The organism is Photobacterium sp. 2_MG-2023 (genome assembly GCF_030547675.1).
Classification (GTDB): domain Bacteria; phylum Pseudomonadota; class Gammaproteobacteria; order Enterobacterales; family Vibrionaceae; genus Photobacterium; species Photobacterium arenosum.
On sequence record NZ_JAUOQQ010000001.1, the window covers coordinates 1 to 57,671 of the forward strand.

45 protein-coding genes, 1 tRNA gene and 4 pseudogenes (1 of these 50 running past the window's edge) are annotated in these 57,671 nt (G+C 45.7%); 39 read left to right on the forward strand and 11 right to left on the reverse strand.

Annotated elements, in window-relative coordinates; genetic code table 11:
* Positions 1-138 precede the first annotated feature (138 nt).
* Positions 139-223: transfer RNA gene (locus Q4491_RS00005), tRNA-Tyr, on the reverse strand.
* A 215-nt stretch (positions 224-438) separates the two neighbouring features.
* Here Q4491_RS00005 and Q4491_RS00010 point away from each other — a divergent pair.
* Both Q4491_RS00010 and Q4491_RS00015 read left to right on the forward strand, forming a co-directional pair.
* Entirely contained in the window at positions 439-1,548 is a 1,110-nt protein-coding gene (locus tag Q4491_RS00010; protein ID WP_237793969.1) for an efflux RND transporter periplasmic adaptor subunit, read from the forward strand.
* A complete protein-coding gene (locus Q4491_RS00015) occupies positions 1,548-4,688 on the forward strand; it encodes a multidrug efflux RND transporter permease subunit (RefSeq protein ID WP_303453014.1) in 3,141 nt (1,046 codons plus the stop codon). Before Q4491_RS00010 ends, Q4491_RS00015 begins: the two co-directional genes overlap by 1 nt.
* Positions 4,689-4,748: 60 nt before the next feature.
* Here the strand turns inward: Q4491_RS00015 and Q4491_RS00020 are convergent, their stop codons facing one another.
* A complete protein-coding gene (locus tag Q4491_RS00020) occupies positions 4,749-5,372 on the reverse strand; it encodes a porin family protein (RefSeq protein WP_192017035.1) in 624 nt (207 codons plus the stop codon).
* Between the two features lie 319 nt (positions 5,373-5,691).
* On the opposite strand from Q4491_RS00020, the gene rluF reads away from it, so the two are divergent.
* Both rluF and aroC read left to right on the forward strand, forming a co-directional pair.
* A complete protein-coding gene (gene rluF / locus Q4491_RS00025; RefSeq protein WP_303453025.1) occupies positions 5,692-6,753 on the forward strand; it encodes a 23S rRNA pseudouridine(2604) synthase RluF in 1,062 nt (353 codons plus the stop codon).
* 92 nt (positions 6,754-6,845) lie between these two features.
* A complete protein-coding gene (gene aroC, locus Q4491_RS00030) occupies positions 6,846-7,943 on the forward strand; it encodes a chorismate synthase (RefSeq protein WP_303453028.1) in 1,098 nt (365 codons plus the stop codon).
* A 65-nt stretch (positions 7,944-8,008) separates the two neighbouring features.
* Here the strand turns inward: aroC and Q4491_RS00035 are convergent.
* A pseudogene (locus Q4491_RS00035) lies at positions 8,009-9,064 on the reverse strand (UDP-N-acetylglucosamine 4,6-dehydratase family protein); the annotation flags it as partial.
* Positions 9,065-9,401: 337 nt separating this feature from the next.
* On the opposite strand from Q4491_RS00035, the gene Q4491_RS00040 reads away from it, so the two are divergent.
* On the forward strand, positions 9,402-9,935 hold the full coding sequence (locus Q4491_RS00040; protein WP_303453031.1) for an elongation factor P hydroxylase: 534 nt from the start codon (positions 9,402-9,404) through the stop codon (positions 9,933-9,935).
* A gap of 90 nt (positions 9,936-10,025) precedes the next feature.
* Positions 10,026-10,295 (forward strand): YfcL family protein, encoded by a 270-nt coding sequence (locus Q4491_RS00045; RefSeq protein WP_303453034.1) that lies wholly within the window; start codon positions 10,026-10,028, stop codon positions 10,293-10,295.
* A gap of 136 nt (positions 10,296-10,431) precedes the next feature.
* On the opposite strand, the gene Q4491_RS00050 is transcribed toward Q4491_RS00045, so the two are convergent.
* The 4 genes from Q4491_RS00050 to Q4491_RS00065 all read right to left on the reverse strand — a co-directional run bounded on the left by Q4491_RS00050 (position 10,432) and on the right by Q4491_RS00065 (position 15,553).
* Positions 10,432-11,565 carry an LPS O-antigen chain length determinant protein WzzB gene (locus tag Q4491_RS00050; protein WP_303453038.1) on the reverse strand — a complete coding sequence of 378 codons (1,134 nt, stop codon included), beginning with the start codon at positions 11,563-11,565 and terminating at the stop codon, positions 10,432-10,434.
* A 371-nt stretch (positions 11,566-11,936) separates the two neighbouring features.
* Positions 11,937-12,161 (reverse strand): hypothetical protein, encoded by a 225-nt coding sequence (locus tag Q4491_RS00055; protein WP_027252897.1) that lies wholly within the window; start codon positions 12,159-12,161, stop codon positions 11,937-11,939.
* 372 nt (positions 12,162-12,533) lie between these two features.
* The gene (locus Q4491_RS00060; protein ID WP_303454246.1) at positions 12,534-14,765 is read right to left on the reverse strand and encodes a YjbH domain-containing protein; all 2,232 of its coding nucleotides are present in this window, start codon (positions 14,763-14,765) and stop codon (positions 12,534-12,536) included.
* Positions 14,766-14,779: 14 nt separating this feature from the next.
* On the reverse strand, positions 14,780-15,553 hold the full coding sequence (locus Q4491_RS00065) for a capsule biosynthesis GfcC family protein (RefSeq protein ID WP_303453046.1): 774 nt from the start codon (positions 15,551-15,553) through the stop codon (positions 14,780-14,782).
* Here Q4491_RS00065 and Q4491_RS00070 point away from each other — a divergent pair.
* Positions 15,552-15,689, forward strand: coding sequence for a hypothetical protein (locus tag Q4491_RS00070; protein ID WP_303453049.1), 138 nt, complete (start codon positions 15,552-15,554; stop codon positions 15,687-15,689). The genes Q4491_RS00065 and Q4491_RS00070 overlap by 2 nt on opposite strands.
* A gap of 20 nt (positions 15,690-15,709) precedes the next feature.
* Here the strand turns inward: Q4491_RS00070 and Q4491_RS00075 are convergent, their stop codons facing one another.
* Positions 15,710-16,477: a YjbF family lipoprotein gene (locus tag Q4491_RS00075; RefSeq protein WP_303453052.1), complete on the reverse strand. Its 768-nt coding sequence runs from the start codon at positions 16,475-16,477 to the stop codon at positions 15,710-15,712.
* A gap of 125 nt (positions 16,478-16,602) precedes the next feature.
* Entirely contained in the window at positions 16,603-16,893 is a 291-nt protein-coding gene (locus tag Q4491_RS00080) for a hypothetical protein (protein ID WP_303453056.1), read from the reverse strand.
* 888 nt (positions 16,894-17,781) lie between these two features.
* Here Q4491_RS00080 and Q4491_RS00085 point away from each other — a divergent pair.
* The 30 genes and pseudogenes from Q4491_RS00085 to Q4491_RS00230 all read left to right on the forward strand — a co-directional run bounded on the left by Q4491_RS00085 (position 17,782) and on the right by Q4491_RS00230 (position 51,569).
* A complete protein-coding gene (locus Q4491_RS00085; protein ID WP_303453059.1) occupies positions 17,782-18,936 on the forward strand; it encodes a polysaccharide export protein in 1,155 nt (384 codons plus the stop codon).
* Positions 18,937-18,939: 3 nt separating this feature from the next.
* Positions 18,940-19,380, forward strand: coding sequence for a low molecular weight phosphotyrosine protein phosphatase (locus Q4491_RS00090; RefSeq protein WP_161442408.1), 441 nt, complete (start codon positions 18,940-18,942; stop codon positions 19,378-19,380).
* 163 nt (positions 19,381-19,543) lie between these two features.
* The gene (locus Q4491_RS00095) at positions 19,544-21,703 is read left to right on the forward strand and encodes a polysaccharide biosynthesis tyrosine autokinase (protein ID WP_303453066.1); all 2,160 of its coding nucleotides are present in this window, start codon (positions 19,544-19,546) and stop codon (positions 21,701-21,703) included.
* 33 nt (positions 21,704-21,736) lie between these two features.
* A complete protein-coding gene (locus tag Q4491_RS00100; RefSeq protein WP_303453069.1) occupies positions 21,737-22,930 on the forward strand; it encodes a UDP-N-acetylglucosamine 4,6-dehydratase in 1,194 nt (397 codons plus the stop codon).
* Positions 22,931-22,944: 14 nt separating this feature from the next.
* Positions 22,945-24,084, forward strand: a complete 1,140-nt coding sequence (locus tag Q4491_RS00105) for a LegC family aminotransferase (RefSeq protein ID WP_303453072.1) — start codon at positions 22,945-22,947, stop codon at positions 24,082-24,084.
* Positions 24,085-24,104: 20 nt separating this feature from the next.
* Positions 24,105-25,286: a UDP-N-acetylglucosamine 2-epimerase gene (gene neuC / locus Q4491_RS00110; RefSeq protein ID WP_303453075.1), complete on the forward strand. Its 1,182-nt coding sequence runs from the start codon at positions 24,105-24,107 to the stop codon at positions 25,284-25,286.
* Between the two features lie 7 nt (positions 25,287-25,293).
* The gene (gene neuB / locus Q4491_RS00115; protein ID WP_303453078.1) at positions 25,294-26,367 is read left to right on the forward strand and encodes an N-acetylneuraminate synthase; all 1,074 of its coding nucleotides are present in this window, start codon (positions 25,294-25,296) and stop codon (positions 26,365-26,367) included.
* The gene (locus Q4491_RS00120; RefSeq protein WP_303453081.1) at positions 26,360-27,013 is read left to right on the forward strand and encodes an acetyltransferase; all 654 of its coding nucleotides are present in this window, start codon (positions 26,360-26,362) and stop codon (positions 27,011-27,013) included. The genes neuB and Q4491_RS00120 overlap by 8 nt, the downstream gene beginning before the upstream one ends.
* A 17-nt stretch (positions 27,014-27,030) precedes the next feature.
* On the forward strand, positions 27,031-28,092 hold the full coding sequence (locus Q4491_RS00125; RefSeq protein ID WP_303453084.1) for a nucleotidyltransferase family protein: 1,062 nt from the start codon (positions 27,031-27,033) through the stop codon (positions 28,090-28,092).
* The gene (locus Q4491_RS00130) at positions 28,092-29,060 is read left to right on the forward strand and encodes a Gfo/Idh/MocA family protein (protein ID WP_303453087.1); all 969 of its coding nucleotides are present in this window, start codon (positions 28,092-28,094) and stop codon (positions 29,058-29,060) included. The genes Q4491_RS00125 and Q4491_RS00130 overlap by 1 nt, the downstream gene beginning before the upstream one ends.
* A 4-nt stretch (positions 29,061-29,064) precedes the next feature.
* Positions 29,065-29,754: an acylneuraminate cytidylyltransferase family protein gene (locus Q4491_RS00135; protein ID WP_303453090.1), complete on the forward strand. Its 690-nt coding sequence runs from the start codon at positions 29,065-29,067 to the stop codon at positions 29,752-29,754.
* Positions 29,755-30,525: an oxidoreductase gene (locus Q4491_RS00140; RefSeq protein ID WP_303453093.1), complete on the forward strand. Its 771-nt coding sequence runs from the start codon at positions 29,755-29,757 to the stop codon at positions 30,523-30,525.
* A 7-nt stretch (positions 30,526-30,532) separates the two neighbouring features.
* On the forward strand, positions 30,533-31,447 hold the full coding sequence (locus tag Q4491_RS00145; protein WP_303453095.1) for a hypothetical protein: 915 nt from the start codon (positions 30,533-30,535) through the stop codon (positions 31,445-31,447).
* Positions 31,437-32,915 (forward strand): lipid II flippase MurJ, encoded by a 1,479-nt coding sequence (locus tag Q4491_RS00150; RefSeq protein WP_303453098.1) that lies wholly within the window; start codon positions 31,437-31,439, stop codon positions 32,913-32,915. The genes Q4491_RS00145 and Q4491_RS00150 overlap by 11 nt, the downstream gene beginning before the upstream one ends.
* Complete coding sequence (locus Q4491_RS00155; protein ID WP_303453101.1) at positions 32,902-33,729, forward strand: aldolase/citrate lyase family protein; 828 nt, start codon at positions 32,902-32,904, stop codon at positions 33,727-33,729. Before Q4491_RS00150 ends, Q4491_RS00155 begins: the two co-directional genes overlap by 14 nt.
* Complete coding sequence (locus Q4491_RS00160) at positions 33,713-34,264, forward strand: sugar transferase (RefSeq protein ID WP_303453104.1); 552 nt, start codon at positions 33,713-33,715, stop codon at positions 34,262-34,264. Before Q4491_RS00155 ends, Q4491_RS00160 begins: the two co-directional genes overlap by 17 nt.
* A gap of 1 nt (position 34,265) precedes the next feature.
* Positions 34,266-36,044, forward strand: coding sequence for an asparagine synthase (glutamine-hydrolyzing) (gene asnB, locus Q4491_RS00165; RefSeq protein WP_303453107.1), 1,779 nt, complete (start codon positions 34,266-34,268; stop codon positions 36,042-36,044).
* A gap of 8 nt (positions 36,045-36,052) precedes the next feature.
* Complete coding sequence (locus Q4491_RS00170; RefSeq protein ID WP_303453110.1) at positions 36,053-37,246, forward strand: hypothetical protein; 1,194 nt, start codon at positions 36,053-36,055, stop codon at positions 37,244-37,246.
* Between the two features lie 45 nt (positions 37,247-37,291).
* A complete protein-coding gene (locus tag Q4491_RS00175; RefSeq protein ID WP_303453113.1) occupies positions 37,292-39,229 on the forward strand; it encodes a nucleoside-diphosphate sugar epimerase/dehydratase in 1,938 nt (645 codons plus the stop codon).
* 412 nt (positions 39,230-39,641) lie between these two features.
* A complete protein-coding gene (locus tag Q4491_RS00180) occupies positions 39,642-40,763 on the forward strand; it encodes an acyltransferase (RefSeq protein WP_303453116.1) in 1,122 nt (373 codons plus the stop codon).
* 452 nt (positions 40,764-41,215) lie between these two features.
* Positions 41,216-41,455 carry a helix-turn-helix domain-containing protein gene (locus Q4491_RS00185; RefSeq protein ID WP_303453118.1) on the forward strand — a complete coding sequence of 80 codons (240 nt, stop codon included), beginning with the start codon at positions 41,216-41,218 and terminating at the stop codon, positions 41,453-41,455.
* Complete coding sequence (gene tnpB / locus Q4491_RS00190) at positions 41,452-41,841, forward strand: IS66 family insertion sequence element accessory protein TnpB (RefSeq protein ID WP_303453121.1); 390 nt, start codon at positions 41,452-41,454, stop codon at positions 41,839-41,841. Before Q4491_RS00185 ends, tnpB begins: the two co-directional genes overlap by 4 nt.
* Before the next feature lie 43 nt (positions 41,842-41,884).
* Positions 41,885-42,097, forward strand: a pseudogene (locus Q4491_RS00195) (IS66 family transposase); the annotation flags it as partial.
* Positions 42,098-42,208: 111 nt separating this feature from the next.
* Positions 42,209-43,637: pseudogene (locus Q4491_RS00200) on the forward strand (IS66 family transposase).
* Between the two features lie 27 nt (positions 43,638-43,664).
* Positions 43,665-43,880 (forward strand): annotated as a pseudogene (locus Q4491_RS00205) (transposase domain-containing protein); the annotation flags it as partial.
* A 191-nt stretch (positions 43,881-44,071) separates the two neighbouring features.
* The gene (locus Q4491_RS00210; RefSeq protein WP_303453124.1) at positions 44,072-47,890 is read left to right on the forward strand and encodes a DEAD/DEAH box helicase; all 3,819 of its coding nucleotides are present in this window, start codon (positions 44,072-44,074) and stop codon (positions 47,888-47,890) included.
* A gap of 79 nt (positions 47,891-47,969) precedes the next feature.
* Entirely contained in the window at positions 47,970-48,200 is a 231-nt protein-coding gene (locus tag Q4491_RS00215) for a hypothetical protein (protein ID WP_192015079.1), read from the forward strand.
* A complete protein-coding gene (locus Q4491_RS00220) occupies positions 48,175-48,498 on the forward strand; it encodes a type II toxin-antitoxin system RelE/ParE family toxin (protein ID WP_192015080.1) in 324 nt (107 codons plus the stop codon). The genes Q4491_RS00215 and Q4491_RS00220 overlap by 26 nt, the downstream gene beginning before the upstream one ends.
* A gap of 187 nt (positions 48,499-48,685) precedes the next feature.
* Positions 48,686-50,140, forward strand: a complete 1,455-nt coding sequence (locus Q4491_RS00225; RefSeq protein ID WP_303453140.1) for a mannose-1-phosphate guanylyltransferase/mannose-6-phosphate isomerase — start codon at positions 48,686-48,688, stop codon at positions 50,138-50,140.
* 31 nt (positions 50,141-50,171) lie between these two features.
* Complete coding sequence (locus tag Q4491_RS00230; protein WP_303453143.1) at positions 50,172-51,569, forward strand: phosphomannomutase CpsG; 1,398 nt, start codon at positions 50,172-50,174, stop codon at positions 51,567-51,569.
* Positions 51,570-51,584: 15 nt separating this feature from the next.
* On the opposite strand, the gene Q4491_RS00235 is transcribed toward Q4491_RS00230, so the two are convergent.
* Both Q4491_RS00235 and Q4491_RS00240 read right to left on the reverse strand, forming a co-directional pair.
* Positions 51,585-52,664, reverse strand: coding sequence for a hypothetical protein (locus Q4491_RS00235; RefSeq protein WP_303453146.1), 1,080 nt, complete (start codon positions 52,662-52,664; stop codon positions 51,585-51,587).
* Between the two features lie 64 nt (positions 52,665-52,728).
* On the reverse strand, positions 52,729-55,074 hold the full coding sequence (locus Q4491_RS00240) for a hypothetical protein (protein ID WP_303453149.1): 2,346 nt from the start codon (positions 55,072-55,074) through the stop codon (positions 52,729-52,731).
* A gap of 569 nt (positions 55,075-55,643) precedes the next feature.
* Here Q4491_RS00240 and Q4491_RS00245 point away from each other — a divergent pair.
* Together Q4491_RS00245 and Q4491_RS00250 are read left to right on the forward strand one after the other, a co-directional pair.
* Positions 55,644-57,014 (forward strand): MBL fold metallo-hydrolase, encoded by a 1,371-nt coding sequence (locus tag Q4491_RS00245; protein ID WP_303453151.1) that lies wholly within the window; start codon positions 55,644-55,646, stop codon positions 57,012-57,014.
* A 171-nt stretch (positions 57,015-57,185) separates the two neighbouring features.
* Positions 57,186-57,671: the 5' portion of a nucleotide sugar dehydrogenase gene (locus tag Q4491_RS00250; protein WP_218382857.1), read on the forward strand. The gene runs 681 nt beyond the window's last position; 486 of the gene's 1,167 nt are visible here — the first part of the coding sequence; the start codon lies at positions 57,186-57,188; its stop codon lies off the right edge, out of view.

Below are 57,671 nucleotides of genomic sequence, written 5' to 3' on the forward strand. Positions count from 1 at the left end.
CGAACCTTCGAAGGCGGAGCCGTCAGATTTACAGTCTGATCCCTTTGGCCACTCGGGAATCCCTCCACGGGATTTTTTACGTATTGTCTGGCTTTATCAGCCGTGAAAGCCGTACAGCGTACCACTTTCATAAAAAAATGGTGGAGGGGGAAGGATTCGAACCTTCGAAGGCGGAGCCGTCAGATTTACAGTCTGATCCCTTTGGCCACTCGGGAACCCCTCCACAAGTGCGGTGCGGATAATAGCAAACAGGTGAAGACTGTAAACCCTTTTTCTGAATATTCATCGTTGCTTGCTGGATTTTTCGTCGTTTTGCAAGTTACGTCTGCGGTTTGTGCTTTTTTGTGAGGAAAACTTGCTTAGCTTTACATTTCTTTACCCCGATTATTCTGTGGGTCAGATATGATTAGCCCATAACAAAGAACAGGATGCGTAAGCATGAAGAAAGTTGTTTTGGCCGTTGTGGTAGCGGCATCCCTGGCCGGCGGGGGGTATTTCTATTTTCAGCAGCAGTCTCATGCTGCCCAAGCCGCCAGTCAGCCCAAGCCTGGTCGCAGCGTGCCGGTTGCGACAGGCGAAGTAACGTCACACGAAGTGGTCAGTTCTGTCTCTCTGGTGGGTAAACTGGCCGCTCAGCGTTCAGTAACCATTGCCACGGAAGTGGCCGCCAAGGTGGATCGCATCGTGGTGGATACCGAGCGGAAAGTGACACAGGGGCAGTTGCTGGTTCAGCTCGATAACGCCAAACCCAAGGCCGCTTACGACGAAGCGAAAGCCTATTATGACGACGAAAAGCGGAAATACACCGAATATCAGCGGTTGGTGAAGCGCGGGGCGCTGACCCAGACCGAACTGATAGCGCAGCAGGCGAGCGTGAGTATCGCCAAAGCCCGTCTTGATGCGGCCAAAGCAGAGCTGGATGATCACCAGATTCGTGCACCGTTTACCGGCACTGTTGGCCTGATTGATTTCAGCGCAGGTCATACCGTGACGGTAGGCAGTGAGCTGTTTACCCTGGATGATCTGTCACAAATGCGCCTTGATGTACAAGTGCCTGAGCAATATCTGTCGAAACTGGCACCTGGTATGGCGGTACTGGCGAAAAGTCAGGCATGGCCGGACGACACCTTTCACGGCACGATTCAGGCCATTGACTCACGGGTGCAGGCCGAATCACTCAATATCCGGGTGCGCGTCTCGTTTGACAATGCCAGCGGCAAGCTCAAACCCGGCATGCTGATGGCGGCAGCATTGGATTTTACCCCGCAGCAGGCCGCGATTATTCCGGTTCAGGCGCTGGAGTATTCCGGCACCAAGCGTTTTGTTTACCTTGTTGATGCCAAAGGCATTGCACACCGAACTGAAGTGACGCTGGGCGCCAGAGTGAAAAACGAAGTGGTGATCGAATCGGGTATTCAGATCGGTGATCGTATTGTGGTTCAGGGACTGGTCAATATGCGCGACGGTCTGGCCGTGCAGGACGTCAGTCTTGGCAACCCGTCTGAGACCAAAGCGGCCAGTGTAGTGCAAGCGGGAGATAATGCCTGATGTGGTTATCTGACGTTGCAGTAAAACGCCCTGTAGTTGCAATTGTGCTGAGCGTGCTGCTGGTGGTGTTTGGTCTGGTGTCATTCAGCAAACTGCCGGTCCGGGAAATGCCCGACGTTGAAAATCCGGTGATCAGCATAGGTACTTCGTACGAAGGGGCATCGGCAACCATCATGGAAAGCCGTGTCACCACTGTGCTTGAAGACGAGCTGTCGGGCATCAGCGGCATTGAAAGCATTACTTCTACCACCCGTAACGGCAGCTCGCGGATCAGCGTTGAGTTCGAAATGGGCTGGAACCTGACCGAAGGGGTCAGCGACGTACGTGACGCCGTTTCCCGTGCCCGGCGCAGTCTGCCCGATGGCGCAGACGAGCCGATTGTCTCCAAAGATGACGGGTCAGGCGAAGCGGCTATCTATATCAATCTGACTTCAAGTGAAATGGATCGCTCGCAGCTGACGGACTACGCCGATCGGGTGCTAACCGACCGGTTCAGCCTGATCAATGGTGTCAGCTCAGTGCAACTGACCGGCGCGCTGTATAAAGTCATGTATGTCCGCCTGTTGCCTGAGCAGATGGCAGGACGCGGCGTGACTACCACGGATATTATCGACGCCCTGCGTGATGAAAACGTCGAGCTGCCGGGCGGCGAAGTGCGTAACGATGCGACCACTATGTCGGTGCGCACCGCGCGTTTGTACCGCACCGCAGAAGATTTCTCGTACCTGATGGTGCGGCATACTGAAGACGGCACGCCGATTTACCTCAAAGATGTCGCCGATGTGGCCATAGGTGCGCAAAACGAAGATGCCACCTTCAAGAGCAATGGCGTATCGAGCCTGAGCTTGGGTATAGTGCCGATGTCAGACGCCAACCCGCTGCAAGCCGCCGATGCGGTACAAAAAGAAGTGGACCGATTACAGCGTTTTCTGCCGGACGGTACCCAGTTGGCAGTGGATTATGACTCGACCATCTTTATTGAACGCTCGATCAACGAGGTCTACAACACCTTGTTGATCACAGGCGCGTTGGTGGTGCTGGTGCTGTATGTCTTTATCGGCCAGGCAAGGGCGACCCTGATCCCGGCGGTCACTGTTCCGGTGTCGCTGATTTCCGCCTTCATGGCCGCTTACTATCTCGGTTTTTCCATCAACCTGCTGACCCTGATGGCCCTGATTCTGGCTATCGGCCTGGTGGTGGATGATGCCATAGTGGTGGTCGAAAACATTTACCACCATATCGAAAGGGGCGAGCCACCTTTGCTGGCTGCCTTTAAAGGCACCAGAGAGGTCGGGTTTGCCGTAATTGCCACCACACTGGTACTGGTCATGGTCTTCCTGCCTATCGGTTTTATGGATGGCATGGTGGGACCGCTGTTCACCGAATTTTCCGTGCTGCTGGCGATGTCTGTGCTGTTCTCCTCCCTGGTGGCACTGACCTTAAGTCCGGTGCTGGGCAGTAAGCTGCTCAAAGCCAATGTCAAACCCGGGCCGTTTAACCGCTTTGTCGACCGTCAGTTTGCTGCACTGGAGGCTGTGTACCGCAAAGCCGTCACTCAGGCCGTTCGCTGGCGCTGGGCTGCGCCATTGCTGATTGTCGCTGTGGTAGGCGCCAGTGTCTGGCTGTTCAAAATGGTCCCGAGCCAGCTTGCGCCCTCTGAAGACAGAGGGGTGATCTTTGCCTTTGTCCGCGGCGCGGAAGCGACCAGTTATAACCGCATGGTCGGCAATATCGAGCAGGTTGAGCAGCGCTTGTTGCCCATGGTAGGCAAAGGGCTGATCCGCTCTGTCAGCATCCAGACCCCGGCCTTTGGCGGCCGGGCCGGGGATCAGACCGGTTTTGTGATCATGCAGCTGGAAGACTGGGAAGATCGCGATGTCAGCGCGACTCAGGCGCTCGGGGTGATCCGCAAAGCCCTGCAGGGCATTCCGGATATCCGTGTCTGGCCTTTCATGCCGGGATTCCGGGGCGGTTCTTCCGAGCCGATGCAGTTTATCCTCAATGGTGCCGATTACGACGAGCTGTTTGCCTGGGCCACCAAACTGAAAGATGTCGCGCAGGGCAGCGGCATGATGGACGGCGTGGACATAGATTACGCCGAAACCACCCCAGAGCTGGTGGTGACGGTTGATCGCCCCCGGGCAGCCGAGCTGGGCATTCCGCAGTCGGATATCGCAGAAACGCTGGAAGTCATGCTGGGCGGGCGCAGTGAAACCACGTTTGTTGAGCGTGGTGAAGAATACGATGTGTATTTGCGCGGAGATGAAAACAGTTTTAACAATGCAATGGATCTGAGCCGGATTTACGTCCGTGCCAAGAACGGTGAGCTGGTTTCGCTCAACAGTGTGGCGAAAGTCGAAGAAGTGGCGGCGGCCCGCAAGCTGAGCCATAACGAGAAGCAGAAGTCGATCACCATTTCTGCCAACCTGCTGCCCGGCCATACCTTGGGTGAAGCGCTGGACTTTATGGATGAGCAGGCTTTGTCTATGCTGCCGAGTGATATTGTTATCGACTATGGTGGCGAATCGAAAGATTTCCGCGAGAACCAGAGCAGTATGGCGATGATCTTCGGTCTGGCGTTGCTGGTGGCTTATCTGGTACTGGCGGCGCAGTTCGAAAGCTTCATTAACCCTATGGTGGTGATGCTGACCGTTCCGCTGGGGATCTTCGGCGGCTTGCTGGGACTGATCCTGATGGGGCAGAGTCTGAATATCTACAGTCAGATCGGCATGATCATGCTGATTGGTATGGTGACCAAAAACGGCATTCTGATTGTTGAATTTGCCAACCAGCTCAGGGATAAAGGCATCGCCTTTGAGCAGGCCATTGTCGATGCCTCAGCACGGCGTTTACGCCCGATTCTGATGACGGCATTCACCACCTTGTTTGGTGCCTTGCCACTGCTGCTGTCGACTGGCGCAGGTTATGAAAGCCGTATTTCGGTCGGTACTGTGGTGTTCTTCGGCATGGCGTTTGCGACTTTGGTGACTTTGTTCGTGATCCCGGCCATGTATCGCCTGGTGTGCGCGAAAACCCAGTCACCGGGTCATGTCGCGGCGCAGCTGCAAAAAGCCCTGGAGCATGATTATGTCGGACGTCGGTCTCACGGCGAACTGCCATTGAATGAAACAGGTAAATAAATATAAAGGGGCGTAAAGCCCCTTTGTCTTACTGAGTTTCGTTTTATGGTTTGGATGTGATCAGAAGCGATATCCTACCGCTATTTGAGCGCCCTGATAGTCGAAGTAATCACTGAAATCATCCAGTGAACTGTCTGCTAAATTTGTCAGGTATTCGCCGCGAATCATAAAGTTATCATTGATATTCCATTGGATACCCACACCACCATCCAGCATGGCACCAGTATCGCTGGAGTTTAATGTGTAGCCATTCAGGCTTGAACCGGAAACTTCTGCATCGGCACTGACCATAGAAGCGTTCAGGCGTGCGTAAAGTTTAATGCCTGAATTACCCAGTTCACCGGTTGACGGCACAACACTGACGCCAATCTGGCTGAGTGAAAGCTCAATTTTAGTATTATCATAAGGATTCCATTCATTGGAATATTCTGTCGAGCTGAAACTGATGAAGGTTTCCAGAGCAAGATATTCACTGAACTCGTGACCCAACCCCAGAGAAAGGTTTGGTGTAATATCTTCAGTAATTGCATCGGGTTTGTCTTTCATCGTCAGGCCGATAGTACCAATACCACCATAAAAATACGTTTTGTTGGATGAGACTGTCTCGGCGGGTGATGATGTCTCTGCAAAAGTAGGGGCGGAGGCCATGAAACATGCAGCAGAAAGAATAACGATTGATTTCATTGATATAACCAACTTTGTATTAAAATGTTTAATGTAAAAAAGCGAGAAGCTTAATACCAAACCCATTAAATGAAATCAAGCGAACTGATATCTAATGCGTATTATGAGGCAGTGAATACCATGGGTACGCCTTTTTTGTATCTAAAATGACGCATTGGAATATCAAACGTTGAGTGAAATCAATCTGATACTGTGTAAAGGATTGATGAGTCAGTCTGTTTCGTTGTTCATTAGATGTTAAAGCATGGAAATTCGACTATTTTTCAGTAAAATCCCTGCTTCCGAACGCGTTGTGAAACGCACAATGAAGAAGATCATCATGCCAGAAAATAAACCTCAGTCTCGTAATGACGCACCATCCTCAGACACCAGTCTGGTTCGCCTGAATAAATTTATCAGTGACACAGGTTACTGCTCGCGCCGGGAAGCCGACAAACTGATTGAGCAAGGCCGGGTGCTGATTAACGGCCAGCAGCCAGAAATGGGGGTGAAAGTCGGCCCGGATGATGAAGTACTGGTGGATGACAAACCGCTGCGCCGCAAAGAGCAGCCTGTTTATATTGCGCTGAACAAGCCCGCCGGGATCACCTGCACCACGGAAAGGCATGTTGAAGGGAATATTGTTGACTTCATTGGCCACCGCAAACGTATTTTCCCGATCGGCCGGCTGGATAAGGCGTCTGATGGTCTGATTTTCATGACCAATGACGGCGATATCGTCAACAAGATCCTCCGCGCCGGTAACTCGCACGAAAAAGAATATGTAGTGCGGGTGGATAAACCGGTGACTGAGGCGTTTCTGGCCAAAATGGCCTCCGGTGTTGAGATTCTCGATACCGTCACTCTGCCTTGTAAAGTCACCAAAGAAACCACCTATTCCTTTCGTATTGTGCTGACGCAGGGCCTTAACCGCCAGATCCGTCGTATGTGTGAAGCACTGGGCTTTGAAGTGTATAAACTTCGCCGCGTCCGCATCATGAATATCACCATTGACGGTCTGACAAACGGTAAATGGCGCTATCTGACCGATGATGAAATGGCAGAGATTCACCGTTTACTGGCGCTGTCGAGCAAGACAGAAGAAGCGTCGCGGGTCGACAGCCAGGGGCAGGCCATCAGCAAAGCCACAGACGCTAAACTGTACGATGCCCGCCAGCAGAGTGAGCAGGAAGCGCCGGTCAGGTACAAAACCTATAAAGGTAAAGGCGAGGTCGAGCGTCGTCGTCCGGGCGGCAAACCGGGCAAATCGCCGCAGCGACCGCACGATAAGAAATCCGGCGGGCAAGCGGGCAAAGGGCCGAAAGGCGGCCGTCCGGACCGTTCAGGTCATGAGTCGACATCGCCCGGCATAAAAAAATGGAAGTCTAAGAAAGACCAGTAACGGCTCAACGCCGATTCTGCTTGCATTCCCCTGCGCAACTTTGCACTATTCAATGATTACAAAAAGCCAGAAGCAAAGTTACAGGGGAAGTCATGGCAGGCAACACAATTGGACAAGTTTTTCGCGTCACCACCTTCGGCGAAAGCCATGGTCTGGCGCTGGGCTGCATCGTTGATGGTTGCCCTCCGGGGTTGGCACTGACAGAAGCCGACATGCAGCACGATCTCGACCGTCGTCGGCCGGGAACCTCTAAGTACACCACACAACGCCGTGAGCCGGATGAGGTCAAAATCCTGGCCGGCGTGTTTGAAGGCCAGACAACCGGTACTTCTATCGGTCTGATGATCGAAAATACTGATCAACGTTCAAAAGACTACTCCCAGATTAAAGATCTGTTCCGTCCCGGCCATGCTGATTATACCTACGAGCAAAAATACGGCGTCCGCGATTACCGCGGCGGCGGCCGTTCTTCCGCCCGTGAAACCGCGATGCGGGTAGCGGCTGGTGCAATCGCTAAAAAATACCTCAAACAGGTTCACGGTATCGAAGTGCGTGCTTACTTATCGCAAATGGGCGACGTCAGTATTGATACGGTTGATTGGGATCAGGTCGAGCAGAATGCGTTTTTCTGCCCGGATGCCTCGAAAGTCGACGCGCTGGATGAGCTGATCCGCAAACTCAAGAAGGAAGGCGATTCCATCGGTGCCAAACTGACAGTCGTGGCTGAGAATGTCCCGGTTGGACTGGGTGAGCCGGTGTTTGATCGCCTGGATGCCGACATTGCCCATGCGCTTATGGGTATCAACGCAGTGAAAGGCGTGGAAATTGGCGATGGCTTTGACGTTGTGACACAGCGCGGCAGCGAACACCGCGATGCTATGTCACCGCAAGGTTTCAAATCAAACCACGCTGGCGGTATCTTAGGCGGGATTTCCTCCGGTCAGGACATCGTCGCCCACCTGGCACTCAAGCCCACATCCAGCATTACCGTGCCGGGCGAGACAATCAACAAGCAGGGCGAAAGCGCTGAAGTGGTGACCCGTGGTCGGCATGATCCGTGTGTCGGCATTCGCGCCGTACCTATTGCAGAAGCCATGGTGGCTATCGTCCTGATGGATCACCTGTTGCGCCACCGCGCGCAAAACGCCGATGTGATGACCTCGACGCCTAAGCTGAAAGAAATAGAATAATCTGATTCAGAGCGGCAAGTTAAACAAAAAGAGGACGTTGGGGCGTCCTCTTTTTTTGTTGTTCGTTACTGTTTCAGACAATCGCCAGCGGCTCTTGGGCACATAAAGTGGCTTAAAAGGGAACGAATACCGTCTAAATCTGTGTCAGCACAATATTGGCTGAGTTGGTTTAAATAGGCTTCTGTTTCAGACCATGGGCTCGGTTCTTCTGTTAATACCATGATTTTGGGATGCACAGTTCTTTTTGCATTGTCTGTGATAAGCGGCTCTTCCTCGAGCTTTTCTCCAGCCCGAAGCCCGGTGAAAATGATTTCTATCTCGGGGCTGGCCTGGTGAGTATTCACCGGGTGAAATTGCTGAATCAGTCGTTTAACCAATGTTAAAACTTTAATCGGTTTCCCCATATCAAGAACGAACAGCTGTCCGTTTTCGCTCATTCCATTTGCTTGAATCACCAATTGCGCAGCTTCTGGAATAGACATGAAGTAGCGAGTTGCATCAGGATGCGTAACAGTTACTGGTCCGCCTTGCTGGATCTGCTGCCTGAATAACGGTACGGCCGAACCGGAAGAATCAAGCACGTTACCAAATCGTACTGCTGTAAATAGTGTTGTGTTCTGATACTGAGCCAGAGATTGCACTATAAGCTCTGCCAGTCGTTTGCTGGCACCCATTATATTAATAGGTTGTACGGCTTTATCGGTAGAAATCAGGGTGAAGTGGCTGATTTTAGTCTGTATTGCTGCTTTTGCTAATGCCAAAGTACCAAAGACATTATTATACAATCCCTCAATGATGTTTTGCTCTTCTTCAAGCATAGGGACATGTTTGTATGCTGCAGCATGATAAAGGTTATCTACCTGATGTTTTACCATCAGCGATTGAGTTCTCTGCTGATTTTGAACAGAACCTAAAGCTGCGACCAATGGAATCTCAAGGCCCAGGTTTTTGAGTTGCAAACTGATTTCCTGATGAATGCGGTATAAGTTAAATTCATTTAACTCAAATAGAACTAATTTTCTGGGTTTCAGTGGGATGATCTGTCTGCATAACTCTGAACCAATTGAACCTCCAGCACCCGTAATCATCACGGTTTTGCCGGTAATATTTTTTGACATAAGCGATGTCAGAGGCAGCACTTGCTCACGGTCTAACAATGTTTCGATGTTTATAGTGGTTTTTGGCATGAGTGATTCTGTGAGCATGGAAAATCGCGATGTCGATATTACGGGCAACAGTATGCTTGGATAATAATTTGCATTATCTTGCTACTAGGCGTTCAGGAAGGCTGCATCATACCATGGGCTTCAGTGCTAGCGTGAGTCTCCTCGTGATGTAAGGCTTATGTGTTGCGGTTAGCACTATGATCCCAAACCCGCTATAATCGGCGGCATTCTTGCGGGAGGGGCTGGGATAATCAGCGCGACCTCCCAGATGTTAAATGAAGCCACACAGTCCATGCCTCACGATTATAACGACCTGATAACACTCTTTAACCGCACTTTCTTAACCAGCCTCAACACCGAATTGGTGCTGGGCGGTGATGAGCCGGTTTATCTTCCTGCCGATACTGGGCACCCGCATCACAGAATTGTGTTTGCCCGTGGTTACTTCGCCTCTGCACTGCACGAGATAGCGCACTGGTGTATTGCCGGCCCCGAGCGTCGCTTGCTGGAAGATTATGGCTACTGGTATTTGCCAGACGGGCGGGACGCTGATCAGCAGGCAGTGTTTGAGCAGGTTGAAGTGAAACCTCAGGCGGTAGAGTGGCTGTTGTCGGCCAGTTGCGGCTTTCGTTTTCAGGTCAGCTGCGACAACCTGAGTGGTGATCATGAGCCGGATCGGGTAGCATTTACCCGCAAAGTCCGCCAGCAGGTGCAGCATTACCTGAATGGCCATACACCGGAGCGAGCAGGCATACTGTCAGAAGTGTTGCGTCAGCATTATGGTGTCCAACCGCTCAGCGCAGACGATTTTCCTGAGCCGCTTTGATTCGCATCACAGCAATGCGTATCAGTGGCGTGAGTAAACCTATTCTGATCCGCACAGGGCCAGATTCAGATAAAACGAAAGAGTGACGAGATGATCCAGCAATACGAAGAAAAGCTGCTCACCCTGATTGACCTGATGGTGGAAACCGCATCGGATGACGAGTTATTTGCAGGCGGTTACCTGCGTGGCCACATTTCGTTGTCGGCAGCAGAGTGTGAACGTGACGGCATTGCGTCTTTGGAAGCCATGAACCAGGTGGTGAATGACAGTCTGAAGCATGCGCAGTCTGAACTGAACCCTGCCGATCAGCAGCTGGTGAAATCACTGTGGCTTCAGCTACAACAATCAGCGGTTGAATAGCTGCTCTGGTTCGATTGCCGTAATCCAGGCACATTGCCAGTAACTGAAACAGAAGTACAAATAGATACAAAAAGGCCAGTCCGGGTAACGGACTGGCCTTTTTGTTTATGCCGTCTCTGATTGCTTGTGTTGGCAATCAGTCGTGATTTCTGAACGCAGAGCGAATCAGAACAAAGGCCACAGCCAGCATACCGCCCAGCAGGGTGGCGATCACTACAATCAGTGAGCGTTTAGGTTTGTCTTTGGTCACCGGCTTTTCTACGTTTTCAAGAAAACGGTAGGTTTTGAATTTGATATTTTTATCCAGTTCAGTGCCCTGCAGCAGCGACAGACGCGCTTCTACCTGCTGAATGCGGGGTTCAACCACGCTCAGGTTTTTTACCGATTCCAGGGCACTCACTTTGGCCGCCAGTGCTTTGGCACCTAAGTTGATGGCAAAGATCTCGTTATCACCCAGGTTCTGAACCGGCTGATTGACATCCGCGGCGCTGGCGATATTCAGGGCGTATTGGGTACGCTCTTTTTCAACCTGCAGATAACTGCTGGCCTGACTGCGCAGTACCTTAAGCTGTTGTTTCAGCTCATACTCTTTGGCTGACACCAGCGCCTGCACGTTAGCTAATGTATCGTTATAGACTTTAGCTGAAACGAAATCGATGTACTGTTTCAGCATATCAAAGCTACTGTTGCTGGTGGTGGCCTGCAGGTTAATCACGAAGGTATCGGATTCCTGCTTGCTGGCTGGCTGAGCGGTGATTTTCTCGAACCAGTCTTCTAACTCTTTGTCAGTGTCTTCTTCAGCGGCGACATTATTGTCAGTCAGAAACTGCTGAAAATCGCTACTGTTCATTAAGAATGCCTTCTTGTTTTCCAGCGAATTAAAGCCGTTGATGAAATGCTTAAACAGCACTTCGGCATCAGCTACATCCAGAAGCTGGGTGCTGACCAGTACTGTACCGTCGGCCTGATAAACATCAAAGGCAGGCTGGAAGGCACTAATTTCGCGTTGCAGCTGGGCAAAGTCGGTGATCTGAGGTTGAATCACTTTGGCTTTGGCCGTCCACCATTCCTGCGCGGTCAGTGCGTAGGCAACACCTGCGATGGCGAAAACAACAGTAATCAGCGCTATCAGCAGCTTTTCTTGCCACAGTGTTCTTACCAGCTGGACGAGATCAATTTCATCAGTGCTGTCTGGTGTTGGCATAGTTTGATTAGATTGATGAACAAGTTGAGGGCCTGACGGGACGGCTTTTGTGTGTGTATCTGTCACTATGACACTTCCATTGATAACTGCAATTTGTGATGCGATAAAGAAGAAAAGTAAAAAATTATCTTTGTAATTTTATCTTAATGTGTTCAGTAGAGCATTAGAATTAAGTAAATATGTACTCACAAGGCAAATTATAGGTGGGTGCTCTTAGCGGAAGCAAGCAGCCATAGGCCACTTGCAGGAAATTATTGAACAAGTTTCTACTATCCGTGATCCCTGACAAAAAAATCGGGATAACCGAGGCTCATCAAAAGTTACTTTTTATACAAAAAAGCAACATTCCCTTAAGCGTGGCCTAAAGGCACGGGATGCCGAGCCCCGCTCTCGCTTTGATTTGCGATGTTCGCTTTCATTTGCAATGAATGTCAGGGTCAATCGACTGAATAGGGGAAGCTGATATATTTGCGCCGGTAGTTTGACGAACCAGCAAAAAGAGTCAGCAGGAACATGACGGCCAATAACCCCAAACTGAACACGATATCCTCCTGAACTACCAGTTGGTAACAGCAGGTGGCAAAAAACGCGATCGCCAGCAACAGGTTGATTTTATGCAGTACGGGAAATGTTACCGAAAAAACAGCATATTTTCTGAACATATTTCTACCTCACAAACGTCGATTACGAGATCACTCCATCAGTTCAGGAAGGCGACAGTATTCGATGAAGATTAATATTTAGCCACTTTTTATATAGTCGGTACGGGATCCCGGTGCAACGGCTCAGCAGAGTGACTGGGAGCGTAGTAGCGCAGAGGTGCAATAAATCCATTCATTTTGCAGGGTTAATTGTTGGCGAAATCAGACACACAGAGCAACTAAAAAGAGTTGAAAGGATATAAAGAAAGCTAAAAAACAGGAGAAAAAGCGAAGAGGGCAGAAAAGCAGGAGCGGTTGCGATCTCAGCAGTAAGCTGACCCGCCGAGGCGGGCCATCCAGTGTCACCTGACTATAAAGTCATGATCCTCATACTTATTCCGCTTGCATCATTTTCCGGCTGTACCAGGGATAACGCGCATCGGTAATGTTATAGAGCTGGTACTTACGGTTGAGCATCTGCCCGCCGTCGCGCGTCAGAGGAAGCCAGGAAATATTGGCGCGGTTGCGGCTTGGTTTTACTGTCATCAGATCGTAAGGGATCGAGATGTAAAAGCCTTTATTGTAACTGCCCTCACCAAATTCTTCGGCCGACAGGTTGGTTTTGGTCACAAAGGCACCGGCAATCACCCCACTGTCAAACTGCTTGGAGAAGTCGAAGGTTACACCCACATCTTCTGTCAGGTAGCGCCCGGCACTGATTTTCATCAGCGTATTGGGTAACAAAGACCACTGCGGCTGGTAATAGAAAGTGGCGTGGCCGGTTAGCGCGCCAGTTTGCACTTTGTAGTCACGTCCTGTGATGGGGTCAAAATGCACCTCGTCATGGAAAAGACCAAACTGGGTATCCGGGTCTCGCTGAATCACGTAGTTCATATCAGCACCCAGCGCCCAGTTTTTCCCCATAGGGCGATAAAGCACTTCACTGCCGGCACCGGCAAACATCATTTCCAGGTAACCTGTGTACGCTTGCCCGTACCAGTTATCCGCCAGTTGATCCATCCAGGTCAGCTGAAGATTGTTGACCCGGATCGGATTGCCATCAATGTACTGGCGAACCAGAGTACGAACACGTTTTAAATCTGTGCCATCGGGCGGCACATCGTAGAGGAACTTATCATAGTTATCGAACAGATTGAGATAGACGCTGCCGCCCAGTTCCCAATGGTCTGTCATGTGGTAACTGGCACCAGCCGTCACCCCTAAGTTGTACAGATAAAACCCTTCCGAGCCACCAAAAGACTGCTGAAGGGTCGGGGACACACTCAGGTCCCATTTGTCAGTGTCTGTCGCAATCAACCGGCCTTGTGGTTGTGCCGGTACCTGATGAGTGATGGCATCATCGATAGAGGCATTGACATAGCTGTGACTGGCGACCTGATCAAATGCCTTCACATTCACCCGGGTTTCTTTGACCGGCAGCTTGTTGCTGGTTTCGATCAGGCGGTACTCGCTATAAAGCGGCAGGCCGGTGTCAGGATCTGTCGGTAACTGATTGCTGAGCAGGGTCGCCGCACGCTGATAGCCCTGGTCACGATCCCGGTATTTGTTCTGCGGCGCCTCTACAGTCACTGTATGGTCATCTGCGTACAGGGTCGGGTTTTCATAACCGGCGTTGGTATGCAACTGATTTGCGATGTTCTGCCAGTCTGCGCTGGTGGTGGACCGTTTTTGCCTGTCGGGCGCATAAGTGGTGGCAGGTGTATCGCGCCAGGAGGTTGTCAGCTGATTAAAATTGGTATTAAGGTTAAAACCGGCGGTCCAGGTATTGCCGCGCTCATAGCTTATTCGCAGATCACCCCAGTCGCCCAGGCGGTATAACACCCCCAGGTTTATCGGGCTGTCCTGAGACATATCCGAGTCCGCACGGGTTACAGGAAAATCACTGGTATAGTCGTTGCCGTCATATTCCAGTTTCAGTCGCAAAGGCCGCCAGGGTGTCTGGTATTCCACCCCGCCAAATAACGCCATGCAGCCGGAAAACCAGCGCTCGAAATCGACACTGCCGCCTTTGCCTTTATACTCGGTATTTCGGCCGCAGTCGCTGCTCAGGCTTTTATCGCCGGACAGATTGGCGCCGTTGCCAATGTAGCCCCAGCCCAGCCCCAGGGTAAAATCCAGCGCTCCCCAGTGTTTGCTGGCCGCAATGTATTCGCCGTCAAACAATCCGGTACCGCCAAAATCACGAATACCGACAGAGGTTTCTGGTATCCAGAAGCTTTCTTCTAATAGCCTAAGCTTAAAGTCTATGCCTTTGTCAGTGTATTTGGTGTCGCCACTGAAGTCCTCGTCCTCACTGTAGAGAACATCCTGAACTAGCGTGTAGCGTATGGTGGTTTCCAGCCAGGGGAACAACTGCAATGACACATTGTAATGCAGGTAATCCTGGTTATAGGTGGCACCAAAGGTGAACTCGCCTTCCGGCGCAACACGACCGGAAGGCATTTGGATCAGGCCTACGCCACCAAAATCGGATTGGGAAACGGAAAAATCAGGATAACTGAAGTCATCGGCATGGGCCGCAAGGGTGATAACCCCCAGAGATAATCCTGACAGAAAACGGAGACCCGGAAAACGAAGACCCAGGCGCTTGGTACAGGAAGACATAACAGGCTGATCCATCAGAAAGGCCTTTGTGAAAGCAAATGAATAATTTGAGTATTTAACGACTTCGCACTTGCTGGCAGATCGGTAAACGCAAGATAAAGAATGGCACCCGGCGCGATATCTTTATGTTGCCGGTTCCAGTACGCGATGCTGTGTTGTTCGGCTTTGCCGTCGGGCTGAATCACCCAGACGTAATCCCGGTTGGCCACCGATAACGCTTGTATCTGTTTCAGATAGCCTGCGGCATCCTGCCTTTCCTGCCACGGCAGGGAAAGATCAGCCGTATTGCTGCCGGTCGGCAGCTTAAGGGCCCCTGTCACCTTAACGGTATTGGGCCGGGTGGCGAATCGCAACACAAAAGGCCCGTTCAGCGCAGGGTTGTTGTCCGGCACAATACGCACGCGATCGCTGTCTAACGGAAGAAAAATGCGCTCACCAGGCAAAGGTGAGGCTAAACTTTGTGCCAGCTGAATAAGAGTCTCACTGGCAGCCGGGCGATGGTAGCGCCAGTGATCGGCCAGCGCTCGGATCTGCTTGTCTACGGTTTGCTGCTGCAGCGCGAGGGTCTGCTTCGCACGGTGATCGGCTTTCCATAAAAAGGAACCGCTCCAGTACAGAGCCTGAGCCGTCTTGTCTGATTTTGTCGTTAACTGGTATACATTGGCTAGCGCGTCTTGTTGAACCCGATCCAGGCGGACAGTTTGCGGGTAGCGCAGTTGCAGTTCTTTTTCGCCGCTGTCCAGCTGTACTCTGACGAAGGTGGGTGCCGCCTCAACAGGCGTCGCCATGGCGGGCGATACAATTGATGAAGCTGTTAGTATCAAAGCCGTCAGTTTAAAAACAGCCGGTATCAAAGCGGCGTTCATCATAGATCCTGGCGCGAAAAGCCATGTCTGGCGAGGCGAAAACATCCGCTGCAAGTGATTATCTGGATTCATAAACCGTTATCGTCCGTAAGCTTTAAGCAATTGTGTTTCGACTTCAGGTAAGCCGGGTGCGATAAGCTGGCGACTTTTCAGTACCTGACCACTGGCGGGCTCAATCCAGAAAGCGTTGTCAAACTGCAGATCCAGGCTGGGTACATTGACCGTCTCAACAAAATAGCGTGCAGACTGAATAATATTGTTGATCCTAATAGTCACCAGCCCTTTGTCCTCAAAGCGGGAGGTGAGCTGATAACCAAAGTGATAGCCGGGCTGCCAGTCGATGCGGCGGATCCAGGTTGTCGGCGTAGTGGGTAGTTGCAATCCGAGTGCGACCGGGTCTGGCGTTTCTGCCGTAACCTGTACCAGATTACCAAGAGGCAGGTTCAGGGTTTTCACCAGCCGCCCGTGCTCTGTCACCAGCATGCCCTTGTCGGCGGCCAGCCATTTCAGCTGCATGCTCGGTTCTGCGGCTACCGGCTCAGTTGTCTTTTGCCCGGTAGCTTCTGACTCAGTCGCTGTTTTTGACGATGTCAGAACCGCAGCAGGCTCTGCCAGTGCCAGCACCATAAAGGCCTGAGGTCCGTCTCCGATACGGGCGTACATACTGGCGTAAGGGAGCTGTTCAATCCAGGCTGCGGATTTTACTGTGTCATCATCACCGCGAACAGCAAGACGAAAGGTATCCGACACATTCTGAAATTTTTGGCTGCATCCGGATAAAAAAAGCGGTAACAGGGCGATGAGTACCAGAAAGCGTCTGTTTACAGAAAGACGGGCGTTGAGCATTAGGTATCCGCTAGTCGTAGGTCAATGGGAGTCACAGGTCAATAGTAGTCACAGGTCAATGACAGAAATAAAAATAACCGCACAGATGTGCGGTTATCGAATCAGGGACAGCAAAGCGTGTTTGCTTAGCCCCGATTTACAGACGTTGATGTCGCTGTGTCGTTGTCGTTGGCATCAATAACAGCTACGGCTGTTACTGCCACGGCAGCGCCTACAGCAACAGTAGTCGCAGTGATACCGCCAACAGCGGCAGCCGTTGCACCCGCAGTACCGGCTGCAGTACCGGCCGCAGCCGTTGAAGCTGTAGTTGCTGTGGTCGTAGAAGTAGTAGCTGTTGCAGTACCTGTGGTGCCGGTAGCTGCAAACGCTGAACTGGCCATTAGCAATGCAGCCAGAGAAACGATTACCTTGTTCATCCTATTCCCTTATTGATTTGTGTTAAGTGATAAATACTAAAGATTGCGGCTTGTTGATAACGCAAAACGCTTTTCAATGATATTTCGATATATAAAGGATAGCAATGTATAGAATGTGAAGATTGCTGATTACTGCGCTTTTAAAACAAAACATTCAGTTAGAATATTTGTACTAACTATATAAGAGGCGTTGTACTTACTGGTAAGTTCAGGAGGTTCGGTGAACATTCTGTTGAATGCATTGAAAATTGAATTTTTCTTGTGAACAATAACCTGACGGTGACTAATTACTCTAATTTGAGACCTGTTGCATTTAATGGTTTCTCAGTGGAGTGTGATTGTGTAGAATGCGGCAGCCAAAGTGACAGTCAATCAGGGCGTTTTTACACGCTCTGCAACGATTGTGATGGGGTAATACAGGCGTTTTCACAGGTTTTGCCTGAAACACAGGCAAGTGTAACCTAAATCACATTTTTCTAATAAAATGTCATCCGGCTGACACGAGTGTCATGTGAAAACGATAACCTGCACCTTGCAGAAAACATGGATGTTATTGAAGGCGTTTGGGAGCTGTAACCTAAGGGCGGTAGCGTGCCTGAAAGGTCAAGAGACTGTATATTGGCAGTCGCTGAAATACAAAAATCATTGCAGTTTCTCTTTTAACTGGCTTTCAATTCCTGTCTTTATGCGCTGTGCTGGGTGTTATGTTGCCAGTTCGTGCTCATCACTCCATCGGGTTTATCTAATTAAGCAGTTGCAGTCACTCTAGTGTGATTCAGCTGTTTGCATAATGTGTGACTAACTTGTCAATTGGCAACTGCAATTTGTAAATTGCGGTTAGTTTTTCGATCAAAATTCAATTTCTTTATTTATCAACGTTGACTGGATATGGATTTCTCTAAGAAGCTCCTTTTTACTGCTGTGGCGTCATTGTTATTAGCAGGTTGTACGGTTGTTCCCGGCTCCCATCTGTCGTTACCCGACAACAAACAACAAGCAGACAACGAAGCGTTCAACGTGTCTGAGCAGGTTAACGTCTATCCGTTGACACCCTCTGTTATTTACCAGTCAAAACGGCCAGAAGTGACAGCCAGAACCAATCCAGCGTTGGATGCCGAACTCACGGGTTATGAGTACTATATCGGCCCCGGTGATATTCTGAATATAACCATCTGGGATCACCCTGAGCTGACCATTCCTGCCGGTTCCTACCGCAGTTCCAGTGAGTCTGGTAACTGGGTCCATGCCGATGGCAGCATCTTCTATCCGTATATCGGCATTGTTCAGGTCGGCGGCAAAACCGTGACGCAAATCCGTGATGAAATCTCACGTCGGCTGGCGGCTTTTATTGAAAGCCCGCAAGTGGATGTCAATGTCGCGGCCTTCCGCTCGCAAAAAGCGTACGTAACCGGCGAAGTAAACACGCCGGGCCAGCAAGCGATCACCAATGTGCCGATGACACTCTTAGATGCGATAAACAAAGCAGGTGGGCTGGCAAAAGAAGCAGACTGGCGCAACGTGACCCTGACCCGCAATGGCATAGAACAGGATATTTCGCTGTATGCCTTAATGCAGCGTGGTGATCTGACGCAAAACCGTCTGCTTCGCCCTGGTGACATAGTGCATGTGCCGCGCAACGATGCGCAGAAAGTGTTTGTGATGGGTGAAGTGAACGCCCCGCAGTTGCTGAAAATTGACCGGGCCGGTATGACGCTGACGGAAGCACTGAGCAGTGTTGGAGGCATTAACGAACTGGAAGCGGATGCGACCGGTGTCTTTGTGATCCGCAACGTGCGCAAAAATAACAAGGCAAATACTGTATCCACAGCAGACAACGCGCAATTGGCGGACATTTACCAGCTCAATATCAAAGATGCCGCGGCACTGGTGCTGGGTACTGAATTTGAACTGGAACCCTACGATGTGGTGTATGTCACCTCGGCACCGATTGCGCGCTGGAACCGTGTAGTACGCCAGTTGCTGCCAACCATTACCGGGTTTAATCAGCTGACCGAAGGGGCAGTACGAGTGAGGGATTGGTAAGCCATGTTTAACAATATTCTTGTGGTATGCGTCGGTAATATTTGTCGCTCTCCGTCGGGAGAAGCGCTGCTCAAACAATTGCTGCCGGCTAAAAATATTCAGTCGGCAGGGTTAGGCACAGAGAAAAGTAATCTGCAGGGAAAACCTGCAGATCGCACGGCCAGCGAGATTGCCGCCGAAAATGGAGTTTCCCTTGACGGGCATCAGGCTCAGCAACTGACTTCGGCGATGTGCCGTGATGTGGATTTGATTCTGGTGATGGAAAAAAGCCATATGGATGCCGTGGCTTCCATCGTGCCTGAAGCCAGAGGCAAAACCATGCTGTTTGGGCAATGGATCGGTCAGCAGGACATTCCCGACCCCTACCGCCTGAGCCGGGAAGCGTACGAACATGCGTATCAGTTGATCGACAAAGCCGCCCGTGCCTGGGCGCAAAAGCTGTAACACCTGGCATCGTCTTTACTGACTGATGTTTACAGAGTGATGCTTAGTGAGTGATCAATAACTGTCGGTCCGAACTTTGAACGACAGTGTTTCAGACTGGGACGATCATCATGACATCCACCCTGACATCCACCATCATGAGTAGCCTGAGTAGATAGACACTATGACTGTTTCGCAACAAGTGTCGGTGAAACAATCCGACTCCGACGAGATTGATCTGGGCAAGCTGTTTGGCATTTTGCTGGACAGGCGCTGGACCATTATCGCCATTACGTTCGCCTTTGCGGTTGCCGGCATTGCTTATGCACTGTTAGCGACACCCATCTATAAAGCCGATGCCCTGCTTCAGGTTGAAAATAAAAGCAATGGAATGTCTGCCCTGGGGGAGATGGGCGATATGTTTTCGGGTGAATCTTCTTCGAGTACTGAAATTGAGATTATTCGCTCGCGCATGATCCTCGGTAAAACCGTGGACAAACTCAACCTGACCACACTGGCAGAACCTGCTGTGTTGCCTTTAATTGGTAAGGGTTTGAATCGTCTGTCCGGTAGTAAAGACAGCATTGCAATCAGTCGATTTGATATCCCTCAGGACACAGAAGAACCGGTGTATACCCTGGTGGTGGATGACCCGGACAGCGGGACTTATATCCTGTTCGACAGCGAAGAGCAGAAAGTGTTGTCAGGGAAAGTCGGCGAGTTGGCAACATCCGGCGAGTACCAGCTGTTTGTCTCGGAGCTGACGACCGAACAGGCAGGGTCAGAGTTCAGTATCAGCAAACGTTCCCGGTTAGATACTATCCAGTGGCTACAGCAGAGCCTGTCAGTCTCGGAGCGCGGTAAACAGACCGGTATTTTGCAACTCTCGTTCATTGGTGCTGATAAAGCGCAGAATACTGCGATTTTGAATGACATCAGCCAGAACTATTTTTTGCAGAACGTGGCCCGTAATTCGGCTGAAGCCGAAAAGAGTCTGGAGTTTTTACGCGGTCACCTGCCGGATGTCAAAGTACATTTGACCAAAGCAGAAGACGAGCTGAACCAGTTCCGTCAGGCCAACGATTCTATTGATCTGGGGCTGGAAGCCAAATCGACTCTGGAGGTGATGGTCACTCTGGAATCTCAGCTCAATGAACTGACCTTTAAAGAAAGTGAAATTTCACAGCGCTTCACCAAAGAGCACCCTGCTTATATTTCACTGCTGGATAAGCGAAAAACCTTATTGAGCGAGCGCGAAAAACTCAACCGCCAGGTGCAAAAGCTACCCAAAACCCAACGAGAAGTGCTGCGCTTAACCCGGGATGTAGAAGTCAACCAGCAAATCTACGTTCAGTTGCTGAACAAAGTGCAGGAACTCAATATCCTCAAAGCCAGCACGGTCGGTAATGTCCGTATCCTGGATGTCGCCCAGTCTTATACAAACGCGATTAAGCCAAAGAAAGCCTTAATCGTGGTGTTAGCGACCTTGCTGGGCGGTATGCTGGCAGTTGCGTTAGTTCTGATACGCGCCGCTTTCCACCGCGGAGTGGAAAACCCGGATGAAATTGAAGCTATTGGTTTACCTGTTTATGCCAGTATTCCGCTGTCGGACTGGCAAAGCGACATGGAAAAGAAACAAAAAACCAAGCGTCAGCACACTGTGGAAGAGAGCTTACTGGCAGTGGCAAACCCGGCGGACCTGTCGATTGAAGCGCTGCGCAGTTTACGCACCAGCCTGCACTTTGCCATGATGGAAGCTAAAAACAATATTCTGATGATTTCCGGCCCCAGCCCAGGTATCGGTAAGTCGTTTGTGTCGTCCAACATGGCGGCGGTAATAGCCAAAACCGGCCAGCGTGTGTTGCTGATCGATGCCGATATGCACAAAGGCCGGCTGGAAAAGAACATGGCGGTGAATCATACGCCGGGCCTGTCGAGTTATTTGGTTGATAAAGCTGCTATAGAAGAGATTATCAAACAGCCAGGCGTGGACAATCTGGATTTTATCGGCCGTGGTGAAGTGCCGCCTAACCCGTCTGAACTATTGATGCACCCAAGGTTTAAAAAATTGTTAGAATGGGCATCTGACAATTACGATATCGTAGTGGTGGATACCCCACCTATCCTGGCTGTAACAGATCCGGCCATTGTCGGTGCCCATGCTGGCACGACCTTACTGGTGGGACGCTTTGGCCAGAACGCAGTGAAAGAGATAGAAGTGACCAAGCAACGCTTTGAGCAAAACGGTATTGAAGTGAAAGGCTTTATTCTCAATGCGGTGCTGCGAACCGCGAGTTCGCATTATAGCGGTGGTTACTACAACTACAGTTATGAATCTAAGTAATGTCATAAAAAATTCGAAAATTGGATAAAAAGTATGAGTGATGCAATTTTACCGTTGATTGGCAGAAGTAAGGTTCTGTTTTCCGAAGATATTAGCAAAAACGAAGAACTGCTTGCTGCTGAAGTTTCTAAGTCAAGGTTTCTTGTGCTTGGTGGGGCGGGTTCAATAGGTCAGGCGGTAACAAAAGAAATATTTAAAAGAAACCCGAAAAAACTTCATGTTGTTGATATTAGTGAAAATAACATGGTTGAACTTGTTCGCGATATTCGCAGCTCTTTCGGATATATTGATGGTGATTTCCAGACATTTGCATTAGATATTGGTTCTTCAGAATATGATGCTTTCATTAAATCTGATGGCAAGTATGACTATGTTCTAAATTTATCTGCATTAAAGCATGTACGCAGTGAAAAAGACCCCTACACATTGATGCGTATGATTGATGTTAATGTCTTTAATACGGATAAAACCATCCAGCAATCAATAGATGCGAGGGTCAAGAAATATTTCTGTGTCTCTACTGATAAAGCTGCAAATCCTGTCAACATGATGGGGGCATCGAAACGTATCATGGAGATGTTTCTGATGCGTAGAAGTGAACAGATTAATATATCAACAGCACGTTTTGCGAATGTTGCTTTTTCTGATGGTTCCTTACTTCATGGTTTTAACCAGCGAATTCAAAAAAATCAACCAATTGTTGCCCCAAATGATATCAAACGCTACTTTGTCACACCTCAAGAGTCGGGTGAGTTGTGTTTGATGTCGTGTATTTTTGGTGAAAACCGCGATATCTTTTTCCCGAAATTAAGCGAAGCATTACATCTGATTACTTTTGCCGATATCGCTGTAAAATATTTGAAGCAGCGTGGTTACGAAGCGCATCTTTGTGAAAGTGAAGATGAAGCTCGTGATCTGGTAAATGTGATACCTTCGCAAGGTAAATGGCCTTGCCTTTTTACTGCTAGTGATACGACTGGCGAAAAAGATTTTGAAGAGTTTTTCACTGAAAAGGAAGTGCTTGATATGTCAAGATTTGAAAATCTTGGCATTATAAAAAATGAACTTCAATATGATATTGAGCTACTTGAGTTGTTTGAAGACGCTATCCGTAAATTTAAATATGATCAATCATGGAATAAGCAAGACATTGTTGGTTTGTTTTTTAAAATGATTCCTGACTTTGGTCATAAAGAAACCGGAAAATATTTAGATAGTAAAATGTAATGGGAGCCTCACGGATGCAAGTATCTACAATTGTCGAATTTGTTCGTGATACATATAAAACGAACGAGTTTATTCCATTACACGCTCCTACTTTTGATGGGAATGAAAAGCAATATGTAATGGAAACGTTGGAAAGTACATTTGTTTCTAGCGTCGGTAAGTTTGTTGACGATTTTGAACGCAAGATTGAAACCTATACAGGTTCTCAAAAAGCTGTTGCCACAGTCAACGGTACGGCTGCTCTACATACGGCACTATATCTTGCCGGAGTGAAAGCTGGCGACTTGGTGATAACTCAGGCACTTACATTTGTAGCAACATGCAATGCACTTTATCATATGGGAGCACAACCCATATTTGTAGATATATCTCCTGTAAGTTTAGGGCTTTGTCCAAAAGCTGTAGATGCCTATTTGAGTGAAAATGCTGAGTTAAAAGAAGGTGGCTGCTTTCATAAACAGACACACCAGCAGATAAAGGCAGTTGTGCCAATGCACACATTTGGGCATCCAGTTGAGTTGGATGAACTGATTCGTGTATGCCATAAGTGGAACCTGGTTTTAGTTGAAGATGCAGCAGAAAGCCTGGGTTCATTTTATAAAGGGAAGCATACGGGTACATTTAGTGATTACAGTGCGTTGAGTTTCAACGGAAATAAAGTCATTACTACTGGTGGTGGTGGTATGGTTTTATGTAAAAATGAAGACTTAGGTAAACAGGCAAAGCATGTCACAACAACAGCAAAAGTCCCTCATCCGTATGAGTTTTATCATGATGAGCCCGGGTTTAATTATCGAATGCCGAACATTAATGCTGCTTTAGGTTGTGCTCAAATGGAAGTCCTTGATGCATATTTGGCAAATAAAAGAGTATTAGCAAACAAATATAATCAGCTTTTTACCGGTTCAGTCTTTCAATTCGTGACAGAGCCTGAATATGCACAATCTAACTATTGGTTAAATGCAGTAATTTGTCCTGATCTTGAAACTCGTGAGCAAGTATTGAAAGAAACGAATGCTGCGGGTGTGATGACAAGACCTGTTTGGCAATTGATGCACCGACTTCCTATGTTTAAGCAGGCACTTCGAGGTGACTTGATCTGTTCTGAATATATTGAAGCGAGATTGATCAACCTGCCTAGCACTCCTGTATAAGAGAATAAATAGTAATTGATATGACAAGAAAGCAAAAAGTAGCTGTTTTTACAGGAACAAGAGCAGAATATGGCCTGCTTTTTTGGCTTCTGAAAGATATACAGAATGATCCTGAACTTAGTTTACAACTACTGGTTTCTGGAATGCATTTATCACCTGAGTTTGGAGAAACCTATCGGCAAATTGAGCAGGATGGGTTCAAAATTGACGAAAAAATAGAAATTTTATTGTCTTCAGACTCTGCTGTGGGTACTGCTAAAAGTATGGGGCTAGGAATCCTTGGCTTCTCAGATGCTTTAGCGCGCTTAAATCCAGATGTATTAGTTATTCTCGGTGATAGGTTTGAAGCATTGGCTGCGGCGCAAACCGCAATGATTCTACGTATTCCAGTTCTTCATCTGCATGGTGGAGAGATTACTGAAGGAGCTTATGATGATGCACTTAGACACGCGATTACCAAATTAAGTTACTTGCATGGAACTTCAACAGAAGAATATAGACAGCGAGTTATTCAATTGGGTGAAGCGCCAGACCGTGTGTTTAACGTTGGAGCGATTGGGCTGGATCATCTTAACAGAGCAGAATTTTTATCAGTTCAGGAATTAAGTAAGTCATTAGCGTTTAACCTGGATAAACCATACATCATTGTTACATATCACCCGGTGACGTTGGGCAATGAGAAAGCTGAAGAAAGTTTCAATGCTCTATTAGATGCATTGGATGAATATTCAGAATGTAAAGTTATTCTAACCTATCCAAATGCAGACGATGGCGGACGACGCATAATTCCATTACTCGAAGCTTATGCTGCTAAAAACACTGAACGTGTTTATGCGATACCTTCATTAGGTCAAAAGAGATACCTGAGTGCAGTGAAACATGCATCTGCTGTTATTGGTAACTCATCAAGTGGCATTATAGAAGTTCCTTCATTTGATGTCCCAACAGTAAATATTGGATCTCGCCAGAAGGGGAGATTAGCAGCTAAAAGTGTCATTCATGCTGAACCGAACAAAGAAGCAATCATATCTGCTATTGGTACAGCATTAAATCGTAGTTACAAAGCAAAAGAAGAGAAGGTGTCTAACCCCTATGGAGCAGGTGATAGCAGTTCAAAAGTGATTGAAATGATCAAGGGCTTACGCTTCGTACCATGTAAAAAATTCTACGATATTTCTTTTGCGAATGTAGATGTTAAGTGAGGAATAAATGACACTGATTATTGCTGAAGCTGGTGTAAATCATAATGGTGATGAAAAGCTAGCATTTAAACTTGTCGAAGCTGCTCATAAAGCAGGGGCTGACATAGTTAAATTTCAGACATTTAAAGCCAAAAATTTAGTCACAGAAGATGCCGAACAGGCAACGTATCAAGTTACGAATACGAAAAAGAAAGAATCTCAGCTAGCAATGTTAAGCCGGTTAGAATTATCTTATGAAGCGCATCATAAACTGGTTTCCCATTGTGATTTCTTAGGCATAGAGTTTCTTTCTACTGCATTTGATTCTGAAAGTCTTGAGTTTCTTGTAAATGACCTAGGTATAAAACGGTTAAAAATACCTTCAGGAGAACTTACAAATGCACCACTTGTTCTTGAACATGCAAGGACAGGCTGTGATCTTATTGTGTCTACAGGCATGGCCTCGTTAGCAGAAATTGAAATGGCACTTGGTGTTATTGCATTTGGCTATGTTGCTGAAGAATTTGCAGAACCGTCAATCATAGCTTTTCAACAAGCATATGCTTCAGAAGCAGGCCAGAAAGCATTGAAAGAAAAAGTCACAATTCTGCATTGTACAACTGAATATCCAGCGCCAATGAATGAAATCAATTTGAAAGCGATGGATACCATGGGGTGCGCTTTTGAATTAGCGGTTGGATATTCTGACCATAGCGAAGGAATTACAATTCCAATTGCCGCTGTTGCCAGGGGGGCAGTGCTTATCGAAAAGCATTTTACACTAGATAAGAATATGGAAGGTCCTGATCATAAAGCTTCCCTTGAACCGAGTGAGCTAGCTCAAATGGTTAAAGCGATCAGAGAGGTAGAAGTTGCATTAGGAAGTAATGTTAAAACGCCAACGGTCTCAGAGGTTAAAAATAAAGCGGTAGCTCGTAAAAGCTTAGTTGCCAGCGAAAAAATCAGAGCTGGGGACGTATTTACGTTCGATAATTTAACGATTAAAAGGCCCGGAACAGGTATGTCTCCATATGACATCTGGGGATTACAAGGAAGAAAAGCTAGTAAGGATTACCAGCCTGGAGACCTGATCTTTGAGTGATAATTCTGACTTACCAATTGTGTTGCTTGGTTGCGGCGGACATGCTTCTGTTTTAGCGGATATTCTACTAAAGCAAGGTAGAAAGATAATTGCTATCGTCAATCCTGGAAAAGAATCACTTAGAGAAATATTTACTGGGATGCATCAGCTTAAATCTGACGAAGATGTACTGCAATACAAACCAGAAAGCATACTCCTTGTTAATGGTATTGGAATGATTCCAAAGTCTGAACTGAAACGGAACGTGAATGAGTATTTTCTTTCTAAAGGTTATCAGTTTAGTACTGTGATTTCAGAAATGGCGCTTATTTCACCATTTGCGAGAATCAGTAAAGGAGCTCAAGTACTACCCGGAGCTATCGTTCAAACAGGTGCAATTGTTGGTGAGCATTCTATTGTTAATAGTGGTTCATTGATAGAACATGACTGTCGATTAGGTGCTTATAATCATATTGCCCCGAAAGCAGTCTTATGCGGACAAGTTTGTTCTGGCTCAGATGTGTATGTAGGTGCTGGAGCTACCGTCATTAATAATATTAACCTACCTACTGGTACAATAGTTGGTGCTGGTGCAGTCGTAACTAAATCATTCGCTGAAAAATCAATAATTTATGCAGCTCGCCCACTAATAAAACAGTTTAAATAATTTGATAAAGGTATTTCATGAGTCATTGCTGGCAGAAAACACTCATCGGGCCTGAAAGTACAATTAAGCATGCTTTAGAAATCATTAACAGCGAAGCGTTACGAGTTGCTTTGGTTGTAGATGAGGAAAGTAAGTTACTAGGTATAGTGACCGATGGTGACATTCGTAGAGCACTATTAAATAATCAATCACTCAATGATTGTGTTTCAAGTGTCATGAATATATCACCTTGCACCGCTCGATTTGGTGCAACGAAGAAAGAGCTTATTCAGTTGATGGAAAGCAGAGATATACTCTCTGTGCCAATTTTAGATGATTCATTGTACGTAGTTGGCCTTGAAACGTTACATAGTGCTTTAAGCAGGCCGAAATACAACAATCCTGTATTTATTATGGCTGGCGGGTTTGGTACAAGGTTGAGGCCACTCACTGATGATTGTCCGAAACCTATGTTAAAAGTTGGTGATAAACCAATTTTAGAAACGTTAATTCGAGGCTTTATTAAATCTGGCTTTGAAAATTTTTACATATCTACCCACTACATGCCCGAAGTGATTCAAGCTTATTTTGGTGATGGTTCATCATTAGGGGTAAATATCACTTATGTTCATGAAGACGCGCCATTAGGAACAGGTGGGGCACTTGGATTGTTACCTGATGATATTCCTGCTGATTTACCGTTAATCATGATGAATGGAGATGTGCTCACAAATGTTGATTATCAGCGTTTACTTGAGTTCCATAATGAAAATGAAGCAGATGCTACAATGTGCGTCCGAGAATATGATTATCAAATTCCCTATGGAGTGATCAATGGTGACGGTAATCGAATAACAAGCATGATAGAAAAGCCAACGCATAGGTTTTTTGTCAATGCTGGTATATATGTCATTTCTCCTCGTGTTATTCATTCCGTTCCAAAAAATTATAATATCGACATGCCGACTTTGCTCGAACAACATATGAAAGAGCGTGAAAAAGTATTGATGTTCCCAATCCATGAATATTGGTTAGATATTGGGCGAATGGATGATTTTAAACGTGCTCAGAGTGATATACATTCGCTAGGGCTAGATTAATGAATAAAGTAGCAGTTATAGGTTTAGGGAATATAGCCAAAAGGCATCGTTCCAATCTGAAGAAAATGTTTCCTAATTGCACATTATTTGCAATGTCTTCAAGCGGCAGAACACCTGACGAAGAGATTAGTGATTGTGACGTTATTGTAAATAGTATAGATGATTTAGTTAAAGCTAATATTGATCTGGCGGTCGTTGCATCACCTGCGCCTTTTCACGCTAAACACTCATTACCTTTAATTGAAGCAGGTATACCATCTCTAATTGAGAAACCTGTAGCGGTCACAGAAGGTGATGCTGATACAATTTTCCAGGCTACACAATTGCATGGTACACCGGTAGCAATTGGTTATTGTTTAAGATATTTACCTTCAGTAATTAAGTTGAAAGAGTTGATTGAACAGCGATGCATTGGTCAAATCTATAATGTAAATATTGAAATTGGTCAGTACTTACCGGATTGGCGACCAAATAAAGACTATAGAGATAGTGTTTCTGCAAATCCAAATTTAGGTGGTGGTGCATTATTAGAATTAAGCCATGAGTTAGATTATGCACAATGGATCTTTGATAAATTAAATATAGAGCACGCTATTATTCGAACTTCGGACGAACTGGGTTTAGCGGTAGAAGATGTTGTTGATATTTTGGCTAAGAATGAAAACAATGCTGTTATCTCGATTCATTTAGATTTCCTCCAAAAAAGAGCACATAGAACGTGTTCAGTAATAGGAAGTGATGGGCGCCTTGAATTAGATTTGATCAAAAATGAGATAATTTTTCACTCTAGGTGCGAATCGAAAGTGATATATAGTGAGTATGATTTTAACAAGAATCAAATGTATATTGATATGATTTTTGATTTCTTACAGAAAATAGATGGAAAGTTGAACCGTTGCGTGACTATAACTGAAGCAAAAAGTACAGTCGAAATGATAACAAAAATTAAAAAGTCATATGAAAGGTAACAAAATGAAGAATTATGCTTTTATTTTTGCTCGAGGTGGTTCAAAAGGTTTACCCGGTAAAAACATAAAAGAGTTAGCAGGTAAGCCATTATTACAATACTCTGTTGATATTGCTAAAGCAGCGCCATCTATTGATGAAGTTTTTGTTTCTACGGATGATTGTAAAATAGCAGAAGTAGCAAGAAATTCTGGAGCAATTGTGATTGATAGGCCCTCTGAGCTAGCAACGGATTCAAGCCCTGAATGGGATTCGTGGCGACATGCAATAGAATGGGTGCAAGATCATTATGGTTTATTTGATGGGTTTGTTAGTTTACCAGCAACTAGCCCACTACGAAGTGTTGACGATGTAGAAAATGCGATAAATAAGCGAGACTATACTTCGGCTGATATCTGTATATCAGTAACCCCCTCAAGTCGTAGTCCTTATTTTAATATGGTTAAAGACTCTCAAGATGGATTTGTAGAGCTAGTAATAAAACCAGAGATAGATGTTTCAAGGCGCCAGGATGTCCCCGAGGTTTTTGATATTACAACAGTAGTTTATGCGACTACTGTTAACTATGTAATAAATTATTATGGATTATTCTCTGGTAAAGTAACAACCGTAACTGTACCAAAAAGTCGCTCTGTTGATATTGACGATATCTACGATTTTTTATTGGCAGAGTCTATTATTAAAAGTGAACAATAAATGAATAACTTACTAAATGATAAAGTGATTTTGGTTGCGGGAGCTGGCGGGCTTTTAGGCGCGACGTTGGTCTTTGAAATATTAAAGCAAGGAGCAAAGGTAATTGCTGCTGATCTATCTATTAATACTATGAGACCCCGTTTAGAAAAGTTGGGTATTAACGTTGATGCTGATGAAATAACGTTAATAGAGCTGGATGTGACAAATGAAGATGAAAGTGTAGCGTTTTTTTCATCCGTTGAACTGTTGCATGGTGCCGTAAATGCTACATACCCAAGAAATAAAACATATGGAGCACACTTTTTTGATGTGTCATTAGCCAGTTTTAACGAAAACCTAGCTTTGCATTTAGGAAGCGCTTTTTTATTCACACAACAATGCGCTAAGTATTTTGAAAAACATAAGCACACATTTTCATTGGTCAATATATCTTCAGTATATGGTGTAATTGCTCCTAGATTTGAAGTATATAAAAATACGAAAATGACAATGCCTGTTGAATACGCAGCTATAAAATCAGCGTTATTGCATTTAAATAAATATGCCGTTTCATATATTAATGATAGTCGTTTCCGTATAAATAGTGTAAGCCCGGGTGGTATTTTTGATTCTCAACCACAAGAATTTTTGAATAGCTATAAACAATATACGAATGGCGCTGGCATGTTGAATGTAGATGATATTTGTGGCACTGTTTTGTATTTGTTATCCGAACAATCAAAGTTTGTGACAGGGCAGAATATTATTGTGGATGACGGTTTTAGCTTATAGTTGAAATATGAATTATAATAGCTTTGATAAATTCATTATAAGAATTTTTTTGTTTTTATTGTCTGTGGTTTTGGCATTTTTTTTCCCGTTGGAAGTATTTCCTTCAGGGGAGGACGATGGGTTTTTTCAACAAATAAACGCGATTCTATCAGGGAAAATCAACCCCGATGGTCTTGGGACAATTCACTACATTAGATATCTGGTTATTGCTCCATTTTTATATTTTGAAGAGCAATTCCATTTTGGGAAAAATTTAAATACATTCATAATATTACAATTAATTCAGCTGTGTTTTTTTGCTTACTGGAAATTTAAACGGATAATTAACCCTCTGTTGTTAATAATTATTCTAATTCCAATTTTTGTTAGTTTGAGAACAAGTTTGTTGATTATTTCAGCATTTATTGTGTACTTTTATATAACTGAGCAAATAAAAAGTAAACTTTTAGTCCTTCTAGGCTTTTTTATATCAATGCTTAGCTCCGGTGTTATCCTTAATTATATTGTTTTATTGTCTATTTTCTTAGCAAAAGGCACTATCTCTCGGAGGAAGAAGGTTCTTATTTTCTCTTTATTTAGCATAGTCTTTATTGCTTTCATTCCTTCAGTGTTACATAAGGTTTTATTTTTTAGTGGTGGTGGAGGTGTGATAGCCTTCATAACAAATATGGTTTCTCGATCAAATGTTTTTTCTTCATTTTTACTTGGTAACTATATTAACTTAGCTTTTTATTTGTTATTTATCGGGTTAAGTTTGTTGGTTTTTTATCGTTCAAGCTATTTTGATAAATCGGTAGCTCTTTTATTTATTATTTCAGCCCTTACAATGGAGGGATTAGGGTCGACATCTCTTTTCCCTTTGATTGTTTGCCTAGTTTGTACAAAGTTGAATTTTAGAGTGTTAAATAAAAATGCTACGTAATTATAGTCTCCTTTTTTCATTGCTGATTGTAAATTTTAGTATCCTACTAGGACGGTTCTCTGGTTTTATTAGAGAAATTACAATAGCGGAACTATTTGGAGTTAGTTATAACTCTGACCTTGCAATTTTACTATTAACACTTCCTGATATACTTATTAATTTGTTGGTTGGAGGTGCTTTGTCTGCTGCCATAATGCCTCTGCTGGCAAAAGAAAGCTACAAAGTTAGTAAAGTCATAATTTGCCAATTGTTTTTCTTTTTCTTTTTCGCTTTTGTTGCTGTTTCAATAATATTATGCCTTTTTAATGACGAGGTGATAGGTTTAATTGCACCAGGTTACAAAAATGAAGGTGACGCTATTAGTTCACTTTTTTTATCATCTTATTTCACCATTCCTTTTTGTGTTTTAACTGGTGTTTCAACCGCATATTTACAGTTCAATAATAAGTTTATAATCCCCAGTCTGGGAACTTTGATATTTAACTCAACAATAATTTTGTTTTTGTTTTTTTCTGATTACTATTCAGTTATAGGAACGCTCTCTATTATATATGGTTTATATCTTGCGGTAACGTTTAGGTATTTAAGCCAACTGCTTGTATTGGACATATGGAGTGGTTTTAAAAGTATATTTAAAAGATGGTATATAGACTCTGACTTCATAAGAAAATATATTCAAGCCATGGCTTCTGGGAGCATAATTTTCCTGTTGCCAGTAATATGTAGATCAGTGGCATCAAACTTTTCAGTTGGAAGTGTATCTTTAATTAATTACAGCATGCGTTTGACCGAATTTATTATTGTTTTTTCAGTAAGTTGCATCAGTATTGTGTTTTTTCCGAAGTTAACTAAAAGCTTTCGCCATTCTAAAACATTGTTTAAGGATATTGCTCAGTTTTTATTATTACTAGTTCTTTTAATTAGCTCTACGTTGTCAGTATGTTTGTATTTAAATGCATCTGAGTTTGTTAATGTTATTTTCGGAAGTAGCTTGGAAAAAAGTGATTTGGATGAAGTTGCAGAATTAACATCTATTGGCTTGCTAGCGGTGTCATTCCAATCGGCATCATTAATGGTTATGTCAATTTTCAATGCGGCTAGTAAGAATAAATATCCGTTAATTGCCAACTTAACTGGTATTATTGTTTTAGTTATTACTTTATATTTTTATACTCCTGTCGATTTGATTGAGTTGATGATGAGCCTTCTAGGTGTTTATATACTGATTTTCTTGATATATATGTATTTGGCAATATCAAAGTTAGACTTCTCTTTTGGTTTTATTTTTTCATTACTTTTAAAGTGTGTATCATCTGTTTTAATTGTTATTTTGATGAATTATATTTTTAATTTTAGTGGTATTTCTAACTATATACTTCAAACCTTTATCCCATTCATCATAATAGCAACGGTTTTCCTTCTTTTAAATAAGAAGAAAATAAAAGGAATGTTTAGTGAAAAAATTTAAATACATGTTTATTACTAATAAACCAGATTTAGCAAAATATGCAGAAGCTAGTGGAGTAGACAGAATTTTTGTTGACCTTGAGATACTTGGTAAAGAAGAGCGGCAGGGACACTTAAATACTGTCATAAGCCGACATTCACTCGATGACGTACTCAAGGTTAAGAAAATATTATCTCAATCAGAGTTATTAGTTAGGATAAATCCATTTAATGAAAACTCACGTACTGAAGTTGAGTCAGTAATTTCTGCGGGTGCAGATATTGTGATGCTTCCAATGATTAAAAGTATAGATGAAGTCATCAGCATTGGTGAATACATAAACTCAAGAGCTAAGTTAATCCCCTTAATTGAAACGTCATACTCAGCTGAGAATATATTTAAAATCTCAGAACTACATTGTGTTGATGAGTTGCATATTGGATTAAATGATCTTCATTTAGAGCTTAATCTATCCTTCATGTTTGAGCTTCTGTCTAATGGTTATGTGGAAAAAATGGTCAATGGCTTGAAAAAACCTTTTGGTATAGGGGGAATTGCCAGAGTTGGAGTCGGTAATATAGGTGGCGAAACTGTAATTACTGAACATGTACGGCTTGGTTCGACAAGAGCTATATTATCTCGTGCCTTCCATATGGAAGCAAAAACGGTTGATGAGCTAAAGAGACATTTTTCTCTTTCAGAGGAAATCAAGAAAATTGATGATGCTAGAAATAATGCATTAAACCTTTCGACACAAGCAATGGCAATGCAACATTACCATTTTTCCAAATCAGTAGAAGAAATTGTCAGGAAAATAAATGAAACGTCTATTTGATATAACACTTTCAGCGATATTGATTTTGTTATTGCTACCTATTTTTATATTGATCTTAATTTTTTTGTGTTTTAATGGAAGACAACCAATCTTTAAGCAAGAGAGAGTTGGTATAAATGGTAAAATTTTTTTCTTATATAAATTTAGAAGTATGGTGATTAATGCCCATAGCCTTGGTGGGTACTCAACTCGATCTAATGATACTAGAATCACTCCAATTGGCTTTATTTTACGAAAGACAAGTATAGATGAATTGCCACAGTTATTTAACGTATTAAAGGGTGAGATGAGTCTGGTAGGTCCCCGGCCAAATGTTCCAGCACAAATAAAAGACTATACCGATGATGACTGGACAAAGCGAAATTCTGTATTGCCTGGTATTACTGGTTTAGCTCAGGCAAAATTACGTTCTCAAGCTACTTTTGATGAAAGGCTCAGTTTGGATTTTGAATACATAGAAAAACAAAGTTTTTTATTTGACTTATATATTCTTGCATTGACTGCAAAACGTTTATTTACTGTAAAAGGCAACTGACATGTGTGGTATTTTTGGCTACCGAGATTTTAATTCTAACCCATTATCAAATGATGTTTTAGAGAATATGTCCATTAAAATTAATCATAGAGGACCTGACGGAGTTGGAATTTACCATGATGAAGAGCAATCTTTAGCTTTAGGCAATGTTAGATTAGCTATTATTGATGTTGAGCATGGGCAACAACCGTTTTTTTCTGATGATAAAAAGATTGTTGTCGTACAGAATGGTGAAATTTTCAATCATATTGAACTTGCTAAAGAGCTTGCTGATGATGGTTTTACATTTAATACAACATGTGATACAGAAGTAATATTACGTCTATATGAGAGAGATGGTATATCAGGTCTAAGTAAAATGAATGGCATGTTTGCTATCTCAATTTATGACAAAAATGAAGATAAATTATTTTTAATTCGTGACCGTGTTGGTGAAAAGCCTCTACATTATTATTTTGATGGTAAGAGAATTGTTTATTCATCAGAAATTAAAGGTATTTTACCTGCGATTGAAAATGTTAAGTTATCATTTACTGCTTTAGAACAGTTTTTCTCATTTAATTATGTTCCTGAACCTTACACCTTATTTGAAAAGGTTTTTCATGTTTCACCTGGAACTTATTTAGAGATAAACAAAAATGGTATTCAGGAACATCAATGGTGGGGTGTTTCTGATTTAAAAGTTCAGGATTTCAGTGAATCAGAATGGATAACTCGATTCAACAAAACATTGGCAGATGCTACTGCTATACGTTTGCGAGCTGATGTTCCATTTGGAGCCTTTTTATCTGGTGGTGTTGATTCATCGACTGTTGTGGGCCTAATGACTCAATCTATGGACCAACCGGTTAAAACATATAGTATAGGATTTGATGACCCAAAGTATGATGAATCTCCATATGCTCTAGAAGCTGCTAAACGATTTAACACGCAACATGTAAGTGAAATTGTTGAACCAAATATGCTTAATTTATGGGAGCAGGTGATCTATCACTGTGATCAACCGCATGGTGATGTTTCATTTATGCCAACTTATCGAGTGGCCGAGTTAGCTTCCAGAGACGTCAAAATGGTGTTGACTGGTGATGGCGCTGACGAACTTTTTGCTGGTTATGATAAGTATAAAGAATTCTTTTCGAACTCAGAAAACTTAAATCTTTCAGATTCGGAATTTATATCTCGCTATGCAAATAATATTTCGCTATTTAGTTCAGATAGTTTAAAAAAGCTATTCTCCCCTTTTATACAAGAAAAAATATCTTGCACAGAATTAGTGGACAGAGTGTCAAGCTTGACTAATGAAGCAAATGGTTTTGATCGTATTAATCAAGCTTTATATATCGATACGAAATTATTACTTTCCGGGAACAATCTTGTTAAACCCGACCGTATGGGAATGGCTGTTTCTATCGAAAATAGAGCACCATTTCTTGATTACAGATTGATTGAGCTTGCATTTCAAATGCCAGGCGAATTGAAGTTAAAAAATGGTGAAACCAAATATATTTATAAAAAAGCTGTTTCTGACTTAATTGGTTCTAGTTTGGCTTATAGAAAAAAACAAATGTTTACAGTTCCTATCGGTGATTGGTTTAAATCTGAGCTGAAGCCATTATGTGAGGATTTATTACTAAGTGAAAGAACAGTTTCTAGAGGTATATTTAATTACGATTTTATTGAGGAATTGTTACAAGATCACTGTGCCGGAGTAATAAATAATACTCGGGAAATAAGAGCACTCATGGCGTTTGAATTATGGTGTCGTGAATTTTTAGATTGAGTTAAAGAATGAAAAAAATATTAATGGTTTGTTATGGAGGGGGGCATGTGAAAATAATAGCCTCTCTTTATCAATCTTTAAAGAGTAAATACGATATTCATATACTAGCTTTAACGACAGCTAGCTCTTATTTAAAAAACATTGATATTCCTCATAATACTGTTGAAAGTTTTAGGGAAAATATTCCAAATGAAGCTTTATGTTATGGTGAAGAGTTGGCTCGAGAAATAGGTGAGAATGGGATTATACCTTTATCTGAATCTGTTTGTTATTTAGGTGTTTCTTTTTATAACCTTGTGAAAAGACTTGGAAGTGAAAAAAAAGCAAGAGAGTTATATCAGGAATATGGACGTTCCTGTTTCTTACCAACGGAGTTTTTATCTGATGTTATTGATTTGGTTTCTCCAGATATTGTTGTTACAACTAATGCACCAAGGTTCGAAAGAGCTACTTTAATTGCTGCTAAAAATAAAATCATTCCATCATTATGTATAAACGATAATCTTTGGATTGAGAATGGAGCTCTTCAGCTAATTGAGAGTGAGTGTGTTGATTATTTGTGTGTTGTGACACATTCAGTTAAGAACCTTATTCTAAAAAGGACTGGTTTTCCTGAGGAAAAAATACTAGTAACTGGTAATCCTGTATTTGATTTGATAAAGCGTTCTCCAGCAATTAGAAATAATAATGATAAGCCAAGGGTTCTTTATGCTGATTGTAAATTACCTATGGTCCATCCTTTTTATCATGATATTGTTATAGATAAAGAAAATTTAGATGTTGATATTAGGCTTGAACTTGAGCGTTTAGCTTGCATGGGCGCTATTGATGTTACTTTTCGTGCCCACCCGAATCAGCAAATTGATTACTCTGGTTTTTCATCCGTTTCATTTTCTTCTCATAAAGATTCTATTCACGATATCATACATAACTTTGACGTTGTTGTGACTGCGATCTCAACCGTAGGTTTAGAAGGTTTAATCGCTGGGTTAGGTTTAGTTACTATCGAAGGTACTGTGTATAATAAGAAGGAATCTTATTCAAAGTTAGGTCTATCAACTCCTATTTATGAAGCGAACTCTTTGTTATCTGCAATTAAAAAAGAAATATCACGAGAAGGTAATAAAATCTCAAATGATTTATATCAGGGTTTAGCAAGTGATAACATTTCTATGGTCATTAGAAATTTGATTGGTCAGTAATGTGCAAGTATATGAGATCTTATCAATGAAATGTATTGGTGTGCTATGAATAGGCCGGTTTTGTTTGAAAATTGCTCTCGATTTAAAAAACAAGTTGTGAGTATGTTATGCGACTCTGTCTTTGTTGTTTTTGCATTTTATGCTGCATATTGGACTCGAGTCGGTCAAGTGCTAATTATTAATGAGAAATCTACATATCAATTAATAGTTGGAACTCTTATATTAACTCTTTTAATTTTTTATAAATTAGGTTTATATAGAGCTGTTATTAGATATATCACTTTCCATGGGTTGGCAATTGTTGCACTTGGAACTCTTTTATCTGCTGTTACGGTTGCAGTGCTGGCATTCTATATTGATGCTTCTGTTCCCCGTTCTGTGCCAATAATTTACGGTACATATTTATATATTCTTTGTAGCGGTACTCGTTTTTTATTCAGGTTGTTAGTTGGTCAAGCTAATAATAAGGATAAGAAAGTTGTTTTAATCTACGGAGCTGGTGCTGCTGGTCGTCTTTTAGCATTAGCGTTAAAAAGCTCAAATACACATAAAGTTGTTTCTTTTATAGATGAAGATCACACCTTGGAGAACACTGTTTTGATGGGGTTGAATGTGAATGGTGTAGATAAAATTAAATATTTAGTTAATAAGTTTAATGTTGAACAAATTTTACTTGCCGTACCCAGTGCATCACGTTCAAAAAGGAAAAGTATTCTTGATTCTCTAGTAAATTTATCAGCGGAAGTTCTCACAGTTCCAGACATGAAAGATATTGTTGAGGGTAGGGCTAAAATTGATGAACTGAAAGATGTTGCGATCGAGGATCTTCTCGGCAGAGACCCGGTGGCACCCCAGCAATCCTTAATGGAAGCCAACATCAAGAATAAGGTTGTAATGGTAACCGGTGCTGGTGGTTCGATCGGTTCTGAATTGTGTCGTCAAATCCTCCGACAAAAACCTAAAGTGTTAGTACTTTTCGAACTGTCTGAATTCGGCCTTTATCAAATTGATAGAGAGCTTTCAGTATTATCGATGGAGGAAGGGCTGGATGTTAAAGTTGTTCCTTTGCTAGGTTCTGTACAAAGGATTAACCGGCTTGCCACAGTAATGAAAAGTTTTGCTGTACAGACAGTGTATCATGCTGCTGCGTATAAGCATGTTCCACTCGTTGAATACAATGTTGTTGAAGGTGTTCGTAATAACGTATTCGGAACATACTATACAGCGAAGGCTGCCATTGAGGCTAAAGTTGAGTCCTTTGTGCTCATTTCTACGGATAAAGCGGTTCGTCCAACAAATGTTATGGGGACCACGAAACGCATGGCTGAGCTAGCTCTTCAGGCTTTATCAGAAGAAGAAAGTAAAAAAAATAAAGGTACTCGCTTTTGTATGGTTCGGTTTGGGAACGTTCTTGGTTCTTCCGGGTCTGTTATTCCTTTATTTAAACGTCAGATTGCAAATGGTGGGCCTGTCACGGTGACTCACCCAGATATCATTCGCTATTTCATGACCATTCCTGAAGCTGCTCAGCTAGTTATACAAGCCGGTGCAATGGGTAAAGGTGGTGATGTTTTTGTCCTTGATATGGGTGAACCGGTGAAAATTACTGACTTAGCTGCAAACCTAATCCAGCTCTCAGGACTTGAAGTCAAAAATGATGATAACCCTTATGGTGATATAGAAATCCAGTTTACAGGCTTAAGACCAGGAGAGAAGCTGTTCGAAGAACTACTCATTGGTGACAATGTCGAACGAACAGCTCATGAAAGGATTATGACAGCTTCAGAACGTTATTTGTTGTTGGATGAGTATAAAAAGGTGTTGGATGAGTTAGATGAGGCCTGCCATAACTTTGAACATGAAAAAATTCGACAATTGTTACTTGATGCACCAACAGATTTCACTCCAACCGATGGAATTGGAGACTTAGTTTGGCAACAGTTACATCCTTATGTAGTGCAGAAATTAACAAACATTAATTAGCTTCAAAAGCTTCGATAATTGAGTTGTACCGTTCATTAAGGTGAGCGGTGTTTTTACAGATATACTTACTTTGGTTCTAAGCTTACTGCTTATTGAAGTGGACGTATTAATTTAGGGAAAGAGTGTGAGTTGATTTAATGTTCAACTATGGCTGAACACTGCAATGTAATGCACTAGCAGGTGCAGGTTAATATGCGTAAATACTCCATTGTTACGTAACTAAATCGATATAAATTATCGGTGTTCAAAAAGTGAGTACAGCTAGTTTAACGTACTATATTTCATAGTATCAAAAATGAACTTATGAACGAATTCGCAAGATGATTAGTTGGACACATTTAAATCTCACATAATCAAATGGAATCTAAATGTATTGAAAGTAAATAACTATTATTGAAAGGGTTTTATTGATTTGAATAAGCAAATAGCATATATAAATCAGAGTCAGTCTGTAGGGCTAGATATTATAAGGTTTTCTTCAGCGCAACTAGTTATTTGGGGGCACCTTTTAAATTATTACTTTGGATACCACAACAGTCCAGCATCTCTACTTGGTAATGGGAAGCTGTTCATACAGAATTTAGGTGTAGTTGTTTTTTTTATATTGTCAGGCTACCTTATCGGCCACAGTGTATTACGGCAGCATAAAAAAAACGCTGAACATCCATTTTTAGAGTATTTTATTGACCGCTTTTCACGAATTTATGTCACGTTGGTTCCATGCTTGTTACTCATAGTAAGTATTGACTATGCCAATATATCGTTAAGCGACTCTTATGCATATTTAAATTCTTATGATTTATTTCATTTCTTGGGGAGTTTTCTTATGTTACAAGATTTTCCCTATGAAATTTTTGATGGTGTCACGTCATTTGGTTCTGCTCGGCCGTTATGGACTTTAGCTGTGGAATGGTGGCTATATTTAGCAATCGGTTGGTGTATACTATGTTTTCCATCAGAAAAAGAGAGCGGTGCTTTATACTTTGTCGTTTTATCATTTTTTTTAATAGTTCCATTTTATAACATTTACGGTGGTCGTGGTAATGGGATTGGTTTGTTGTTTATTTTTTCAGCTTTTTCTTTATGGTGTAAATATAACATAAGGATATTTAAGCTCACCAATCTGCATTTATTTTTGATTTTGTTGGTGTTTATTGCATTGACTATTAATCGCTTTGTTAAGGTTGGTTATTTTTATGACTTTCTTGGGATGGTTTTGATATTGATTGATTTTCTTGTTACTATATCCATTCTATCCAATCTCAATATTTTCAACAATCAATATCCATTGCTTAAGTTACTTGCAGGATCAAGCTACGCACTATACATAACTCATTACAGTATTATTGACCTGTACATGAAAAATTTTAAAATCAACAACATGATTATTGATTTAATAGTTCCTTATTCTATATCAATGGTTATAGCTATACTGGTATGGTTATTATTCGATAGGCATTATAGAATCGTGAGTATGAAATTAAAAAGTTTACTTTCAAGAAAACTAAAGCCAGTTTTAATTAAGTTTAAATGATGTGAATTTAATGGTGAGGGGAAATAGTAGACGCTTTTATTATCAATTTCAATTTTAGCTATATACTCATTACTATCTGCTCCTGTATGTAATCTGCATTTTGGATACCACATTAAGTGTCTGAGTAAGCGGTTAATAATCCCCATATACCAATAACGCGCGCGCTTTGACATAGTGCCTTTTTAAGCGGAGGTACTATGAACCAAGAACTAAAGCGCGCCCATTGGGTATCGATCGTGGAACAACAAAAACACAGTCAGATATCCATCAAGCAATTCTGTCAGGGCGAGAGCACGAGTTAATAAATTGTAAAATCACTACATAAATAGCATGTGTGGAGCTATAAGAAGAGTGATTTTTAGCCATCTACCACAGGTTCTAAACATATGAGTTGTTCAATAATTGTTCGGATGTTTCGAGAGAATTTATTAGTGGGCAAAAAGTGAGCATACGTGCTCTCACCCTGGCAATTCTGTGCAGACAACGGCATCAGTTATCAAACCTTCTTGTACTGGTCCAAGCGGCTGCGTTCACCTGACGTGACGCAGACGTTGCAACCCATCGTCTTCGATGAACATAATCACTCGCAGTCTGAATCGGTGATAATTGTCTTTGCCAACGGCATTCGCGCTGAGTTACCCACGATATTGAGTGCGGCTCAGATCAAACACTGGGTGGGCGCCTTGCAATGACGCCATCCGGTAAGGTCTTTCTGGTCTCCGGCGTGACAGACATGCGAAAGTCCATCGATGGCCTTTCGCTCATTGTCGCCGAGCAGCTTGAGATGGATCCGTTCAGTGAAGCCTGGTTTATCTTCTGTAATCGGGGACGGGATAAACTCAAAATCCTGTTTTGGGATACTAATGGCTTTTGGCTTTACTATCGCCGATTGGAAAAAGGCACTTTCAAGTTGCTGCGTCCCAATCCTCATGGTGTTATCACCATCAGTAAACCCCAGCTTCATTGGCTGTTATCTGGTTTATCACTGGAGAACAGCAAGGCCCACCGTCCCCTGAACGGGCTGGAAGTGTGGCGCTTGACACTGATCATCATATTGCGCTTGAACGATCCTTTTTAGCCGTCACACTGGACAACCTTCAATGTTGTAAAGACGATGCCCCATGACTGACTTCCCTGATGATGTAGAACAACTCAAAGCGATGCTGCTCAAGCTCTCGCAAGAGAAGCAAGCGATGGAGGAGGAAGTCGCCGCCCTGAAAACCCAGGTACAGCTGCTGGTTGAGCAGCTTAATCTCAACAAATCCAAACACTTTGCCGCGCAAAGTGAAAAAGTCGCCAAAGGTACCTTCAACGAAGCTGAGCAGCAGAATGCCTGCCCAAGCCGTAACCCTTCACCAGCCCCTTATTGACAGCCCAAAGTGACGATCGTCTCTTGATCTCACTTTGCCTCTTGAGTGATCCTGCCAGGCTGTCAAACTGGCACCATGAAAAAGAAAAGTCACTTTACCGCTGAGCCGCCCAATATGAGTAATATTGGTGAAGCCAACGCCCTAATCCGCGAACTGTGGGCCAAACTCCGTGAATATGAAGACCGGCTGGCACAGAATTCCAGAAATTCGTCACGCTCGCCCGCCAGCGACACGCCTCAGGCCAGGGCCGAGCGCCAAAAGCTCAACGCCCTCGTCGCCGAAATCAGGCTGGCGCTCAGCCAGGCCACGAAGGGCACCGCAGACCACTGAGCGAGCTGAAGGAAACGGATACCGTTATCCAGTGCCTGCCTGACACCTGTTGCCAGGAATGCGGTGGGGAAGTCGTCCCCAATCCATCACCGACCTATCGTCATCAGGTCTTCGAGCTGCCGAAAGCCGCACTGGATATCACCGAGTACCAGCTGTTCCACGGCAGGTGCCGGTGCTGCAACCATACCTCAAGGCAGACCTGCCTGACGATGCCCCTTCCGGTCAGATGGGACCTAAGCTTCTGAGCCAGATAACAGTGCTGGCGGGACAGTACCATCTGAGCATCAGCAAGATACAGGCTCTGCTCCGCAACCAGTACGGCACCCACTTCTCCACCGGCGCCATCTCTGAGGCTCAGGGTCGGGTCAGCGCGATGCTGACCCCGGTACATCAGGCCCTTCACCATCACGTGAAGCAATCCGCTGTCATCCATATCGACGAAACCACGCACAACCGCAACGGGGAAGCGGCCAACCGCTGGGTCTGGCTGCTCAGCGGCAGTGATGCGGTGTATCAGACTATCCGTTACTTCCGGAACACGGACGCCGCCAAGTCCCTGCTGGGTGAAGCCTGTCCGGCGGTTGTCGTCACCGACCAGTGCGCCAGCTACAACTGGCTGGATACCTCCCGCCACCAGTTCTGCTGGGCGCATGTGACCCGCAATCTCAAGCAGATGGCAGAATACAGCGGCGGAGGGCTGATCGCCTTTATCGGAAAACGCCTGGTCCTGCTGTGTCACAGCGTGTTCCGGCTTCAGCACCGCTATGAAAGCGGCGATATCAATGAGGCCCGCTGGCGCAACCGAATGGCCAGACTCAGAAAGCGTCTGTCGGCGTGGCTCAGAAAAGGTGAACAGGTGCCGGCATCACGATATGCAGGGCGGTGTGCCTATATCCTGAAACACGAAACCGGGCTTTGGGTCTTCCTCAATCATGACGGCGTGCCGCTAACTAACAATGAAGCGGAGCGGTGCCTGAGGGGCAGTGTCATCATGCGGAAAATCTGCTTCGGCACCAGCTCCCATCGAGGAGAGCAGTTCCGCTCGCGGGTTCTGTCGGTGGTAGAAACCTGCAAGAAACGCGGGATGTCAGCGCTGGATACCATCAGCGATATAGTGACGGCTGTTATCCGAAAGCAACCGTACCCGGATGTGTTCGGGCTGGCTACTGGCTAGTCAATACCCCACTGGTGAATGGTTACGTTCACGACAGGCAGAAAGAACTGGATGTTCTCCACCTCAGTGGGTAGAGCGAAGGCCAGTGCCAACCTGTATAGCTTGGTGATGACGTGTCGAGCGAATGATATCAACCCTTATTACTACTTCCGGCATCTGTTTACAGAGTTGCCCAAACGTTCGGTGGGCGATGATATGTCGGGTCTGATGCCTTGGAATATTGATCTGAGTGGCATTGAGTAGGGTTTCACTGCTGTATTGAGCGCTTACGTTGCCAGGAATGCGGTGGAGAAGTCGTCCCCAATCCATCACCGACCTATCGTCATTAGGTCTTCAAACTGTAAGTGTTTGTTGCAACAGCATCAATATTCTACAATCACTCGCGTCGCAATAATCTTTGATAAATGGTTTGATATCATCCAGCAGGGAAATCCATGCAATATTTACAGTCTGAAGCTTCTGTTACTGAAGAGCTGTTAGCCCAGATTCTCATTACATCTGGCATCACCACCAAAAGCCTGTGTCGGCAGATCAGCAATAGCTATAGTGGCCCAGAGATAGAGGCAGCACTTTCTGCGATGCAGGAAGCAGGATTGGTGGTGAAAAAAAGACAGAGCTGGAGCTTGTCGCTGAACGGATTTTTGTCTGCATTACAGAGCTTATTGCGATTTGGCCGGGAGCGAACCCTTTATGCTGCTATGACCCACGCCGATAAGGTCTCTGTGGAACTGGAAGTCTATTCTGTGCTGTCAAATACCCGCTGGATGTTTGCCTATTCAGCGATTTCTCCGCAGGCGGAAGGGTTGCTGATGCATTTATTCCTGCATCCTGATGCGTGGGAATTACTGGCATTGATTGAAGACGACAGGCTGAAATACAGCCTGCAGGGATGGGCCTGGTTGTTAAATCAGCTTTACACGACGGGGAATATTGCATGGGAGCCGTTAGCCAGCAAGACGATCACAGATTACGGCAGAAGGCAGGTTGTCTGGGCTCCTGCCGAGGATAATTGGCAGGCGCTCAGGGCCGGAAGTGTTTCCCACCCCTTGTGCGATCCTTTCGATGACAAGTACTTCCAGCATCGCACAGCTTTCTCCGCCATGACGGCAAAACGCTATTCCTATACGGCCTTGGCTGATCTGGCCGTGGTGGCTTTACTGGACAAATCCGAAGCCGTTGCAAGCTATCAGCACAGCCTCGACGCTCACCGTAGTCAGCAAATCGCGTATGACCAGTTCTGGCAACAGCAGGCTTACGTCATTATTGCGCCTTACAGTGAGCAAGAGGAATATTTGGCGGGTGTTGACGATTGGTTTGATTCACTCATGGTGATTGCAGATTACGTGAGCTGGGGGAAATTATTGCTGGATGTGCTGATGCTTTGCCAATGGCAGCAAGCGAACCCGAAACAGTATCAGCAATGGGTGGCTCAGGTGAAAGCGCACCCGCTGACGGAAGTGATTTTATCCCGTCATTCTGAAAGCCTGTTAGCCGCCAGAGCCAAACACGCCCTGCGTTACCTTACCGGACAGATAAGCGAATCTGACGCTCCTTTTTATGTTCCGGCTGCCCGCCAGGATATCTGGTTGAGAAAGCTGACGCAGACCATCCAGTCAGATAAAGAGCATCAGGCAGATCAGCGACTGGTCTGGGAGTTGTGCCTGAAATCACTGAAAGTTCAGCCAAGGATTCAGTCAATGGGGAAACGTGGCTGGACCAAAGGCCGGGTGATTCAACTGTATTCCATCCAGTATTCAGCGGCTGAAGCTTTGATGTCAGATGCTGACTGGAATGTTTGTCAGCAGCTGGAGCGTCAGAACAGGGTTCGCTGGGGCCAACCTACTTCCGATGTGTTGCCGGTACTGAAAGCCTTGTCGGCGTGTGACAACATCATCAGTCAGGACGGCCAGTCCGTCAGTCTGCACGGTGTCAAGCCGCTGGCCGTGTTGCAGGCCGGTGAACAGGTCACATTCGATGTCTTTCCCCGAGTGGCAAATGGAACATTGCGGCAGGTGATGGATGATGCCTGGTGTTTTCTGGATACCTCAGCGATATCGCCTCAGTTCATTGAAGTCATCGAATCGAGACCTGAGCAACTGGGCAGTGAGCATTTGCAGCCACTGACAGAGGCGCTGGAACAGCAGAAGGATTTGCTCTGGTACAGCCCATGCCAGCACAAAGGCAATATACAGCCTGGTCACTGGGATGCGAGGCCGCATTTATGGCTGGACTGGCATCAGGGCACCCTGGATGTAGCCATTGAGCACCAGAATGATGTGTCCGGTGAGCTGCCGGCAAATCGCATGAGCATGCCTTCGGGACAGGGAGAGACATGGATCAGCGGCCCGGATCAGCAATGGTATCAGCGTGATCTCAGCCAGGAAAAAGCGGATTCGCTGGCACTGAGCAAGCTTCTGGGATTGAAAGCGAACAAGCAACGGCGCTGGGCCTTGTCTGGTGAAGCGGCGTTATCGCTGATAAAAGCCGTGCAGAATTTACAGGACGTGCCGGTTCACTGGCGCCAGCGCAGCAGCCAGGTAAAGGTGCTGACCCGCCAGGATCTGACTCTGGATATCGAGAAACGCAAAAACTGGTTTGCTGTCACAGGCAAGGCGTCCACGGATCAGCATCTGGAGCTGAACCTTCGTCTGTTGCTGGCAAATAGCCGTCAGGGATTTATTGAGCAGGATAGCGACAATCTGGTTGTGCTGATGGAAGATGAGCTTCAGCAGCAATTACGTATGCTGGACGGTTTGCTCAATGAAGAGATGGCCGTCGATGTGCAGATGGCCTATCCCCTGCAACAGGTACTGGAAACCTTTAGCCATCAGGGCGATGCGGGATGGCAGACGCTGCGAGAAAAATGGTCAGAGAAGCCGGTGGTTGCCGAGCATATTCTGGCCCCGCTGAGGGATTATCAGAAAACCAGTGTCCAGTGGGCGGCGCACTTATCTCACCACGGCTTTGGTGCCTGTTTGGCAGACGATATGGGGCTGGGTAAAACCTTGCAGGCCATCAGTCTGATCCGCCATTATCAGTGCGAGGGCGCGGCATTGGTTGTCGCTCCCAAGTCTGTGAATCACAACTGGCAGGCAGAATGTCAGCGCTTTGCACCGGAACTGACAGTGGTGGATCTGGAGCAGGTGGATAACCGGAACGAAGCCATCGCCGCGGCGGGTGAAAAGACCATTGTACTGGTCAGTTACGGATTACTGACCCGCTGTCAGGAAGCGATGCAGGAAAAAGACTGGCAGACCATAGTGCTGGACGAAGCGCAGCAGATTAAAAACCCGCAGACCAAACGGGCAAAACTGGTATTTGGTTTAACGGCAGAGCGGCGTTTTACCCTGACCGGTACGCCGGTTGAAAATCATTTAACAGAGCTTTGGAGCCAGTTTGCTTTCCTGAATCCGGGCCTGCTGGGTTCGCTGAAGCAGTTCAGGCAAAAATACGGTCAGGCCGCGCGTAATGCCGAGGATATGATGCGGCTGAAAGCCTTGATCAGTCCGTTTATCATGCGGCGAATGAAAGGTGAGGTGTTATCTGAGCTGCCCAGCAAAACCGAGATCACCCACACCGTCTATTTATCGGCCAAAGAAAGTGCTGCTTATGAAGCCGTCCGTAAGGATGCCCTGAAAACAGCCAAAAACAGTAAGGGTGTGGTCGAGGTGCTTGCCGCACTGACCCGTTTAAGGCAGGTATGCTGTGACGCTAGTCTGGTGTTTGATTCCTTTGCGGAAGAGAGCAGTAAGCTCAGGGAGGCCCTGGCACTGGTGTCAGAAGCGATAGAAGGCGGCCATCAGATTTTGGTGTTCAGCCAGTTTGTGCAATTGCTGAAACGTTTTGCGGCGCAGCTGGAACAAGCCTCGCTGTCGTTCAGTTATCTGGACGGACAGTCGAGTAGTAAGCAGAGGAAAGCGGCGATTGAGGCCTTTAAAGCAGGAAAGCATCCTGTCTTTCTCATCAGCTTGAAAGCGGGTGGAACGGGCCTGAACCTGACTGAAGCCGATACTGTTATTCATTTGGATCCGTGGTGGAATCCGGCGGTAGAAGATCAGGCCAGCGACAGGGCGCACCGTATGGGGCAGAGCAGGCCGGTGACAGTATATCGTCTGGTCACAGAAAATACGGTGGAAGAAAAAATTGTCCAGCTTCACCGGGACAAACGCGATCTGGCAGAAAAAGTCCTTTCAGGGCAAGACGATACCCAGACCCTGAATCCGCAGATGCTGCTGAGTATGATAGAAGATTAAATGCTCTCAATGCGACAAAAGATTGCGTTTAGCGCCATTGTGTCTATACTCAAATCACTATTAAATAGGAGATTGAACTATGGCAACAAGCGTCCGGTTAAATGATGACTTTGTTTCCGAAGCCAAGGCTTATGGGATCGCGGAGAATCGCTCTGTACCTATGCAAATAGAGTACTGGGCCAAGATCGGTAAAATCATGATGGAGAACCCAGATCTGTCTTATGAATTTGTCCGTGAATCATTATTAGCTACAGAAGAGGTTAAGCAGGGATTGGTGAAGCCATATGAGCGAAGAACAAAGAGAAATTGAGGTCTTTGAGGCTAGGCGCTTCACCAAAGCCCTGAGCAAACTGCCAACAAAGCAGCTCAGCACCGTTGAAGATGAGATCGAAAAGATTATTGCCAATCCAGAAATAGGGCAGCCGAAGAAAGGCGATTTGTCACATTTGCGAGTTCATAAGTTCAAGATGAAAAAACAAGAATTGCTGCTTGGTTACTCTTGGGTTGATAACGAATTAAAGCTCTACCTGTTAAGCCTTGGTTCGCATGAAAACTTTTATACCGACCTGAAGACCCAACGGAAAAACGATCTCAAGTTGATCGGCTGAACTGGCAGGAAGTCGCCAGTGCATTCAGCAATACAGTCGTGGCTGGCACTTTTTCATCCGCGCGCCTTCAATCTCCTTGTCTATACTTGCCTGAACAGGTGATAAAAAAAGACTCATGTAGATTGGTATAAATACCTGACAAAGAAGTACCGAGTATCTTGAACTTTTTTGCGAAGGGGAAAGGCGTATGCAGATTTTACCGGTTATTCTGGCTGGGGGGACAGGCAGTCGCTTGTGGCCCTTATCGCGTGAGCAGTATCCCAAACAATTTCTTGCCCTTCAGCCTGCTGAAAACCCGTCTCTTGCCTCTCCATCGCTCCCGGCCAGCATGCTGCAGCAAACCCTTGCCCGTCTGGCTGAGCTGGATGCTCTGTCCCCGTTAGTGATTTGTCAGGAAGAGCATCGGTTTCTTGCCGCAGAGCAGCTCAGATCCTGCACCAGCCAGCCGGGTCACCTTCTGCTTGAGCCTCAGGGTCGTAATACCGCGCCTGCCATTGCGCTGGCGGCGCTACTGGCACAGGATGACAGTCTGTCTTTGGAAGACAGTGATCCCTTACTTCTTGTGCTGGCGGCCGATCATCTGATTCTGGATACCGCCGCTTTTACTCAGGCCGTCAGGACAGCGCTGCCGCTGGCAGACAGCGGTAAGCTGGTGACTTTCGGTATTCCCCCTCAGTCGCCCGAGACAGGGTACGGCTATATCAAACGCGGTGCGGCGCTTGGTGCGGGTTTTGACGTCGCACAATTTGTCGAAAAGCCGGATCTCAATACCGCCAGAGAGTATCTGGTTAGTGGTCACTATTACTGGAACAGCGGCATGTTCCTGTTTCGCGCTTCTGCCTATTTGCAGCAGCTGTCTCAGTTCCGGCCGGACATTCTGGCTGCCTGCCGCCAGTCTGTTGCTTCGCCTGAGCGCGACCGGGATTTCATTCGCATCGACAGCTTAGCTTTTGCTAACTGTCCTGCCGAGTCGATTGATTATGCGGTGATGGAGAAAACCCGCCAAGCGGTGATGGTGCCGATGGAAGCCGGCTGGAGCGATGTCGGCGCCTGGTCATCGCTGTGGGAGCTCAGTCCCAAAGATGCCGCAAGCAACGTGGTTATCGGGGATGTGCTGACTGCGCAGAGCCACCATTGTTACCTCAGGGCCGACAGCCGTCTGGTGGCGACTGTCGGTCTGGACAACGTAGTGGTGATTGAAACCAAGGATGCGGTACTGGTGGCCGCTAAAGATAAAGTTCAGGATGTCAAAGAGATAGTGGCGCAGCTGAAAGCGGCGCAGCGGCCGGAATGTGAGCTGCACCGGGAAGTGTACCGCCCCTGGGGCAAGTATGATCAGGTCGATAGCGGTGGCCGTCATCAGGTGAAACACATCACGGTCAAACCGGGTGAAAAATTATCGCTGCAAATGCATCATCACCGTGCCGAACATTGGGTGGTGGTATCGGGGACGGCCAAAGTCACCCAGGGGGATAAAACCTGGCTGCTGACGGAAAATCAGTCCACTTACATTCCGGTCGGCGTGGTGCATGCGCTGGAGAACCCGGGCAAAATTCCGCTGGAAATCATTGAAGTGCAGTCAGGCAGTTATCTCGGCGAAGACGATATTGTCCGCTTTGAAGACAGGTACGGCAGAAAGTAAGCGGGATGGCTGCGTCGATAAGGAGGCCGGCATGGAAAGACTCACCTGTTTTAAAGCCTACGATATCCGCGGTGAGCTGGGGCGGGAGCTGAACGAGGACATAGCTTACCGGATCGGCCGGGCGTACGGCCAGCATTTCCGGCCAGTAACGGTGGCGATTGGCGGCGATGTGCGGCTTTCCTCGCCGTCATTGAAAATGGCACTGGCGCAAGGTTTGATGGATGCCGGAGTGGATGTGATCGATCTCGGTCTGACTGGTACAGAAGAGGTATATTTCGCCGCGCAAAGCCTGCTCGTTGACGGGATTGAAGTGACGGCCAGCCATAATCCGAACAATTACAATGGTATGAAGCTGGTCAGGGCCGGGGCGATCCCTGTCAGTGGCGACACGGGCTTGCACGATATTCGCATACTGGCGGAAAGCAATGACTTTGCGGCGCCCGATCAGACCGGCCAGCTGCGTCACCATTGTGTGCTGAATGACTATATTGACCACCTGCTGTCTTATATCACGCCGTCTGAGATTACACCGCTGCGGCTGGTGGTCAACGCCGGCAATGGCGCAGCGGGCCATGTGATTGATGCACTGGAGGCGCAATTTGGTCAGCGCCGGATCCCCATTGAGTTTGTGAAAATCTACCATGAGCCCGATGGCACTTTTCCTCACGGGATTCCCAATCCGTTATTGCCTGAGTGCCGGGCGGCGACTTCACAAGCGGTGAGGACGCATCGGGCCGATATGGGCATTGCCTGGGACGGCGATTTTGACCGCTGCTTTCTGTTCGATGAACACGGCCAGTTCATCGAGGGCTATTATATTGTCGGTTTACTGGCCGAAGCTTTTTTGCAGCAAGCCGCAGATCAGAAGGACGCCCGGCCGAGCAAAATCATTCATGATCCCCGTCTGACCTGGAATACGATCGATATCGTCACGGCCAATGGCGGAGAAGCGATCCAGTCGAAAACCGGTCATGCTTTTATTAAAGAAAGGATGCGGCAGGAAGACGCCCTATACGGCGGTGAAATGAGTGCCCACCATTATTTTCGCGATTTTGCCTATTGCGACAGCGGTATGATCCCCTGGTTGCTGGTGGCACAGCTGTTGTCTGTAAAAGGACTGCGTCTGTCGGAGCTGGTCGCGGACAGGATGCGGGCTTATCCGGCTTCTGGTGAAATCAACCTGACGGTCACTGACACGGACGATGCCATCGCGACAGTCCGCGCTGTGTACGAGCCGGACGCACTGACACTGGATCAGACTGACGGGATCAGTCTGAATTTTTCTGACTGGCGTTTTAATCTCAGGGCATCAAATACCGAACCCGTTTTGCGTTTGAATGTCGAGTCCCGTGGCGATTCCGCGCTGATGAAAACGAAAACGGCTGAAGTGCTGGCGTTGCTTCAGCCGTTTTCTGCTCCCAGGTCATGACCAATAAAGGCACCGTCAGAAAGGCACCTGCCCCGACAGCATCACGGTCAGCTGACTGGCTTGCTGATAGTCCAGATTGTCACTGACGACCTGCATCGACCAGTATCTGTGGGTGAGGGCCAGTCCGATGGCCTGACTCTGCAGGGTATACGAGAGCCGGGTGCTGACCGTACTCCAGCCATGGCTGACAGCGAGATCCGTTAATTGCGCACCATAGCCATAAAAATGGCTGGCCGACAATGCGGTATCACCAAATAGGTAGGCTAAGCGGCCTGTGTACTTGGGCGTTAGCCGCTGTTTGTATTCTTTGTAACCTTCAAAGCCACTCGCGATAGGGTTGATGTTGATGTAGCCATTCTCGTCGGTTTCTGCCGTGGCGGTGTTGGCAACGGCTGTGGTGTAAGGCGCACGATCCCACATGATTTCGCCATAGGCATCCTGCACAAAGGCCGACAGAAACCAGTGTCGGTTAATGTGCCAGTCAAATCCCAGATCGGTACTGAAGCCGTAGCGGCTGGTGGGTTTGTCTGCAATTCGGTCCAGCAGTACATCTTCACCATAGACATAGTCCAGGTTTAGCTGGCCGCTGATATCATCGCTGGCACTGCGCTGAACCTGGCCATGTAGCTGACCTTCCATTAAGTCGGTGGCCTTCAGATAGCTGCCTGCGACATAGAAAGCCAGATTGTCAGCCGGCTCCATACGCCAGCCGAGGCGGATGCCTTGCTGAATGGTATGGTTCACATTTAATTCTACCTGATAGGTTTTACCGGGCACCATGTCTGTCCGGTTCAGAGAATCCCCATAGAGCAACAGCGCATCCGGAGAGTGTTTCAGAAACCATTCATAGCGGTAAAGGTAGCTGAGCGTCACATTGTGATAGCGCAGGCCAAAGGCGGCTTCGTTAAAGGTGAAGGCGTGATTTGAGCCCTGATAATCACTTTCCTTGCCTTTTACCAAGGCGTAAATACTGTTGTTCTCGGCGTAGCTTTGCGAGTTTATCTGAACAAATGGGGCGACTGAGTCAGTCGCTGTTCCCGGCGCCAGAGGCAGTAGGCTCAGGCCGGTAAGGGTTGTTAAGGTCGTCAGCATCATAATTACAACAAGAGAGCCCTGACAGATCAGGGCTCGTGACTAAAAGAATGAATGGGCAAATCGCTTACATCGATTCGAAGGAATCGTCGGTATAACGGATCAGCAACAGATTATTGCTGGTCGTGCCGATAGTCCCGGTCGCTTTACCGTTCACATAGATGGTGCCGCCAATACCGTCTTCCCCTTTTTCGGTCAGGGTCGCCACCAGACCTTTGCCATCGCGCAGCGAGACATAAGGCGTGTTGGTATCACTGTAAGGCTTGTAGCTGGTGCTCAGGTAAGTGTCTTTACCGTTATAAGTCACTCCGGCATCCACTTCGATCAGGTTGTAATCGTTGCGGGAGATGTCAACACTGACTTTAGAAGCAACCTGTTTACCGTTGGCATTGGTGATATCGGCAGCGAGTTCCAGTTTGACATTAGCCTGGATAAAATCATATGAAGATTCTTCTGACTCGTAATCTTCATAGCGCTTGTAGTCCTCAAGGCAATACCAAAACATACCTTGATGAGTCTTACAATCGGCTTCGTAATACCCGGAGTATAAAGAATTACTGTGGATATAGTTGTTCGGGTTATTAAGGCGGACATCAAGCAATGCAGACACCTTATCATTACCGCTTTGCAGCTCCCCCTTGAACGTTAAAGTTAAGTTTTTGGCCGTTAACTGATTCTCTTTAATAGTATAACCATTTCTGTCACTGCCGAACTCATCAAGATTAACTGAGTGATCACTTAAATCACGTTTTTCATTTCTGTATTCTTTCAGATCAAATGAAATAGCGCCATCAAACTGTTTTTTGTTCAAATCACTATCATTTAGTACAAGTCTGACATTTGTCAGGTTCAGCTCGACAGAGTCAAGTTGTGATATTTTTGACTCAAAGTAATCTCTATCGCTAGAGCCAAAGTAACTATATTCGACAAAGCTGTGTGATGCCGAAGAACGTTTTTCCCAATTATCTGAACCGTAGAAGTAAATATTACTCTCTTCAGAGTTTAAGGAGGTCTCACCTTTTTGGGCCTTAAGCTCGTCAACGTAGATACTTACAAACGAGAGTTCATTGCCATAGGTGTGGCAATAATAGTTGTTTTTATCAGGGTTATTGCAGTCAGAGTATGAGATTTCTTCTTCATTGACGTCAAATGAGTAGGTGCCTGACGCTTTCATGTAAATACTACCTTCCTCACTATCTTCGGAAACAATGAAATTACCATGTGATCTGGTTACAATGATTCCATTCGAAGCAGTGAATTTGTCTTGAATCCATGGTTCGCTTGAAGGCATAGCTTCAAAGATAGCAATGGCAGCCTGTGAGACGCCATTCATAAGCAACTCAGTATCTTCCTGCGCGATACTGCTAATGTCGCCCAGTTCGTCAGCAAAGTTTGTCAGACCAGTATTCAGATCCCCGCCATCAGACGCGGCAGTATAAACAGTACGGATTTGCTTGATGAAGTCTTTGGCCTGAACGACGGCGTTAGCAACGGGCTTGTCAATATCAATACCAATCTCGATATTATCCGGGTTAATAGCAGAGATATCCTGATCGGCATTATCGAGTTTTGATCCTGCGTTGCCCTGATTATTCGAATGGGCTTTTGCCTGACTGACCACCTGAGTGGTATCCGCCTGGATCTGGCTGACGACATTTTTATTCACCGCCAGTTTGCCATTGGCGTCATATTCAATTAAGTCATCAATATTGACACTGCCACTCTTGCGGCTTTGTTCTATCGATGCCGACAGAATGGCTGCCCGCAGATCTTCGTTGTCTGACCCGGCAATGGCATTGGCATCAGTAATGTCTACTGAGCCCATTTCTGTAATCGGCTTGGTCAGGCCGAGCGCTTTCCCGATAATGGCATTGCTGTTGTTGACTATGTCTGTCGTCAGATCCAAAGCGCCGGTCAGTTCAATGGCTTTTTTAGCTGCCAGATTGGTCAGGCTGTTAACATTGGCAGTTTTGATTTCGCCTGAAGAAGCAATCACGGCCAGCAGTTTGAATTCATCTGGAACCGTCATCCACTCGCCGAATTCAATCGGATTACTGCTCGCATCCTGACAGCCAACGTAGTCACATTTCATTTGGGTGCCGGTGCCTTTGGTCACAACAACCAGCAGGGCTTTATTGGCTGGAAGACCTGTCAGAGAAAACTGGCCTTTTTCATTGGTGGTTGTCGTGAGCAACGGCGAAACACAGCGTTGCTGGCTGGTATTGGCGACTGTGGCTTCACACACGGCGACCTGGCCTGACTTCACTATCCCTTTATTGACGACACCTGCCGTGGTGATCTCTGTTGGTGAAGTATTGGAGTCTGTACTATCGTTATTACTCCCGCTGCCACCGCCACAGGCGGTTAATCCCAGCGAGGATATGATAAGTGTCGCCAAAACTGACTTTTTCATGATATTTCCTTTGAATAAATGTGAGAGCCTGAGGCTACTTTCAATGTGCCTTTTATTATTGGCTGCTATCGAGCTTGCTATCTGTGCTCTGGTCTGTCGGCCAGTTCGCGCAGTAAATTATTGCGATAAGCTTTATAAATGAATTGTTGAATAAATAAAGCCTTGATCCCAGATACAATGTGCATTTCATTTTTTAATGATGAAAACTGTGAATTGCTTCATTAGTTTCTTCTGTAATTTGATACCTGCCATAGAGCCTTGGTTCTGTGAGTAGGGTGTTTTTTGAGCGGGTGACGAATTACGCAGTGGCACTTAAAGCGTGATAAAAGCCGGGCAAGCGTCCAGTAAAAAACCGGTTAAAAGCCAGGTAAAAAGTAGGGTCAAAAGGATGACTGAACCTGATGCGGCCTGATTAAACGGACATGCCGTCGAGTATTTGAAATTAACCTGTGTTGGGCATGAAAGTTTTTCGTGAATTCAGTCGCGCAATTTTGCTGTTAATGTTTCACCTGTCATTAACTTTGTCATGCTGGGTGAATTATTTAATCTCTTAATACCAGGGGAATCAGGTGAATATTTTACACCATGGAGCCAGGGACGGGGTGACCGGTTCCTGTCATGAGCTACAGCTAGGAAAATACAGTCTGTTAATAGATTGCGGTACGTTTCAGGGCGAGGAAGCCAAAGCCAGCAATGATATTACCTTTCCTGTCGAGCCCATTCGGGCACTTATTCTGACCCATTGCCATATCGACCATGTTGGCCGTATTCCCTGGTTATTAGCGGCTGGCTTTCGCGGGCCAATTTATGCCACAGAAGCGACAGCAGCCTTGTTGCCTTTGATGCTCGAAGATGGGCTGAAGCTGCAACTGGGACTGAGTGATGAAAAGTGCGAAGCCTTTATCCGGCTGGTGCGATCTCAGCTAAAACCTGTGCCATTTGATTGCAGGGCACAGATCATGTTGCCGGATGGCCAGGATGTCAGTCTCTCATTTCGTCAGGCAGGCCACATTTTAGGCTCGGCCTATGTCGAGTTACTGTTACCCGAGCGCCGGAAAGTGGTGTTCTCCGGCGACCTTGGTCCCAGCAATACCCCGCTGCTGGTCGACCCTGAACCGCCGCTGCACGCTGACGTACTGGTGCTGGAAAGCACCTATGGCAATAAGCGCCACCCTGGCGTGGCAACAAGAGAGCAGGCGTTAAAAAGCGTGGTCGAGCAGTCGTTAAAAGACGGCGGGGCCATTTTGATACCGGCGTTCAGCCTGGGGCGCACTCAGGAGCTGCTGTTTGATTTGGAAAACATTGTGAACAACGAAATCCGTCAGCCTTCTGCGGAGAGTCCTTGGCTCAATTTGCCGATTGTGCTTGATTCCCCCTTAGCCATGAAAATCACACAAGCCTATCAGGGCTTTAAGCGGTTATGGACCAAAGAAGCCAAGGCAAGGCTGGACAACGGGCGTCATCCGCTGGACTTTGATCAGTGCACCCAGATTGATGAACACAGCGATCATATCGGCTTGGTTAACCGTTTGAAGGCCAGTGGCGAGCCGGCCGTTATTGTGGCTGCCAGCGGGATGTGCAGTGGCGGGCGGATCATGAATTATCTCGAAGCTTTACTGCCTGATCCCAGAACCGACCTGCTGCTTATTGGCTATCAGGCCAGAGGCACACTGGGCCGGGAACTGCAAAACGGCGCCAAAGAAGTGATGATTAACAATAACCGCATTGCAGTGAACGCCAGAGTGCATACTATGACGGGGTATTCAGCCCATGCCGATCAGCGGGATCTGATCCGTTTTGTGAAGGGCATTGAACAAGGGCCTGCTGAGATTCGTCTGGTGCATGGCGACAGACCCGCTCAGGAAGCACTGGCGCGGCGTTTGCAAAAGGTCAAACCGGATGCAAAGGTGATAGTTTGCGCAAACCTGAACCAGGATTAAGTCATAGCTTGCATCAGGACTGTCTTGCGATACTCTATTCTGCGCGATAACACAGTGATAGCTGAGCAGTATATTCAATCCGTTTAATGGGCTTTGTCATCTGCATTCCATATCAACCCATTAAGCTGGGGCTATCATTGTTGTTAAGTAGGCCGAGTTTGAGGACAGATAATGAAAATAACAGTAGCGGGAACAGGTTATGTTGGCCTGTCGAATGCTGTATTACTGGCACAAAACCATCAGGTTATTGCGCTGGATATTGTAGAAGAGAAGGTAAATCAGCTTAATCAGAGGCTCTCACCCATCGTTGATACAGAAATCAGCGAATACCTCAAACACCGTGAGTTGAACCTGACGGCCACGACAGATAAACACCTCGCTTATGAAAATGCCGATTTCGTCATCATAGCAACGCCAACCGACTATGATCCGGTGACCAATTATTTTAATACTGCATCAGTGGAATCTGTGATACGCGATGTTATTACCATCAACCCTGATGCTGTGATGGTGATTAAATCCACGGTTCCTGTTGGTTATACCCAACGGGTAAAAGAAGAGTTCGGTACGGATAACGTTTTGTTTTCACCTGAGTTTCTTCGTGAAGGCCGGGCGCTGTACGATAACCTGTATCCATCACGCATTATTGTGGGTGAG

Excerpts from the sequence above, each read along its gene's own strand:
- Q4491_RS00010 (WP_237793969.1), top strand. The coding sequence starts at position 439 with ATGAAGAAAGTTGTTTTGGCCGTTGTGGTAGCGGCATCCCTGGCCGGC.
- Q4491_RS00015 (WP_303453014.1), top strand. The coding sequence starts at position 1,548 with ATGTGGTTATCTGACGTTGCAGTAAAACGCCCTGTAGTTGCAATTGTG.
- Q4491_RS00020 (WP_192017035.1), bottom strand. The coding sequence starts at position 5,372 with ATGAAATCAATCGTTATTCTTTCTGCTGCATGTTTCATGGCCTCCGCC.
- rluF (WP_303453025.1), top strand. The coding sequence starts at position 5,692 with ATGCCAGAAAATAAACCTCAGTCTCGTAATGACGCACCATCCTCAGAC.
- aroC (WP_303453028.1), top strand. The coding sequence starts at position 6,846 with ATGGCAGGCAACACAATTGGACAAGTTTTTCGCGTCACCACCTTCGGC.
- Q4491_RS00040 (WP_303453031.1), top strand. The coding sequence starts at position 9,402 with ATGCCTCACGATTATAACGACCTGATAACACTCTTTAACCGCACTTTC.
- Q4491_RS00045 (WP_303453034.1), top strand. The coding sequence starts at position 10,026 with ATGATCCAGCAATACGAAGAAAAGCTGCTCACCCTGATTGACCTGATG.
- Q4491_RS00055 (WP_027252897.1), bottom strand. The coding sequence starts at position 12,161 with ATGTTCAGAAAATATGCTGTTTTTTCGGTAACATTTCCCGTACTGCAT.
- Q4491_RS00060 (WP_303454246.1), bottom strand. The coding sequence starts at position 14,765 with ATGTCTTCCTGTACCAAGCGCCTGGGTCTTCGTTTTCCGGGTCTCCGT.
- Q4491_RS00070 (WP_303453049.1), top strand. The coding sequence starts at position 15,552 with ATGGCGGGCGATACAATTGATGAAGCTGTTAGTATCAAAGCCGTCAGT.
- Q4491_RS00065 (WP_303453046.1), bottom strand. The coding sequence starts at position 15,553 with ATGGCGACGCCTGTTGAGGCGGCACCCACCTTCGTCAGAGTACAGCTG.
- Q4491_RS00075 (WP_303453052.1), bottom strand. The coding sequence starts at position 16,477 with ATGCTCAACGCCCGTCTTTCTGTAAACAGACGCTTTCTGGTACTCATC.
- Q4491_RS00080 (WP_303453056.1), bottom strand. The coding sequence starts at position 16,893 with ATGAACAAGGTAATCGTTTCTCTGGCTGCATTGCTAATGGCCAGTTCA.
- Q4491_RS00085 (WP_303453059.1), top strand. The coding sequence starts at position 17,782 with ATGGATTTCTCTAAGAAGCTCCTTTTTACTGCTGTGGCGTCATTGTTA.
- Q4491_RS00090 (WP_161442408.1), top strand. The coding sequence starts at position 18,940 with ATGTTTAACAATATTCTTGTGGTATGCGTCGGTAATATTTGTCGCTCT.
- Q4491_RS00095 (WP_303453066.1), top strand. The coding sequence starts at position 19,544 with ATGACTGTTTCGCAACAAGTGTCGGTGAAACAATCCGACTCCGACGAG.
- Q4491_RS00100 (WP_303453069.1), top strand. The coding sequence starts at position 21,737 with ATGAGTGATGCAATTTTACCGTTGATTGGCAGAAGTAAGGTTCTGTTT.
- Q4491_RS00105 (WP_303453072.1), top strand. The coding sequence starts at position 22,945 with ATGCAAGTATCTACAATTGTCGAATTTGTTCGTGATACATATAAAACG.
- neuC (WP_303453075.1), top strand. The coding sequence starts at position 24,105 with ATGACAAGAAAGCAAAAAGTAGCTGTTTTTACAGGAACAAGAGCAGAA.
- neuB (WP_303453078.1), top strand. The coding sequence starts at position 25,294 with ATGACACTGATTATTGCTGAAGCTGGTGTAAATCATAATGGTGATGAA.
- Q4491_RS00125 (WP_303453084.1), top strand. The coding sequence starts at position 27,031 with ATGAGTCATTGCTGGCAGAAAACACTCATCGGGCCTGAAAGTACAATT.
- Q4491_RS00130 (WP_303453087.1), top strand. The coding sequence starts at position 28,092 with ATGAATAAAGTAGCAGTTATAGGTTTAGGGAATATAGCCAAAAGGCAT.
- Q4491_RS00135 (WP_303453090.1), top strand. The coding sequence starts at position 29,065 with ATGAAGAATTATGCTTTTATTTTTGCTCGAGGTGGTTCAAAAGGTTTA.
- Q4491_RS00140 (WP_303453093.1), top strand. The coding sequence starts at position 29,755 with ATGAATAACTTACTAAATGATAAAGTGATTTTGGTTGCGGGAGCTGGC.
- Q4491_RS00145 (WP_303453095.1), top strand. The coding sequence starts at position 30,533 with ATGAATTATAATAGCTTTGATAAATTCATTATAAGAATTTTTTTGTTT.
- Q4491_RS00150 (WP_303453098.1), top strand. The coding sequence starts at position 31,437 with ATGCTACGTAATTATAGTCTCCTTTTTTCATTGCTGATTGTAAATTTT.
- Q4491_RS00160 (WP_303453104.1), top strand. The coding sequence starts at position 33,713 with ATGAAACGTCTATTTGATATAACACTTTCAGCGATATTGATTTTGTTA.
- asnB (WP_303453107.1), top strand. The coding sequence starts at position 34,266 with ATGTGTGGTATTTTTGGCTACCGAGATTTTAATTCTAACCCATTATCA.
- Q4491_RS00170 (WP_303453110.1), top strand. The coding sequence starts at position 36,053 with ATGAAAAAAATATTAATGGTTTGTTATGGAGGGGGGCATGTGAAAATA.
- Q4491_RS00175 (WP_303453113.1), top strand. The coding sequence starts at position 37,292 with ATGAATAGGCCGGTTTTGTTTGAAAATTGCTCTCGATTTAAAAAACAA.
- tnpB (WP_303453121.1), top strand. The coding sequence starts at position 41,452 with ATGACGCCATCCGGTAAGGTCTTTCTGGTCTCCGGCGTGACAGACATG.
- Q4491_RS00210 (WP_303453124.1), top strand. The coding sequence starts at position 44,072 with ATGCAATATTTACAGTCTGAAGCTTCTGTTACTGAAGAGCTGTTAGCC.
- Q4491_RS00215 (WP_192015079.1), top strand. The coding sequence starts at position 47,970 with ATGGCAACAAGCGTCCGGTTAAATGATGACTTTGTTTCCGAAGCCAAG.
- Q4491_RS00220 (WP_192015080.1), top strand. The coding sequence starts at position 48,175 with ATGAGCGAAGAACAAAGAGAAATTGAGGTCTTTGAGGCTAGGCGCTTC.
- Q4491_RS00225 (WP_303453140.1), top strand. The coding sequence starts at position 48,686 with ATGCAGATTTTACCGGTTATTCTGGCTGGGGGGACAGGCAGTCGCTTG.
- Q4491_RS00230 (WP_303453143.1), top strand. The coding sequence starts at position 50,172 with ATGGAAAGACTCACCTGTTTTAAAGCCTACGATATCCGCGGTGAGCTG.
- Q4491_RS00235 (WP_303453146.1), bottom strand. The coding sequence starts at position 52,664 with ATGATGCTGACGACCTTAACAACCCTTACCGGCCTGAGCCTACTGCCT.
- Q4491_RS00240 (WP_303453149.1), bottom strand. The coding sequence starts at position 55,074 with ATGAAAAAGTCAGTTTTGGCGACACTTATCATATCCTCGCTGGGATTA.